This is a genomic window from Comamonas terrae, assembly GCF_001544075.1.
Lineage (GTDB): Bacteria > Pseudomonadota > Gammaproteobacteria > Burkholderiales > Burkholderiaceae_C > Comamonas > Comamonas terrae.
On record NZ_BCNT01000020.1, the window covers coordinates 1 to 54,235 of the forward strand.

56 protein-coding genes and 1 pseudogene (1 of these 57 cut by a window edge) are annotated in these 54,235 nt (G+C 64.7%); 33 read left to right on the top strand and 24 right to left on the bottom strand.

Going from position 1 to position 54,235, the window contains the following annotated elements; genetic code table 11:
- Together Cte04_RS21790 and Cte04_RS19405 are read left to right on the top strand one after the other, a co-directional pair.
- Positions 1-364 (top strand): annotated as a pseudogene (locus tag Cte04_RS21790) (hypothetical protein); the annotation flags it as partial.
- Positions 365-738: 374 nt separating this feature from the next.
- The gene (locus Cte04_RS19405) at positions 739-1,053 is read left to right on the top strand and encodes a hypothetical protein (RefSeq protein WP_066482965.1); all 315 of its coding nucleotides are present in this window, start codon (positions 739-741) and stop codon (positions 1,051-1,053) included.
- A gap of 4 nt (positions 1,054-1,057) precedes the next feature.
- Here the strand turns inward: Cte04_RS19405 and Cte04_RS19410 are convergent, their stop codons facing one another.
- A complete protein-coding gene (locus Cte04_RS19410) occupies positions 1,058-1,717 on the bottom strand; it encodes a LysE/ArgO family amino acid transporter (protein ID WP_066483242.1) in 660 nt (219 codons plus the stop codon).
- A gap of 155 nt (positions 1,718-1,872) precedes the next feature.
- On the opposite strand from Cte04_RS19410, the gene Cte04_RS19415 reads away from it, so the two are divergent.
- On the top strand, positions 1,873-2,781 hold the full coding sequence (locus Cte04_RS19415; protein ID WP_066482968.1) for an HTH-type transcriptional regulator ArgP: 909 nt from the start codon (positions 1,873-1,875) through the stop codon (positions 2,779-2,781).
- Positions 2,782-2,890: 109 nt separating this feature from the next.
- Here the strand turns inward: Cte04_RS19415 and Cte04_RS19420 are convergent, their stop codons facing one another.
- The 3 genes from Cte04_RS19420 to Cte04_RS19430 form a co-directional block, all read right to left on the bottom strand.
- On the bottom strand, positions 2,891-3,604 hold the full coding sequence (locus Cte04_RS19420; RefSeq protein ID WP_066483246.1) for a class I SAM-dependent methyltransferase: 714 nt from the start codon (positions 3,602-3,604) through the stop codon (positions 2,891-2,893).
- Positions 3,605-3,769: 165 nt separating this feature from the next.
- Positions 3,770-4,264, bottom strand: a complete 495-nt coding sequence (locus tag Cte04_RS19425) for a DUF2721 domain-containing protein (protein WP_066482970.1) — start codon at positions 4,262-4,264, stop codon at positions 3,770-3,772.
- Between the two features lie 93 nt (positions 4,265-4,357).
- A complete protein-coding gene (locus tag Cte04_RS19430; protein ID WP_066482975.1) occupies positions 4,358-5,395 on the bottom strand; it encodes a LysR family transcriptional regulator in 1,038 nt (345 codons plus the stop codon).
- 206 nt (positions 5,396-5,601) lie between these two features.
- On the opposite strand from Cte04_RS19430, the gene Cte04_RS19435 reads away from it, so the two are divergent.
- The 3 genes from Cte04_RS19435 to Cte04_RS19445 all read left to right on the top strand — a co-directional run bounded on the left by Cte04_RS19435 (position 5,602) and on the right by Cte04_RS19445 (position 8,344).
- Positions 5,602-6,615, top strand: coding sequence for a tripartite tricarboxylate transporter substrate binding protein BugE (locus Cte04_RS19435; RefSeq protein WP_066482981.1), 1,014 nt, complete (start codon positions 5,602-5,604; stop codon positions 6,613-6,615).
- Positions 6,616-6,656: 41 nt separating this feature from the next.
- Positions 6,657-8,084, top strand: a complete 1,428-nt coding sequence (locus Cte04_RS19440) for a M20 family metallopeptidase (RefSeq protein WP_066483249.1) — start codon at positions 6,657-6,659, stop codon at positions 8,082-8,084.
- A gap of 116 nt (positions 8,085-8,200) precedes the next feature.
- Positions 8,201-8,344 (top strand): DUF3149 domain-containing protein, encoded by a 144-nt coding sequence (locus Cte04_RS19445; RefSeq protein ID WP_174522954.1) that lies wholly within the window; start codon positions 8,201-8,203, stop codon positions 8,342-8,344.
- A gap of 114 nt (positions 8,345-8,458) precedes the next feature.
- Here Cte04_RS19445 and Cte04_RS19450 read toward each other — a convergent pair whose 3' ends face one another.
- Positions 8,459-8,680: a SlyX family protein gene (locus Cte04_RS19450; RefSeq protein ID WP_066482989.1), complete on the bottom strand. Its 222-nt coding sequence runs from the start codon at positions 8,678-8,680 to the stop codon at positions 8,459-8,461.
- Complete coding sequence (locus Cte04_RS19455) at positions 8,677-9,873, bottom strand: aminotransferase-like domain-containing protein (RefSeq protein ID WP_066483250.1); 1,197 nt, start codon at positions 9,871-9,873, stop codon at positions 8,677-8,679. The genes Cte04_RS19450 and Cte04_RS19455 overlap by 4 nt, the downstream gene beginning before the upstream one ends.
- Positions 9,874-9,955: 82 nt before the next feature.
- Here Cte04_RS19455 and nth point away from each other — a divergent pair, with 82 nt between their 5' ends.
- A complete protein-coding gene (nth, locus tag Cte04_RS19460; protein ID WP_066483252.1) occupies positions 9,956-10,594 on the top strand; it encodes an endonuclease III in 639 nt (212 codons plus the stop codon).
- Between the two features lie 22 nt (positions 10,595-10,616).
- Here nth and Cte04_RS19465 read toward each other — a convergent pair whose 3' ends face one another.
- Together Cte04_RS19465 and cobT are read right to left on the bottom strand one after the other, a co-directional pair.
- Positions 10,617-11,534, bottom strand: coding sequence for a GGDEF domain-containing protein (locus Cte04_RS19465; protein WP_066482999.1), 918 nt, complete (start codon positions 11,532-11,534; stop codon positions 10,617-10,619).
- Between the two features lie 69 nt (positions 11,535-11,603).
- On the bottom strand, positions 11,604-12,701 hold the full coding sequence (gene cobT / locus Cte04_RS19470) for a nicotinate-nucleotide--dimethylbenzimidazole phosphoribosyltransferase (RefSeq protein ID WP_066483001.1): 1,098 nt from the start codon (positions 12,699-12,701) through the stop codon (positions 11,604-11,606).
- Between the two features lie 36 nt (positions 12,702-12,737).
- Between cobT and Cte04_RS19475 the strand changes: the two genes are divergently transcribed.
- From Cte04_RS19475 to Cte04_RS19500, 6 genes are all read left to right on the top strand, one after another.
- Complete coding sequence (locus Cte04_RS19475; protein ID WP_157082181.1) at positions 12,738-13,283, top strand: hypothetical protein; 546 nt, start codon at positions 12,738-12,740, stop codon at positions 13,281-13,283.
- Positions 13,284-13,614: 331 nt separating this feature from the next.
- Positions 13,615-14,688: a linear amide C-N hydrolase gene (locus Cte04_RS19480; protein ID WP_066483006.1), complete on the top strand. Its 1,074-nt coding sequence runs from the start codon at positions 13,615-13,617 to the stop codon at positions 14,686-14,688.
- Positions 14,689-14,978: 290 nt separating this feature from the next.
- Positions 14,979-15,197 carry a hypothetical protein gene (locus tag Cte04_RS19485; protein ID WP_066483007.1) on the top strand — a complete coding sequence of 73 codons (219 nt, stop codon included), beginning with the start codon at positions 14,979-14,981 and terminating at the stop codon, positions 15,195-15,197.
- 36 nt (positions 15,198-15,233) lie between these two features.
- A complete protein-coding gene (gene infA, locus Cte04_RS19490) occupies positions 15,234-15,497 on the top strand; it encodes a translation initiation factor IF-1 (protein ID WP_066483009.1) in 264 nt (87 codons plus the stop codon).
- Between the two features lie 389 nt (positions 15,498-15,886).
- Complete coding sequence (gene gltS / locus Cte04_RS19495; RefSeq protein ID WP_066483011.1) at positions 15,887-17,125, top strand: sodium/glutamate symporter; 1,239 nt, start codon at positions 15,887-15,889, stop codon at positions 17,123-17,125.
- Between the two features lie 143 nt (positions 17,126-17,268).
- Entirely contained in the window at positions 17,269-17,958 is a 690-nt protein-coding gene (locus Cte04_RS19500; protein WP_066483020.1) for a hypothetical protein, read from the top strand.
- A 428-nt stretch (positions 17,959-18,386) separates the two neighbouring features.
- On the opposite strand, the gene Cte04_RS19505 is transcribed toward Cte04_RS19500, so the two are convergent.
- Both Cte04_RS19505 and Cte04_RS19510 read right to left on the bottom strand, forming a co-directional pair.
- A complete protein-coding gene (locus tag Cte04_RS19505) occupies positions 18,387-18,953 on the bottom strand; it encodes a hypothetical protein (protein ID WP_066483024.1) in 567 nt (188 codons plus the stop codon).
- Positions 18,954-19,024: 71 nt separating this feature from the next.
- Positions 19,025-19,243, bottom strand: coding sequence for a CsbD family protein (locus tag Cte04_RS19510; protein WP_066483027.1), 219 nt, complete (start codon positions 19,241-19,243; stop codon positions 19,025-19,027).
- 339 nt (positions 19,244-19,582) lie between these two features.
- On the opposite strand from Cte04_RS19510, the gene Cte04_RS19515 reads away from it, so the two are divergent.
- On the top strand, positions 19,583-19,825 hold the full coding sequence (locus tag Cte04_RS19515) for a hypothetical protein (RefSeq protein ID WP_217997594.1): 243 nt from the start codon (positions 19,583-19,585) through the stop codon (positions 19,823-19,825).
- Positions 19,826-19,918: 93 nt separating this feature from the next.
- Here the strand turns inward: Cte04_RS19515 and Cte04_RS19520 are convergent, their stop codons facing one another.
- From Cte04_RS19520 to Cte04_RS19535, 4 genes are all read right to left on the bottom strand, one after another.
- Positions 19,919-20,197 carry a hypothetical protein gene (locus Cte04_RS19520; RefSeq protein WP_066483031.1) on the bottom strand — a complete coding sequence of 93 codons (279 nt, stop codon included), beginning with the start codon at positions 20,195-20,197 and terminating at the stop codon, positions 19,919-19,921.
- A 281-nt stretch (positions 20,198-20,478) separates the two neighbouring features.
- Positions 20,479-20,718: a hypothetical protein gene (locus Cte04_RS19525; protein ID WP_157082183.1), complete on the bottom strand. Its 240-nt coding sequence runs from the start codon at positions 20,716-20,718 to the stop codon at positions 20,479-20,481.
- 145 nt (positions 20,719-20,863) lie between these two features.
- Positions 20,864-21,841 carry a UDP-glucuronic acid decarboxylase family protein gene (locus Cte04_RS19530; RefSeq protein WP_066483047.1) on the bottom strand — a complete coding sequence of 326 codons (978 nt, stop codon included), beginning with the start codon at positions 21,839-21,841 and terminating at the stop codon, positions 20,864-20,866.
- Positions 21,841-23,673: a carbamoyltransferase family protein gene (locus tag Cte04_RS19535; RefSeq protein WP_066483050.1), complete on the bottom strand. Its 1,833-nt coding sequence runs from the start codon at positions 23,671-23,673 to the stop codon at positions 21,841-21,843. The genes Cte04_RS19530 and Cte04_RS19535 overlap by 1 nt, the downstream gene beginning before the upstream one ends.
- A 323-nt stretch (positions 23,674-23,996) precedes the next feature.
- Between Cte04_RS19535 and Cte04_RS19540 the strand changes: the two genes are divergently transcribed.
- Positions 23,997-24,989: a glycosyltransferase family 2 protein gene (locus tag Cte04_RS19540; RefSeq protein ID WP_370671041.1), complete on the top strand. Its 993-nt coding sequence runs from the start codon at positions 23,997-23,999 to the stop codon at positions 24,987-24,989.
- Positions 24,990-25,116: 127 nt separating this feature from the next.
- On the opposite strand, the gene Cte04_RS19545 is transcribed toward Cte04_RS19540, so the two are convergent.
- Positions 25,117-25,581, bottom strand: coding sequence for a hypothetical protein (locus Cte04_RS19545; protein ID WP_157082185.1), 465 nt, complete (start codon positions 25,579-25,581; stop codon positions 25,117-25,119).
- 815 nt (positions 25,582-26,396) lie between these two features.
- Here Cte04_RS19545 and Cte04_RS19560 point away from each other — a divergent pair.
- Positions 26,397-26,798 carry a BLUF domain-containing protein gene (locus Cte04_RS19560; RefSeq protein ID WP_066483071.1) on the top strand — a complete coding sequence of 134 codons (402 nt, stop codon included), beginning with the start codon at positions 26,397-26,399 and terminating at the stop codon, positions 26,796-26,798.
- An 85-nt stretch (positions 26,799-26,883) separates the two neighbouring features.
- Here the strand turns inward: Cte04_RS19560 and Cte04_RS19565 are convergent, their stop codons facing one another.
- From Cte04_RS19565 to Cte04_RS19575, 3 genes are all read right to left on the bottom strand, one after another.
- On the bottom strand, positions 26,884-27,159 hold the full coding sequence (locus Cte04_RS19565; protein WP_157082191.1) for a hypothetical protein: 276 nt from the start codon (positions 27,157-27,159) through the stop codon (positions 26,884-26,886).
- Between the two features lie 893 nt (positions 27,160-28,052).
- Positions 28,053-28,604 (bottom strand): lipocalin family protein, encoded by a 552-nt coding sequence (locus tag Cte04_RS19570; RefSeq protein WP_083526761.1) that lies wholly within the window; start codon positions 28,602-28,604, stop codon positions 28,053-28,055.
- A 191-nt stretch (positions 28,605-28,795) separates the two neighbouring features.
- Positions 28,796-29,215 carry a hypothetical protein gene (locus Cte04_RS19575; RefSeq protein WP_066483077.1) on the bottom strand — a complete coding sequence of 140 codons (420 nt, stop codon included), beginning with the start codon at positions 29,213-29,215 and terminating at the stop codon, positions 28,796-28,798.
- 135 nt (positions 29,216-29,350) lie between these two features.
- Between Cte04_RS19575 and Cte04_RS19580 the strand changes: the two genes are divergently transcribed.
- The 7 genes from Cte04_RS19580 to pdeM all read left to right on the top strand — a co-directional run bounded on the left by Cte04_RS19580 (position 29,351) and on the right by pdeM (position 37,449).
- Positions 29,351-29,542 (top strand): hypothetical protein, encoded by a 192-nt coding sequence (locus tag Cte04_RS19580; RefSeq protein ID WP_157082193.1) that lies wholly within the window; start codon positions 29,351-29,353, stop codon positions 29,540-29,542.
- A gap of 163 nt (positions 29,543-29,705) precedes the next feature.
- Positions 29,706-30,152: a universal stress protein gene (locus Cte04_RS19585; protein WP_066483087.1), complete on the top strand. Its 447-nt coding sequence runs from the start codon at positions 29,706-29,708 to the stop codon at positions 30,150-30,152.
- A 56-nt stretch (positions 30,153-30,208) separates the two neighbouring features.
- On the top strand, positions 30,209-31,063 hold the full coding sequence (locus tag Cte04_RS19590) for a CHAD domain-containing protein (protein WP_066483089.1): 855 nt from the start codon (positions 30,209-30,211) through the stop codon (positions 31,061-31,063).
- 306 nt (positions 31,064-31,369) lie between these two features.
- Positions 31,370-32,404, top strand: coding sequence for a ligase-associated DNA damage response exonuclease (locus Cte04_RS19595; RefSeq protein WP_066483255.1), 1,035 nt, complete (start codon positions 31,370-31,372; stop codon positions 32,402-32,404).
- A complete protein-coding gene (locus Cte04_RS19600) occupies positions 32,401-34,116 on the top strand; it encodes an ATP-dependent DNA ligase (protein ID WP_066483091.1) in 1,716 nt (571 codons plus the stop codon). Before Cte04_RS19595 ends, Cte04_RS19600 begins: the two co-directional genes overlap by 4 nt.
- A complete protein-coding gene (locus tag Cte04_RS19605) occupies positions 34,109-36,745 on the top strand; it encodes a ligase-associated DNA damage response DEXH box helicase (protein WP_083526762.1) in 2,637 nt (878 codons plus the stop codon). Before Cte04_RS19600 ends, Cte04_RS19605 begins: the two co-directional genes overlap by 8 nt.
- An 8-nt stretch (positions 36,746-36,753) precedes the next feature.
- Entirely contained in the window at positions 36,754-37,449 is a 696-nt protein-coding gene (gene pdeM / locus Cte04_RS19610; protein WP_169798070.1) for a ligase-associated DNA damage response endonuclease PdeM, read from the top strand.
- 592 nt (positions 37,450-38,041) lie between these two features.
- Here the strand turns inward: pdeM and Cte04_RS19615 are convergent.
- Complete coding sequence (locus Cte04_RS19615) at positions 38,042-38,458, bottom strand: YbaN family protein (RefSeq protein ID WP_157082199.1); 417 nt, start codon at positions 38,456-38,458, stop codon at positions 38,042-38,044.
- A gap of 159 nt (positions 38,459-38,617) precedes the next feature.
- Positions 38,618-39,619 carry an AraC family transcriptional regulator gene (locus Cte04_RS19620; protein WP_066483107.1) on the bottom strand — a complete coding sequence of 334 codons (1,002 nt, stop codon included), beginning with the start codon at positions 39,617-39,619 and terminating at the stop codon, positions 38,618-38,620.
- Between the two features lie 154 nt (positions 39,620-39,773).
- On the opposite strand from Cte04_RS19620, the gene Cte04_RS19625 reads away from it, so the two are divergent.
- Genes Cte04_RS19625 through Cte04_RS19665 form a run of 9 tightly spaced genes read left to right on the top strand, consistent with a single transcriptional unit; the run spans position 39,774 to position 49,386 of the window.
- Positions 39,774-40,622 (top strand): TauD/TfdA dioxygenase family protein, encoded by an 849-nt coding sequence (locus Cte04_RS19625; protein WP_066483110.1) that lies wholly within the window; start codon positions 39,774-39,776, stop codon positions 40,620-40,622.
- A gap of 31 nt (positions 40,623-40,653) precedes the next feature.
- The gene (locus Cte04_RS19630; RefSeq protein ID WP_066483115.1) at positions 40,654-41,712 is read left to right on the top strand and encodes a beta-keto acid cleavage family enzyme; all 1,059 of its coding nucleotides are present in this window, start codon (positions 40,654-40,656) and stop codon (positions 41,710-41,712) included.
- A gap of 14 nt (positions 41,713-41,726) precedes the next feature.
- Complete coding sequence (locus tag Cte04_RS19635) at positions 41,727-42,695, top strand: Bug family tripartite tricarboxylate transporter substrate binding protein (protein WP_066483118.1); 969 nt, start codon at positions 41,727-41,729, stop codon at positions 42,693-42,695.
- 1 nt (position 42,696) lies between these two features.
- On the top strand, positions 42,697-43,254 hold the full coding sequence (locus Cte04_RS19640) for an RBBP9/YdeN family alpha/beta hydrolase (RefSeq protein ID WP_066483122.1): 558 nt from the start codon (positions 42,697-42,699) through the stop codon (positions 43,252-43,254).
- A 27-nt stretch (positions 43,255-43,281) separates the two neighbouring features.
- Complete coding sequence (locus Cte04_RS19645; RefSeq protein WP_066483124.1) at positions 43,282-44,265, top strand: quinone oxidoreductase family protein; 984 nt, start codon at positions 43,282-43,284, stop codon at positions 44,263-44,265.
- Positions 44,266-44,279: 14 nt separating this feature from the next.
- Positions 44,280-45,908: a 3-(methylthio)propionyl-CoA ligase gene (locus Cte04_RS19650; protein WP_066483132.1), complete on the top strand. Its 1,629-nt coding sequence runs from the start codon at positions 44,280-44,282 to the stop codon at positions 45,906-45,908.
- A gap of 46 nt (positions 45,909-45,954) precedes the next feature.
- Positions 45,955-47,319 (top strand): MFS transporter, encoded by a 1,365-nt coding sequence (locus tag Cte04_RS19655; protein ID WP_245633451.1) that lies wholly within the window; start codon positions 45,955-45,957, stop codon positions 47,317-47,319.
- Positions 47,316-48,311 (top strand): YeiH family protein, encoded by a 996-nt coding sequence (locus Cte04_RS19660; RefSeq protein WP_066483139.1) that lies wholly within the window; start codon positions 47,316-47,318, stop codon positions 48,309-48,311. Before Cte04_RS19655 ends, Cte04_RS19660 begins: the two co-directional genes overlap by 4 nt.
- 25 nt (positions 48,312-48,336) lie before the next feature.
- A complete protein-coding gene (locus Cte04_RS19665) occupies positions 48,337-49,386 on the top strand; it encodes an AraC family transcriptional regulator (protein ID WP_083526768.1) in 1,050 nt (349 codons plus the stop codon).
- A gap of 100 nt (positions 49,387-49,486) precedes the next feature.
- Here Cte04_RS19665 and Cte04_RS19670 read toward each other — a convergent pair whose 3' ends face one another.
- The 4 genes from Cte04_RS19670 to Cte04_RS19685 all read right to left on the bottom strand — a co-directional run bounded on the left by Cte04_RS19670 (position 49,487) and on the right by Cte04_RS19685 (position 53,287).
- Positions 49,487-50,146: a DsbA family oxidoreductase gene (locus tag Cte04_RS19670; protein WP_066483151.1), complete on the bottom strand. Its 660-nt coding sequence runs from the start codon at positions 50,144-50,146 to the stop codon at positions 49,487-49,489.
- A gap of 5 nt (positions 50,147-50,151) precedes the next feature.
- Positions 50,152-51,216, bottom strand: a complete 1,065-nt coding sequence (locus Cte04_RS19675; RefSeq protein ID WP_066483154.1) for a beta-keto acid cleavage family enzyme — start codon at positions 51,214-51,216, stop codon at positions 50,152-50,154.
- 80 nt (positions 51,217-51,296) lie between these two features.
- Positions 51,297-52,142: a TauD/TfdA dioxygenase family protein gene (locus Cte04_RS19680; RefSeq protein ID WP_066483157.1), complete on the bottom strand. Its 846-nt coding sequence runs from the start codon at positions 52,140-52,142 to the stop codon at positions 51,297-51,299.
- A 185-nt stretch (positions 52,143-52,327) separates the two neighbouring features.
- On the bottom strand, positions 52,328-53,287 hold the full coding sequence (locus tag Cte04_RS19685; protein WP_066483163.1) for a Bug family tripartite tricarboxylate transporter substrate binding protein: 960 nt from the start codon (positions 53,285-53,287) through the stop codon (positions 52,328-52,330).
- Between the two features lie 420 nt (positions 53,288-53,707).
- Here Cte04_RS19685 and Cte04_RS19690 point away from each other — a divergent pair, with 420 nt between their 5' ends.
- A protein-coding gene (locus Cte04_RS19690) for a porin (protein ID WP_066483170.1) crosses the window boundary here: on the top strand, positions 53,708-54,235 show its start. The gene runs 693 nt beyond the window's last position; the window shows 528 of its 1,221 coding nt (coding positions 1-528); its start codon is at positions 53,708-53,710; the stop codon falls past the right edge of the window.

Genomic DNA, 54,235 nt, shown 5'->3' on the forward strand with positions numbered 1-54,235 from the left:
CAGTGTCACGGGCGGCGGCCTGCTGGGCGACGGCAATTTGCTTGGCTGCCTCGTGGGTAAAAATGGAGGACTACTTGATACCGCCCTTGGCGCAAATGGTCTTGTCACCAACACCTTGAGTGAAGTCACGGGACTGCTCAACGGTGTCAGCAATGCGGGCAAAGGAATGCTGGCAGGCCTTCTGAGCGGTAGCGGAGGTCTGTTGGGAGGAGGGCTCTGCGGCTGCGCGTCGGAGCATGCGTCTAATGCTGCGGACACCGATCTTCATCAGATCGCAACCCCTATCAGCAGCCATGCCGGCAGCAGTTCTGCAGGCAACGGCATTTCCTTTGTCCAGCAGCTTGAGCAAGCGCACCTGCTCTGACCATTAGTTATTGCAGCACAGGCACAGAGGTTTGATAGAGCCTCTGTGCCTTTCTTTTTGTGCTTGCTTTCGCCACCCTCCAGGCCCATCCCGTCCGTCAATCTCCAAGCCTGCCAATGGCTATCTACCAAATCACATATTGCCAGCTGGCCTGGAGAGCCTTCCAAAAGGAGGAGTCCATGCGTTTTGTCCCTGGACGCATTCGAGCTTAAGGCGCGTATCTCTTGCTCCCGTTTTTTCATCCGGGCATGCATGGATTTGCCCGCGCCAGGGCGTGGTTTTCACTACTTTTTCTTTGCAGCAGATGCATCAGAATGTAACGCAAAGCATTCCATTGGCGGCAGGAGCCGTGTCTTTGCAAACAGGAGAAAAACATGTCTTCCAACGCTCCAGGCTCATCCGATATGGCCATGCTCGTCGCCACGCGCACGCTGGAAAAATATGCCAAGGACTACTACCCCCGGCGCGATCAGGTCACGATTGCCTTTCGCGGCGATATCGCCGAGCAGTTCAACTACGACAAGATTCGTCCCCTGTCAGAGGCCCGATGCCACAACCACCGCATGGTGGTCATCGAAGGCATCAGCCAGAAAACAGGGGCAACCGGCCTGTATCGCATCGAATGCAACAGCTGGAACCTGATTGAGGCCGTGGGCTTGTGGGATGCTGCGGCCGGCAAGGCTGCCTGATCCGTCACCCCATCTGCCAGGCGCTCTGAGCCACCCACCAGGCCAGTCCCAGCATCATCACGCCGGTAATGCCGTCCATGATGCGCCAGGCCCTGGGATTGGCAAAAAGCCGCTTCATGCGCTGGCCTGCCGCAGCCAGCAGCACAAACCACAGAAAGCTGGCCGACGCCGCCCCCACCACATAGGACCAGCGCTCAGCCCCCTCCTGGCGTGCGCCGATCGACCCCATGAGCAGCACCGTATCCAGGTACACATGGGGATTGAGCAGGGTGATTGCCGCCAGTGTGGCAAGTACCGGCATCAGGCCTCGCGGCGCCGGAACACCTTTTTCCGTGGCATCTGCCGCACCGTCATCCGGTGCGGCCATCATGCGCCGCAGCGCAAACAGGCCATAGCACAGCAGAAACACCGCCCCTCCCAGCGTCAGCGCATAGGCCAGTTCGGGATAGCGGGCCAGCACCTGGGCCATGCCCAGCATCCCGAGCGTGATGAGCATGACGTCGCTGAACACACACCAGGCCACGCAGGCGCGCACATGTTCGCCCCGCACCGCCTGGCGCAGCACATACAGGTTTTGAGCGCCGATGGAAACGATGAGCGAGGCGCACACCGTAAAGCCTGCAAACCAGGCCGAAGAAAGATTGAAGGCATTGCTTGTCCACATGGGCGGCATTGTCTGAGCCGTCCACACCTAAGTAAAATTACATTTACTATTTCAAATGAAGAAAATCTAATCCATGCGCAAAGGAGCCGAAGCGGTCCCCATGGACTCCGTGCCTTGACGAGCCCCGGCTGCCTGAATAGCGGAAAGAACGCTCTATGCTCGACTACGCCAGTCTCGAAGCCTTGGCCGCTGTAGTGCGCGAAGGCAGCTTCGAGCGTGCGGCACACAAGCTGCACGTCACGCCCTCGGCAATTTCCCAGCGCATCAAGCTGCTGGAGGAGCGCGTGGGCCAGGTACTGGTGCTGCGCGGCCAGCCCTGCACCGGAACCGAGGCCGGCCGGCGCCTGTGCCTGCATGTGGAGCAGGTGGCCCTGCTGGAAAACGATCTGCGCCGCAAGAATCCCGAGCTGGTGCCGGATGGCCAGATTGCCCTGCCCTCGCTCAAGCTGGCGGTCAATGCCGATTCGCTGTCCACCTGGTTCATGGATGCCATGGCCGCCTTCATGCTGGACGGCACCGAACTGCTGGACATCAGCGTGGATGACCAGGACCACACGGCACAGCGCATACGCCAGGGCGAAGTCATGGCCGCCGTCACGGCCACGGCGTCAGTAATCGCGGGGTGCAACACCTGGCCGCTGGGCCGCATGCGCTACGTGGCGGTGGCCAGCGCCGACTTCATCGCGCGGCACCTGCCCGAAGGCGCCACGCCCCAGGCCCTGGCCCGCGCACCCATGATGTGCTACGGCCGCAAGGACAGCCTGCAGGACCAGTGGCTGCACAGCCTGGGCGTGGACGGCCGGCGCAACAACGCACGCCACTTCCTGCCGTCCAACCAGGGCTACACACGCGCCTGCGAACTGGGCATGGGCTGGGGCATGCACCCTGACGCACTGATCGAGACCCAGCTGGCCAATGGCACGCTGGTGGAATTGCTGCCCGGCAACGATCTCTACATTCCCATGTACTGGGCCCATACGCGCAACGCCCAGGCCAGCCTGCAACGGCTGACCGACTGCGTGATTCACGCAGCGGCTGCCTGGCTGGAGCCCATGGACGCCTGAACTCATATCAAATACATAGCAGCCTGCACAGGATCGACAAGGCCTGAAGCCTTATTTCTTTCAAACATGGTTTTTGTCAGCGCACACGGCTCCACCCTGCGAGGCCGGATCAGGCAGGGATTTGCCTGAAGCAGATCCATGCACTCCAGAACAGGCTGGAGAAAAATCGCTCCGGTCGCGCAAAGCCGGCCTCGGAAAGCATGGCTTCCACCGCAGCCTCGGATTCCGGCGGAACGGCCCCGTGGCGGATCTTGGCAAGCTTGGCCTCCACTTCGCCGCTGCTGGCCCCGGCCATGCGCCAGCGCGCCGCCCAGGCCTCGAGGAACAGCGGTTTCGTTTCATAGGCGCTGCGATTGCATGCAACCACGAACGGAGCCCCGGGCTTGAGCCGCTTTGCGATCGAGCCGAGCACAGCCTTCTTTTCATCCTGGCTCGGCAGATGGTGCAGCACGCCGATCAAGCTTGCTCCGTCGAACGGGCGCTGCTGCGCAAGCTCATCCACGCCCTCCGAAAATGCTTCGACACGCGCCTCCAGGCCGACCTTCCGGATATTGGCCATTGCCAGATCCAGCATCGCCGGCGCAGGGTCCAAGGCAACAAACGACCAGTGCGGCTCGAGCGCTGCGGCCGTCAATATTTCCTGCCCGGTACCGCCCGCCCCCACATTCAGGATGCGCCTCGCCCCGGAACCCAGGCTGGCGGACAGCAGGCAGGCCGCAAGCTCATGGCAGGCGTCATAGCCGGCCAGCGCGATGCGGCTTTGTATTGCGTACTCGGCTGCGCGGTCGGCATCGAATTTCCGGGAAGAATCATGTAAGGCCATGGCCGCATTCTTTCCTGCCTGCGCATGGCGCGGAACCACGATTGGCGAATGCTCGGCTCGCCGTCCCAGACAACGGCCTATTGCAGGAGCGGCATCTGCGCACGGCAAGTCAAGCCGGCAGGCAGCCGGTATCCGCATCACCTGGACAAGCCCGGCATTCGGGCACTAAGGTCTGTGCTCGGATTCCACATGGCGCACGGCGGCCTTGGCCTGGCTGAGCATGTGGAAGTCCAGGATGCGCGTGGCCATGATGGTCTCCCACAGAAAGCCGCACAACGCCATGACAAAGGCCAGCACGCCGAACAGAAAGCTGAACACGGCATAGCGATGGCCACGGATGCCGTAGGCCTGATCCACGAACAGCAGGACGATGGTCAGCCCGATGCATACGCCGCACAGCGTCAGCAGCGCAATGGAGACGTTCGCCAGACGGCCGCGCTGCCGCAAGAAGTGCAGCTCGGTCAGGCTTCTGGCGATCAGTTCATGGTCGGTGGCACCGCGCAGTCCATCTTCCAGCTTGCGCGCGCGGTCGATGATGCGCGCCAGGCGCCCCGCCACCGACCCGATCATGCCGGCCACGGCCGTCAGAAAGAAGACCGGGGCGACAGCCAGCTGGATGCTGTGGGTGACGGTCTGGGCGTCTACGGACCAGATACTCATGGTGTCCTCAAATTCAGGTCATTCACGGCCTCTATTTTTATGCATGAAAGTCAGATCAGTTTTCACAAATGCATCTCATAACTACCCAAATGGCTACTTTTTTGAAAGCGCAGGCCCACCCGCCTGTTCCGCAGGGAAAGATACGCCGTCAGGCAGCCGGAGCCTGTGCCACAGCCTGAGCATCTCCAGCAGCAACGCGGGCGCACGGTCACGCCTGTAAACCGCGCCCAGCGGCGGCAGGCGGCCTTCGATCTGCACATCCAGCACCCGCACACGCCCCTGCGTGCGCAGACCCGGCAGGATGCTGCGCGGCACCAGGGAAACCGCGCCGGGCTGGGTCAGCAGCCCTTCAAGAACGGGCAGCGACACCGTGGAGGCGGGGAACCATGAGGCGCCCTCCAGCACGGGAAGGACTTCTGCTTCCAGAATGTTGCGCACCGCTATGCCATAGCTGGGCAGTACCCAGCGCGCGCCCTTCAGCGCCTGCAGCGCGATATCGCGGCGGCCTGCCAGGGCATGGTTCGCATCGGCGATCACGACGGCCGCATCCAGCAGCAGGGGCTCGAAGACAAAGGCAGCCGGCAGCATGGCGGGCTGCCGACAGAAAACCGCATCCAGCCCCGACCCCATCAGCTGGGACAGCAAGTGCGCGCTGGCATCCTCGTGCACATCCACATGCACTTGCGGATGGGCTTCATAAAAGCGCGGCAGCAGCTGCGACAGCACCGACATGGCGGCGGCGGGAATCGCCCCCAGCCGCAGCGCCGCCGCCGCCCCACGCCGTATGGATGCAAGCGACTCGGACACCTCCTGCAAGCCGGCCAGCACGCCGTGCGCGGTATCGATCAGGGCCTGGCCCGCAACGGTGGGCCGCATGCCGCGGGCATGGCGCTCGAACAGCTTCATGTCCAGCACCCGCTCCAGTTCCGCCAGAGCCTGCGTGGCCGCCGACTGGCTCATATGCAAATGCGCAGCCGCCTGCACGACCGAACCGCATTGCTGCAGGGCCACCAGCAACTGCAGTTGCCGCAAGCGCACCTGCTTGGTGAGCCTGGAAAAAAGCTGCCGCCCCTCAGGAGTGGCGGCATCGTCGCTGCGCTGCAGCTCGGGAAAAGGGAAACGATCGGGCATCGCGGGATCTAGGGTTTACACGGAATCCGTCTGCAAGACTCAGAGGAGCAGGCCTTGCAGCCATCGGCATAGCTTATAGCTCAACGCAATTTTCGTGGACTGCAAAGGCGCCGGAATTTCTATATTTCGCACAGCAATAGCGCATCAAGCGTAGGCAACACAGTTCGTGGGCACACGCTTTTACCGATCTCTTTCCGGAGCAGCTCATGTCCCCGTCCTCACGCCCCCACCGCCCTCTTGGCCGCCTGTCCCTGCTGTCTATCGCCGCCGCAGGCGCGCTGCTCGCCCTGCCGTTTTCCCAGTCGCTGGCGGCGGAGGCTTACCCCAGCAAGCCCGTCAAGCTCATCGTGCCTTTTGCCGCCGGTGGCTCCACGGACATCGTGGCGCGCGTGATCGCCGAGGGCCTGCGATCCACCCTGGGCCAGCCCGTGATCGTGGACAACAAGGGAGGCGCCGGAGGCCTGATCGGCAGCGAGGCCATTGCCCAGGCGGCACCCGACGGCTACACCCTCGGCATGGCCACGGTGAGCACAGCCACCATCAATCCCTCCCTGTACATGCGTGCCGCCAAGATCGAGGGCAAGCTGCTGCCCGTGGCCAATCTGGTGACCATGCCCTCGGTCTACATGGTCCATCCCAAGATGGGCGTCAGAGACTTCACGGGCTTCATGGCCAAGGTCAAAGCCCAGCCCGGCGCCTATAGCGCCGGCGTACCCGGCCTGGGCACGCTGGGCCACCTGATGCTGGCCTCGTTCAACGAAACCATGAAGACCGGGATCCAGATCGTTCCCTATCGCGGCAATGGGCCCGCGCTCAACGACGCACTGGCCGGCATGGTGCAGGTGATGGCAGACCAGTTGCCCTCGGCCATGCCGCAGATCAAGGGAGGCAAGCTGATTCCCATCGTGCTGGCGGGACAAAGCCGCTCGCCCGATCTGCCCCAGGTGCCTACCTTCAAGGAGCTGGGCTACCCCGAACTCAACGAACTGGGCATCAGCTGGTTCGGCCTGGTCGTTCCGGCCGGCACACCGGCACCCATCGTCAGGCAACTGCAGGAGGCCGCCGTCAAGGCAGTGCATCAGCCAGATGTGCAAAAGCACCTGAAGGCGCTGGGCGCCACCGCCACCGACATGGACCAGACCCGTTTCCCGGCACAGATCGCGGCCGAGATCAGGCGCAACAAGGCTCTGCTGGACAAGGCAGGCGTCAAGCCCGAATGAGCAGCGCATCCAACCTCTACTCCATCCTCCCCATCCTCCCCATGCACCCCATAGACGCACTCCAGGAATTTTTCGCGCAGGAAACCCCTCGCATGACCGCGCTGGCCGACCGGATCTGGTCGCTGGCCGAGCTGCGCTACGCGGAGAATGCCTCGGTCCGGCTGCATATCGATGCCCTGGCGCAGTCGGGCTTTCGTATCACGCGCGATATGGCAGGCATTCCCACGGCTTTCATGGCCGAATGGGGCGACGCAGGGCCGGTGCTGGCATTCCTGGGCGAATATGACGCGCTGTCCGGGCTGAATCAGCAAAGCGGGGCACTGGTCTGCACACCTTCCACCGACAGTCCGGGCCTGGCCGGCCACGGCTGCGGCCACCACTTGCTGGGCACGTCGGCGCACTTTGCGGCCACCGCCCTGCAGCAGTATCTGCAGACCAGCGGCCACAAGGCCCGCATACGCTTCTATGGCTGTCCGGCCGAGGAAGGCGGCTCGGGCAAGACCTTCATGGCCCGCGCCGGCGTTTTCGACGATGTGGATGCAGCACTGACCTGGCACCCCGCGAGCTTCACCGGCGTGTTCAGCCAGAGTACGCTGGCCAACATCCAGGCCAGGTTCATCTTCCGCGGCAAAGCCTCCCATGCAGCCCACTCCCCCCACCTGGGCCGCAGCGCGCTGGACGCCGTGGAACTGATGAATGTGGGCGTGAACTATCTGCGCGAGCACATGCCTTCGGATGCGCGCGTCCACTATGCGATCACCGACTCGGGCGGACTCTCGCCCAACGTGGTGCAGGCCCGCGCCGAGGTGCTTTACCTGATCCGCGCCGCCCGCAATCACGAGGCCGCAGAACTCTATGCACGCGTGCAGAACGTAGCCAGGGGCGCCGCACTGATGACCGATTGCCAGGTCGAGGTGGTTTTCGACAAGGCCTGCTCCAACCTGCTGCAGAACAGCACGCTGAACCAGGTGATGTATGCCCAGATGCAGGCCTTAGGCCGGCTCGAGGTCGACGCGCGCCAGCACCAGCTCGCCAGCGACTTCCAGGCGACGCTGGACCGCAGCGACGTGGAGCAGGTCAGCCGGCCGCTGGCCAGCGTGCTGCGCGGCAAGGTGCCGGCAGTCTTCGAAGGCCTGGCTCCCTACGATCCGCAAGCCCGCGACATCATGTTCGGCTCCACCGACGTCGCCGATGTGAGCTGGGTCACGCCCACCGTGCAGGCCTGGGTGGCCTGCTACGCCTTCGGCACGCCCCTGCATTCGTGGCAGATGGTTTCGCAAGGCCAGTCGGGGCTGGCCCATGCAGGCATGGTGCATGCGGCCAAGATACTCGCCGCCACGGCCATCTCGCTGCTGGAGCAGCCCGAGCGTATTGCCCAAGCCAGGGCCGAGCTGCTGGAGCGCCGCGCGGGCCAACCCTATGTCTGCCCGATTCCCGCGGACGTGCCCCTGCCCTTTACCCGCACCTGACCGGCCACCACAGGTCGGCACGCGGCCAGCGCCGCGGCTTGACCCAGCACAAAGCCACCTGCCCGCTTCAAGGCCATAGTGCCCGCAGACCTCTGCCACTGACCAAGGAGCCGTGCATGAAGCTGATGATCGACCTTTTCTCCACCGACTATGGCCTGATGAGCTTGATCGTGATCCTGTGCATCCTCGTGATGGCCGTGTTCTTCACGCGCCTGTTCATGGGCAAGATGAAAAACGTGGCTCGGACACCGCTGGAGTGAGAGCAGGATCGATGGGCTGCGGGCGCTGCCGCAGCCCCTGGTTGCGCAAAAAAGGCCGGGAAAGATCCGGCCTTTTTTGTCGGAACAGCTGGCTGCTGCAGCCAATCCCCGCCTTCAGTAATGGGGCGGCAGTTCGTCGCGCAGATTGCGGGGCCCGCCCGGGCCGCCCTCCGGCACCTGGCGCTTGAGCTCGCGCACCTCATTGACGAGCAGATCGATCTGCTGCTGCTGGCGGTAGACCGTCATGTTGAGCTGCTCCAGCAGATCTTCGGTATAGCTGGCCTTGATCTCCAGCTCCGTCACGCGCTCCTGCAAAACCTCGGGACTCCTGTTCATGGCTGCATCGCCTTGGCCAGGCGGGCAATGCCTTCGCGGATCTTGTCCTCGTCGGCCGTGGCGAACGAGAGGCGGAATGCCGCACTGTCGGGGTTTTGCGCATAGAACGGCGCACCGGGCACAAAGGCCACGCCCTGCTCGATGGCCTTTTTGGCCAGCACGCCGGCATCGGCCAGCTGGCCGCGGGCACCCGTCAGGCGCACCCACAGGAACAGGCCGCCCTGGGGCTGGACGAATTCCACGGCATCGCCGAGCTGTTCGCGCAGCGCATCGCCCATGGCCTGGGCGCGCCTGGCATAGACCTCGCGCACATGGGCCAGCGTCCCGGGCATGGCGCCCGACTTCAGATATTGCGCCGCCGTGGCCTGGGCAAAGGTGCTGGTGTGGGCATCGCTGAACTGCTTGCACATCACGGCGCGGGCCAGCAGCTCGGGGTTGGCGATCAGCCAGCCGATGCGCAGACCGGGGCTGAGCACCTTGGACAGCGATCCGCAATGCGCCAGCCACTCGCGGCTGCCGGGCACTTCGCGGCTGAGCGCCAGCAGGCTGGCCGGAGGCGCTTCATTGAAATACAGGTCGCCATAGGGATCGTCCTCCACGACCAGCGTCTGGTACCTGACGGCCAGCTCCAGCACTTTCTTGCGGCGCTCCAGGCTCAGCGTGGCGCCGCTGGGGTTGCCGAAGGTGGGAATCAGGTAGACCAGCCTGGGCTTGTGCTCGGCAATGAGTTTTTCCAGCTCGTCGGTCCTGACGCCATGCTCGTCCACGGGCGCGGAAATCACCTCGGCGCCGTAGAGGCGGAAGCACTGAATGGTGGCCAGGAAGGTCGGGCCTTCGACGATCACCTTGTCGCCCTCGCCCACCATGGTCTTGCCCAGCAGGTCCAGCGCCTGCTGGCTGCCCGTGGTCACGATGAGCTGCTCCGGCGCCACGTCGCTCACCCCCTTGCCTGCCATGAAGGCCGACAGCTGCTCGCGCAGCGGCTGGTAGCCCTCGGTGGCGCCGTACTGCAATGCCGCGCCCGCCTCCTGCTGCAGGGCCTGCGCCGATGCCGCGCTGATGCCGGCCACGTCGAACATCGCGCTGTCCGGGAAGCCGCCCGCAAAGCTGATGATGCCGGGCTTGCCCAGCAGCTTGAACAGCTCGCGGATCGCGGAGGTTTCTACATGGTTGAGTCGGTTGGCAAATTGCATGGTGAAACGGTGAAGGCACGCCAAAAACAGCAAGTCTGCCATTTTGGCGCATCCGGCCGTGCCGCAAGGCGACAATGCGGGAATGAACAAGCGCGATATAGAGCCATTTTTCGCCGCGCTCAAGGCGGCCAATCCCTCTCCGCAGACCGAGCTCGAATACACCACGGTGTTCGAGCTGCTCACCGCCGTGCTGCTTTCGGCCCAGGCCACCGACGTGGGCGTGAACAAGGCCACGCGCAAGCTGTTTCCGGTCGCCAACACGCCCCAGGCCATTCTGGACCTGGGCCTGGAAGGGCTGGAGGGCTATATCAAGACCATCGGGCTGTACCGCAGCAAGGCCAAGCATCTGATGCAGACCTGCCGCATGCTGGTGGAACTGCACGGCGGCCAGGTGCCGCGCACGCGCGAGGAACTGGAAGCCTTACCCGGCGTGGGCCGCAAGACGGCCAACGTGGTGCTCAATGTCGCCTTCGGCGAGTCCACCATGGCCGTGGACACGCACATTTTCCGTGTCAGCAACCGCACGGGACTGGCACCGGGCAAGACGCCGCTGGCCGTGGAGATGCAGCTCCTCCAGCGCGTGCCGCCCGCCTACGCGGTGGATTCGCACCACTGGCTGATCCTGCTGGGCCGCTATGTCTGCCAGGCGCGCAAGCCGCGCTGCTGGGAATGCGTGGTGGCCCGGTACTGCGACTTCACGCCCAAGACACCTGCACCCTAGGCCGGCTGCAGCGGCTGCAGGCTTAGAAGTCTTCGGCCGCAATCGCCGTGCAGCATCGTCCCGCAGCCTTGGCGGCATAGAGCGCTGCATCGGCCCGGTGCAGCAGGTGCTGCAATGGTTCGCCCGGCTGCAGCTGGGCTACGCCCGCAGAGAAGGTATAGGCCGGCACATCGGCATCGGACTGCATGGCGCGCAGCCGCTCCACCACCGCGACGGCGGCCTGCGCATCGGCGCCTGGCAGCAGCAGCAGGAACTCTTCGCCGCCAAAGCGGCCCCAGCAGTCCCCGGGCCGCAGGTACTGCTGTGCCAGACGGCAAAAATGCTGCAGCACGGCATCGCCGGCCTGATGGCCGTGGGCATCGTTGATGTGCTTGAAATGGTCGAGATCCAGCAGCACCGCCGTCAAGGCTTCGCCACTGGCCGCATGGTCTGCCAGCGCCTGCTCGGCCAGTTCCAGGATGTGGCGCCGGTTGGGCACGCCCGTCAATGCGTCGGTGAGTGCGGCCTGCATGGCGCTGGCATGCGCATGGCGGATGGTCTGCTCGTTGTGCTTGAGCGCCGTGATATCGCTGGCAATCGTCAGCAACCAGCCGTCGGGCAGCAGCGTCTCGGTGAACTGTATCCAGCGGCCGTCCAGCAGGTCCGTCGTCACCTGGCGATGCGCCTGCTGGCGCCGCCGCGGAAGGATATCGGCCAGAAAGGCCTCGATATCGCCGCAATCGATGCGTATGCCGAAGCCATGGTGGAAGCCGTGGCGCAGCACATCGGCAAACGCCACAGGCAAAGCCAGCCCGTGCAGAAAGGCCGCATCGAATGCCTCATTGGCATAGCACAGCCGGTCGTCGCGGTCGTACAGGGCCACCGGCATGGCCGTGCGGGCCAAGCCGGACAGCAAGGCGGAGGCCTCGGGGAGCGCAAGCATATCGAAGGCGGTGGACATCGAAAGAAAAATGCGCTGAAACCTCAATGCATGCAATGGCTTGCAGTCTGCCCGCTTGCTGCTGCCATATCAATGCGCAAGCGCGCCCTCGACGCCCGCCGATGCGAAACTGGCCATTTCACGCAGCACCGCACAGGCGGAGACCAGCAGGGGCCAGGCCAGCGCTGCGCCCGAGCCCTCGCCCAGGCGCATCTGCAGGTCGAGCAGCGGCCGCTCCGCAGCGTCTGCCAGCAGATGCGCCAGCATGCGCGCATGGCCGGGCTCGCCCGAGCAATGGGCAAACACGCAGCGATCCAGTACCGCAGGCTGCAGGCGGCTGGCCACCAGCACGGCGGCGCTGGTAATGAAGCCGTCGACCACGATGACCCGCCGTTCGCAGGCAGCCTGCAGCACCGCGCCCGCCATGGTGGCGATTTCCAGCCCCCCCATGGCCGCCAGGACCTGCAGCGGCTCCCGCACCTGGGCATGGAAATCCAGCACCTGCCGCAGCACAGCCACCTTGCGGGCCAGGCCGGCGGCATCCAGTCCCGTGCCCTTGCCGGTCACCAGCTCTATCGGTTCATTGCACAGCCGCGCCAGCAGCAGCGAGGCGCTGGAAGTATTGCCTATGCCCATCTCGCCCAGCAGCAGGGCATTGCCGGGCAGCTTTCTGACCAGTTCCGCGCCATTGCGCAGCGCCAGCCGGCATTGCTCGGCCGTCATGGCCGGGCCCGTGCTGCAGTCCTGCGTGCCATAGGCCACCTTGCGGCGCCACAGGCGCGGCGCTCCGGCCTGCGGCAGCTTGTGCTCGGGATCCTGTGTACGCGGGGCGAAATCCCGGGCCACCCCGCAGTCCACCACATTGAGCGCAATGCCATGCTGGCGCGACAGCACGCTGACCGCGGCGCCGCCCGCAAGGAAGTTCTCCACCATCTGCCAGGTCACGTCGACCGGATAGGCTGATACGCCACGCGCCGCCAGCCCGTGGTCGGCGGCAAACACCAGCATCTGCGGCGCCTGCAGCTGCGGCATCTCGGTGCCCAGGATGCGGGCCAGGCGCAGCGCCAGCGCTTCCAGCCGGCCCAGGGAACCGACCGGCTTGGTCTTGGAGTCCAGCCTGTGCTGCACACGCGCAGCAAGGTCTGCATCCTCGAGCGGAGGGACAACCGGGCAATTCCACAAATCCATGCAAGAGTGCGCCGGGGAATCGAAAGGGTCAGAGGTGTGAACGCGCGTCATGAAACCGAGGCCGCACGGCTTGGATCGCCCGCAGCCTGCAAATGCCAGCAAAATGCCGGGCCCTCGCAGGAAGGCCCGGCCCAGGCCGCAAGTATCGCGCGTCCGCAGCCCTTTATCGCCCAGAACGGATTTGCTATTGAATGGATAGCTTCTTACGCAAACCAATACTTATCTTCAGTGGATTTTTGCATTAAAACCCATATTCATATCGCGCAGCAAGCTATCAAATATGCAGCATACATTCCGTGTTCGCCTGCCAGGGCGTACACCGATGAAGGCAGCGGACACCCTCTTTACCGGCTGCTGCCCGTGCCGTTCGGCTGGCTGGGCATGGCGCCGGGCGAGGTATCTCCGGGCGCCTGCGCGGGCGGCACAGCGGCGCCGCTCGACGATGCCGGCGGATTCACCTGCGGCGCCGGCGCCTTGTTTCTGTCGCAGGCCGTGAGCGCCGCAGCCGCGGCTACGAGCACAAGAGGCGTAAGCAGTTTCATGTCTGACTCCTGCAATGGATGGAACACATTTCCATCCTAGGATGAGCAGCGCTTCGAAAATCCACGCAGGTTGCACTTGCCACATCCGGTTGCATCCGCATGCAACTATCCCGCAAAGCAGTGGACGGTGAAGCTGTTCCGCGAGCAGCGCCTCCCATGCGGGCGCCAAGGCCAGGGTTGGGGAAGGTGCGCCGGCCAAGCCGTAATAGAAGCGGCAGAAAGCGTAACACCCTCATGTCCTCCGGGGAATGCAGGCGCCTGAGCCAGATCAGGAAGCCCGCGGCCAGGGCCTGAAAGCGCCGGTCTCCTACCTGCCAGCCGCCACCTGCTGCCTAGACTGCCGCATTTGTCTCACATTCCAGGAGTTGCCCATGAAAAAGCCCGCGCCGCCCATCCGCCCTCTCCTGGGCGCTTTGCTGGTGGGACTTTCCGGGATGGCGGCGCTCTCCAGCGCCTGGGCCTGCACCCGGCTGGTGTTTCACGGCGCCAACGGCCAGGTGGTCACGGCCCGCTCCATGGACTGGAAAAGCGACATCGTCAGCAATCTCTGGGTGCTGCCGCGCGGCATGGAGCGCTCGGGCCAGGCCGGCCCGAACTCGCTGCACTGGACATCCAGGTATGGCAGCGTCATCACCTCGGGCTACGACATATCCACCACCGACGGAGTGAACGAAGCGGGGCTCAATGCCAACCTGCTGTGGCTGGTGGAATCCCAGTATCCGAGCTTCGACGCCAACAGCAAGCCGGGCCTGACCATTGCGGCCTGGGCGCAGTACGTGCTCGACAATTTCGCCACCGTCGGCGAGGCCGTGGCCGCGCTGGAAAAGCAGCCCTTCACCATCGTTTCCGACAACGTGCCCGGCGAGAACCGGCTGACCACGCTGCACCTGTCCATGTCGGACGCCAGCGGCGACAGCGCCATCGTCGAATACATAGGCGGCCGCCAGGTCATACACCATGGCCGCCAATACCAGGTGATGACCAACTCGCCGACCTTCGATCAGCAACTGGCGCTCAATGCCTACTGGAAGCAGATCGGCGGCACCACCATGCTGCCCGGCACCAACCGCGCGGCCGACCGTTTCGCGCGGGCCTCTTTCTATGTCGGCGCCATCCCCAAGGACCAGGACCCGAACAAGGCCCTGGCCAGCGTCTTCAGCGTGATCCGCAACGTCTCCGTGCCCTACGGCCTCAATACGCCCGAGGAGCCCAACATCTCCTCCACGCGCTGGCGTACCGTCTTCGACCACCAGCGCAAGCTGTATTTCTTCGAGTCGGCCCTGACGCCCAATACCTTCTGGATCGACCTCAAGGCACTGGACTTCAGCGCGCAGACCGGCAAGGTACTCAAGCTGGACCTGGGTCCTAACCAGGACCACACCTTTTCGGGCGATGCCACGCAGCAATTCAGGTCCTCGGCGCCCTTCAGGTTCCTGGGCATCTGATTGCCCATCATGCCTCTTGCATATAAGAGCTTTAAGTCTTATAATCGCAAAGTCGCTGCAGTCTAGCTTGCCTATGCAGCGGCCATCTGCACTCTCACAGCAGCATGCTGTGCCAATCGCCGCGCTTATCCCGTTCAAGCGTTCCGGCTGACACTCCAGTTCCACGGCAAGCCCGTTCTGTTCCCGGCGAATTTTCCGGGGCCAGGTTTTCTTTGCATCGGTTCCCCGGTGCAGGCTTTTTTGATTTTCATGGCGCTGCCCCAAGCAAGGCGGACGCCATCGTTGACACGATGAATACCAAACAATATGCAGAGCGTGTCGGCAACTATGTTGTTACACCGCTCACCCAAACTACCGAATCCGGCCAGGTGGCCGCTGCGGTTTCCATCCGCCGCGGCGTCTATGACCGCGTTTTCAGCTTCATCAACCAGTTCGACAATGCCGCCACCGCAGCGCGCTACGCCTTGAAGGAAGGCCGCAGCATGGTGCTGAGCAACCAGCTGAACTGATCCCGTTTTTTGTACCCCCACTGAGGAGATCACCCATTGGCCAAAGAAGAACTGATTGAAATGCAAGGCGTCGTGGACGAAGTGCTGCCCGATTCGCGCTTTCGCGTCACGCTGGACAACGGTCACCAGCTGATCGCCTACACCGGCGGCAAGATGCGCAAGCACCGCATCCGCGTGCTGGCCGGCGACAAGGTCACGCTGGAAATGTCGCCTTACGACCTGAACAAGGGCCGCCTGACGTTCCGCCACATCGAGAACCGCTCGGGTGGCGGCGGTGCACCGCATCGCCCGCGCCACTGACACGCACTTCGGTCATGCCAAGCCCGCCATAGCGCGGGCTTTTTCATTGCGCGGCCCCGGCGCTACCCGCCTTGGCACGGACGTGGAAGGCTCCCCGGCGGCAAACGCCAGCGCTGCACCGGGAAATATCGCAGAACAAGAACGCAGACATCGCATTTCAAGCATATTGTCGGCTGTTCACCAAGCTGCCCCAGTCCAACAAGAAAAAGCAGCTTTCCCCTATGGGCGATCAGCGTCGGCAGCTTCCCTTTCTGCAGCGCCTGCGGCCTTGCATATGCGTCACCCCGCCCTGCGCTCAGTCCCGGCGCGGCAATGCACGCATTTCCCTGCTGCTCCCTGAATCGCCGCTTCCCCGGCAACGCCGGCAATCCCTGCGGAGAAAAATCGATATGCACGTGTCCTTTGGTGCGTACTACACCCTCATCCTGGCCGTTCTCGTGCTGCTGCTGGGCAAGCTCATGACCCGGCACATCCGCTTCCTGCGCGAGTTCAACATTCCCGAGCCAGTATCTGGCGGCCTCGTCGTAGCCGCGGCCATCTTCCTGCTGCACCAGATCACCGGACTGACGCTGAGTTTCGAATCCGGCCTGCAGTCGGCCTTCATGCTGGTGTTCTTTTCCTCCATCGGCCTGAGCGCGAACTTCTCGAAGCTGCGCGAAGGCGGCACAGGCTTGCTGGTCTTCCTCGGCGTGATCGTGGTCTTCATCGTCATGCAAAACAGCGTGGGCGTGGGGCTGGCCACGCTGCTGGGGCTGGATCCGCTGATCGGCCTGATGGCCGGCTCCATCACGCTGGTGGGTGGCCACGGCACGGCCGGCGCATGGGGCGCCGTGCTCGAAAACCAGTACGGGCTCGGCGGCGCCACGGCGCTGGGCATTGCCTGCGCCACCTTCGGCCTGGTCATCGGCGGCCTGCTGGGCGGTCCTCTGGCCAAGCGTCTGATCACCCGCCACCAGCTCGCACGCCCTCTGACCGCGGCCGAGCAGCAGTCCGCCGACAGCATCGCCGTGGGCGAAGGCAGCCAAGTGGCCAACTTCGAATCCTCCAGCCATACTCCGCGCCTGATCACCACCGATGCAGCCGTGGAGACATTGGCCCTGTTCGCCGGCTGCCTGGCCTTTCCGGAATTCATGACCGGCATGACCCGGGGTACGGCCGTTCAGTTGCCGACCTTTGTCTGGGCCCTGGGCGGCGGCGTGGTCATCCGCAATGTGCTGGACCATGCCTTCGGCTTCAAGGTGTTCGACCGGGCCATCGACGTGTTCGGCAATGCCGCCCTGTCCATCTACCTGGCGATTGCCCTGCTTTCGCTCAAGCTGTGGGAGCTGGCCGATCTGGCCGGCCCCCTGATGGTCATCCTGGCTGCCCAGACCATGGTCATGGCCTTGTACGCAGGGTTTCTCACCTTCCGCATCATGGGCAGGAACTACGATGCCGCCGTGCTGGCCGCAGGCCACTGCGGCTTCGGCATGGGCGCCACCCCGACGGCCGTTGCCAACATGCAGGCCATCACCAACCAGTACGGCCCTTCGCACAAGGCCTTTCTCATCGTGCCGCTGGTCGGGGCCTTCTTCATCGACATCATCAATGCCTTCATCCTGCAAGGCATGATCAGCTGGCTGCGCTGATTGCCGAAAGCCTCTCCTGCATTGCACGATGCAGAGGCCGTCCGATCGCACATTGCCAGAGGCCGGGGCCGCCGCCTGCCATGCGTTGGCATGGCCGGCTTTCGCCACGCAAGCGCCCACATGCTTCTGCTAGGCTGGAAGGCATGCGCAACATGCTCGACTTCAGTTCATGGCAAGCCATGCTCTCCACGCTGCTGGGCCTGGTTCTGGTGACATTCGTGGCCGTAGGCATTCGTCTGCTGGCCATGCAGCACATCCAGCAGCGCCGCGAACGCCAGAATCGCCAGATCAACGAGCGGCTCAAGACCCTGATTGCAGCCTACAAAACCCTGGGCGGCTCGTTCACCGGCAACCTGGCCGTGGATCCCCGCCACATGCGCGATTTGCGCATGCAGGCCGCCGAACAGCAGGGTGAGAGCGAAAACCCACCCCATTCCGAACGCCGGCGCCGTATCCGCGATGCGGTCGAAGCCGCCTTGTCCGACGTGATTTTGCTGGGGACGGCGCAACAGGTCCGGCTGGCCGTGCAGGCGGCCAACGACATGGTGGCGGGCCGCCCTGTGGAGACTGCGGCGCTGGTGGTATCGCTGCGCGACTTCATCCGCGACGTACTGGAACTGGACGCTGTGCCGGGCGATCTGTCCATACCCAGGCAAGGCCCCTTGCGCTCACCTTCCACAGGACGAGGCAGCAATGCAGGCAGCAGCGGTCAGGGCAAAGGCAACGGACAAGGAGGAGCAGGCATGGCAACTGGCGGCACACTGGGCCTTGGCCTGGGGCACCCGGCCCTCGATGCAGCCCGCCAGCCTGGTACAGACCTGCGCGACCCATAAGCTGCTGGATCAACCGCCTCCGCGCATCCGGCGGGATTCGGCTCAGCACGGGACCGAATGTTGCCTTCGGCCGGGCCTGTGTCATGCGCGCTTCATATTGCCCCTTGACAATGGCAGGGCACGAATGCGTTGAATAAATGGGCCGTCACTCCATAACCGTCAACCCCCGGAGCGCGCAATGACTTATCTTTACGCCGCCTGTCCAGCAATCCAGGCACCGCAGCATAAGATGATTGCTCCACTGCCTGCCCCTCTCTCGCCGGAAGAGGTTTTGCGCATTCTCTCGCAGAATCCGCCATCCAATGAGTTCAGCACCGAAGCCTTCTAGAAATTTTTCAGCGGCTTTTTTCGCTACAGGATATTTCCTCGCTTAATCCTTTCGTATTGAGCCACCATAAAAAAAGGGCCTGGAGGCCCTTTTTAATGCTTTATTGCCCAAACCTGCGTTTGGCATCTTCGGTACAGGCATTTTTCGCATCGCCAGACAATGCATCGCAGCGTTCCTTGGCGGCTTTGTAATCGGCTTCGCGCACCTTGTCGCTGGCATCCCTGCGTGTTTCGGCGACATCACCAGCCGTCGCCGAAGGGTTATTGCGCACATCGGCTACTTTTGCAGCCTCCAGCGCTTTGACATGGGCAGCCTTGGCATCCTTCTTGCAGACGTCTTTTTCATTGCCGGCAAGGTCATCGCATTTTTCCTTGGCAATCGCATAGTCTGCGTCGGCCTTGGTCTTGGCCACGTTCAGCCGGTTGCTCTCGCTGGCATCCGCTTGATATTTCAACTCGGCCAGCGCAACTTTTTCCTGCCCCTTGGCCTGTTCCTGGCACACATCCTTGGCATTGCCCTTGAGGGATTTGCACTGGTCCTTGGCCGTCTTGTATTCATTGCTGATGCGGTCCTTCTCAGCCTTCTGTTCGGCAGGCGTCAGGGCGAACGCCGAAGTAGCCAGCATCATCGCGGCGCAAGTGGTCACAATTCTGGAACTCAGTTGCATGGGAAACTCCTTTAAATGTCTTGATTTCCCCGCGCGAGGGCGAGGAAGCATATTGCGGTCAATGAGTCCACTCACTCATCGAAGCGGAAATCGGGATTGCGACTTTGCCACTCGGCCAGCTGTTTTTCAGCATCTTCCTTGGCGAGGCCTTGGCGCTCCTGGATTTTCCCAAGCAGCTGGGATTTCTTTCCGGCAATCACATCGATATCGTCATCGGTCAGCCGGCCCCATTGCTCGCGGATCTTGCCCTTGAATTGCTTCCAATTACCAACAATGCGATCTTCATTCATAGAACCTCCGATAGTTTTCCGAATTGATGTGGCCACCAATTCATTTAATGGAATTACTCGCCAACAAAAGGGAGTGAATTCACTTTAAACAACCTGAAGCAGGTTCCATGTCCGGCATGCAGCGCGAAGTCCGTCGGCATGAGCCTACACCGTTACATTACTCTTTCTATAGCGGTAACAGATTAATGAATGTGATTCACACCTGTTTACGAGTCTCCGGCAATCCGGCTTCCACCGGTATTGCAGATTCACGCATTCTTCAAGCGATTTAATGCCCAAACGCCGTACCCATATCATGGCGCGGCTGGTTGCCGACCAAGCCCATGCGATTGAGGCAAGATGCATGTTTTGCAGAAAGACTTTATGAGTGGATTCCTGTTCATGGGCGTGACCATCACGCCAGACTCCCGCCAAGGCGAAACACCGCAGTCCTGGCAACCGTCAGCCACTTTGCACAGTGCGGCAGGAAAAGAACTCGGCAGCGTCACCGATGCACGTTGCTTCGCCTCGAAAACCGAGGCCGACGAGGCCGCACTGCGTCTGGCGAGGCGCCACATTCGCGAACACCTGCACCAAGGATGATGCCCTGGCCGCTTGCCCGGAAGATGACGCGACAGACCTGCCCCCCCGGCAAAGCCGGCATGGGCGGGCTCTTCACAGACGCATGCTGCCAATCTATCGCAGGCTGAGCATGCTCACCCATCGGGCGAATTCCACGAACGAATAGCCACTGTCCACATCAAGCAGGAAGTGGATGATGCGCGTGGATCCGCCTGTGCCGAACTCCACCTCGATGTGATGGAGTGCCAGCAATTTCTCGATTTCATCCGCCAGGTCCCTGGCATGCTGCTGCGTGGTATCGAACACCACGTAACCGTGCGCAAGCACATACAGGGCCATGTCGTACGACTTGAGGGCACCTGAGCCCAGCACCTCGATAGCAGGTCTGATCATGGGAGGTCCATGCATTCAACGGAACTTGAGGATCGACATGCGGCATGCCGATCCGCCGATGGCCGGCCACATCCATCCAGCCAGTCCCTGCATGCTCACCCGTTCATATGTAAATTCAATGAATTAATTAAAATCAATTGAAACACGCTATATAGATATGTATCCAAATAGGCGTTTGTGCAAATAAACACAATCCGGGAGAGCTCCCGTCACACCGCCTCAAAGGCGCGCGCGCAGGCAGATTTGCGGCTCCACGCCGGCAGAAGCTGCCGGTGCGCCCCTTAGTTCCCCCGCATCAGCATGGCTGCCACCTGGCACAGAATGCCGAGGCTGGCAATCACGGCTGCCAGCACATTCACCATGTTCTGCTTGTGCAAAACATCGTCCATCAGCGCCTTGGGCTCGGTCAGGCAACTCTCCGGGAAAGCCCCGGCGATCTTCAGCGAAAACAGCCACAGGGCACCGGACGCCACACCAAACAGAACCGCCGCGACATTCAATGCGCACAGACAATCAGCCATACCATCTCCCGTTATCGGTAAGCATGGTAACGAACTGTTCCGGCGTTGCTAACCGTACTTCCCACAATGCAGAAGCCGCAGAGCGCGTTATAGGCGGCGAGACCGCTGGACTATGGCGTGCAAGGCCAGGGCATGCCCTCCAGACTCATCCAGGGGCCGCAAGGCTTGCCGCTCGATTGCCCAGCACCTCCCGGAAATGCGCAATGGTTCGCACCAACCCTTCCTCGAGAGAGATGCGCGGCCACCAGCCCAGATGCTGCCGGGCCACCGAAATATCCGGGCAACGCTGGCGCGGGTCATCCTCGGGTAGCGGCCGGTGGACCACGCGGCTGCGACTTCCCGTGAGGTGCAGGATGTGCCCGGCCAGATCCCGCATCGATATTTCATGGGGATTGCCCAGATTGACCGGGCCATTGATGGCACTGGACACCAGGCGCACCAGGCCTTCGATGGTGTCTTGCACAAAGCAGAAGGAACGGCTCTGCCGTCCGTCCCCATAAAGCGTGATGCATTCCCCCCTCAGCGCCTGGACGATGAAGTTGCTTACCACGCGCCCGTCACCCGGCAGCATCCTGGGCCCGTAGGTATTGAAAATGCGCGCCACATGCACTGGCGTTGCGTACTTGCGCAGATAGTCGAAGCACAGGGTTTCCGCGCAGCGCTTGCCCTCGTCATAGCAAGCCCGCGGCCCCATGATGCTTACGTGGCCCCGGTAATCCTCGCTCTGCGGATGCACCAGCGGATCTCCATAGACCTCGCTGGTCGAGGCCTGCAGCATGGGCACACGGTGAGTGCGGGCGAGTTCGAGCATGCGCCACGTCCCGATGACGCTGGTCAGCGTGGTCTTGACGGGATCGCGCTGATAGAAGGGCGGGCTGGCCGGGCAGGCCAGGTTGAAGATGCATGAGGGGGTGATCTCGATGGGCGCGGTCACATCCCTGCAGAGCAGGACAAACCGCGGGTGGTTGAGCAGGGGGCCGACGTTGTCCAGGCTGCCGGAACTCAGGTTGTCGAGGGCCACGACATGATGTCCTTCGTCCAGCAGGCGCTCGCACAGGTGGCTGCCGAGAAAGCCCGCGCCTCCGGTCACCAGCACGGGGCGGCGGGACAGGGGGGGAAGCATCAGGCGCTCTCCTGCATACCCGGGCGGACCGGCTTTTCCAGCAGGAAGCTGCCAATCACCAGCGCATCGAGCGGCGTGCTCCAGAAAGCATTGAGGGCATCCTTGGGAGAACAGACGATGGGCTCCCCGCGCACATTGAAGGAGGTGTTGATCAGCACCGGAACGCCCGTCATCTGGCCGAATTGCTCCAGCACGGCATGGAACAGCGGATTGGTGTCGGCCGAGACGGTCTGCACGCGTGCCGTCAGGTCTTCGTGGCAGGCGGCCGGGATGCGCCGGGCCTGCGTCTCTTCCACGTCATAGACGAACAGCATGAAGGGCGCCTGGCCGTTGTTGGCCGTGGCGGGTCGAAACCACTGGGCCAGTTGCTCCTGCTGCACCGCCGGTGCCACCGGACGGAAATCCTCCCGGTCCTTGAGCTCGTTGATCCGCGCCTGCATGGACGCCTCCAGCGGCGAAGCCAGAATGGAGCGCGCGCCCAGCGCCCGGGGCCCGAACTCCATGCGTCCCTGGAACCAGCCTATCACCTTGCCGGCGGCCAGCAAGCGCGCGGTGGTGGCAGCCACATCCGACAGCCGCACATAGTCCAGCTTGGACCAGCGCAGCTGCTGCTCTATTTCATCGTCGCTGTATTGCGGCCCCAGGTAGGCGTGGGACATGGTCCAGCGCCGCTCGCCCAGGGACATGGGGCCGCCGTCGAAGTAAACGGTCTCCTCCGTGGAGGCAACCACGGGGCTTTCGCTGGCCGTGCTGCGGCGCATGCGGGAGTCGACCCACAAGGCCGCACCCAGGGCCGTGCCCGAATCGCCGGCGGCAGGCTGCACCCAGACCTGGTCGAAGATGCCGCTGTCGCGCAGCCGCGCATTCATCACGCAGTTGAGCGCCACGCCGCCTGCCATGGCCAGCAGCGGCTGCCCCGAAGCGGAGCGCAGCCAGGCGGCGATTTCGAGCACCGTCTCTTCCAGCACCGTCTGCAGCGCCGCGGTCAGGTCGAAGTGGCGCTGCTCCAGAGGTTCCCCGCGCTGGCGCGGCGGCCCGAAGCACTCCGCCAGATCGAGCGGCGCTATTTCATAGCGCCCGGCTTCATGAACACAGATGCTCTGCGACAGCACGCCGTGGTAGCGGGCGGGATTGCCCAGAGCGGCCAGGGCCATGACCTTGTATTCGTCCGAAGAATGCAGAAAGCCCAGGTACTGCGTGACCTGCTCGTACAGCAGCCCCAGCGAATGCGGCACCCGCACATCGCCCAGCGCCTCGTACTGGCCCTCGTAGTAGACCCCGTAAGTGGTGGAAGCGTCCTCGCCGCGGCCGTCCAGCGTCATCACCGCGCATTGCGCGAACGGGCTGGCCAGAAAGGCACTGGCCTGATGGCACAGATGGTGGTCGATGAAATGGAAGCGGTAGGGCCCGTCAGGACGGACGTTGCGAAAGCGCTGGCGCAGATGGTGGGGTGCGCCGCTGGCCAGCTGCCGCGGCGCATTGATGATGTAGCTGGCGAACAGCGGATCCCACACGCTTTCCCACCCGTCGGCCGGCCTGGCCGAGGGCTCCAGCGGCAAGGTGATGGTTTCGCCTGCGGCCCGCGGGCCCATGAAGCGGCGGGGATCGAAGCTGTATGCCACATGGTCTATGTCGCTCAGCTCGATCCCGCCCTGGCGCAGGCAATCGTCGATCGCGTGGAAGGGCAGCTCCCAGGCGGTGAACGGTACAGGCCGTTTGGCATGCTTGATGCGGGTGAAGCGCTCTTCTTCGCTGGCGGCGACAACATGGCCGTCCTGGACCAGAACGGCGGAGCTGTCGTGGAAGGCGGCATTGATTCCGAGAGTGTTCATGAAGCTGAGGTCTGTGCAGTCGCGGTGCAGACCCGGGGCAATGCCCGTGCCTGAAAAACCTTTCGCGGATCGCGAAGCGCTCCGGAAGCCGACGCTATCTGCAGCAATTTTTGCTGCAGGCTTTCTTGCGGCTCGGCCGCGCCTGCAGGCTTCACCATGCCGGCGCCTGCCCACCTGCTACGGCCGGCACAGGAATTGCCGCGTCCATCCCATTTCCGGTGGACTGCACGCATTTGGCGTGGGACCCGTTTCCGCGCCGGGCGCAGGCCATGGAGCGAGCGGGCCCCTGGACTGGCCGCATGTCCCACAGAGTTAGGCAAAGAATGACAATTCCCAGCGTGTCGGTAGTGATACCTACATTCCAGCGCCCGGAGCTTCTGATCCGGTGCCTGCGCGCCCTGACGCTGCAGACCCTTGCCAAGGAGCGCTTTGAAGTGCTGGTGGTCGACGACGGGCACAGCGACGAAATACGCGAGCTGGTGGAGCGCGCGAGCGCCGAGCAACCGCTCGGTTTTCTGCGTTACCTGCGCCCCTCCCACGGCAAGGGTCCGGCTGCCGCCCGCAACTGCGGCTGGCACGCGGCGCGGGCCGAAATCATTGCCTTTACCGATGACGACACGCTTGCCGCGCGCGACTGGCTGGCCCAGGGGCTGCATGCCATGCGGCTGCACGGGTGGGCGGCCATGGCGGGGCGGGTGGTGGTCCCCTCACCCGCCAATCGCCTGGGAACGCGGCCCACGGACCATGAACGGATGACGCAGGGCCTGGAAAGCGCCGCATTCGTGACGGCCAATGCCTTTGTGCGCAAATCGGCCCTGGCCCAGGTCCAGGGCTTCAACGAGCGTTTCCAACGGGCCTGGCGCGAGGATGCAGACCTTCAGTTCCGCCTGGAAGCAGCCGGTGCAAGCCTGGGCCGCTGCGAGGCCGCGGTCGTCAGGCATCCGGTACGCCCGGAGCGCTGGGGCGTCTCGCTGCGGCAGCAGAAGAACGTCTACTTCGATGCACTGCTCTACCGCAAGCATCCCGCGCGCTACCGCAGCGAGATACGGGCCCGTCCACCCTGGGACTACTATGCGATCGCGGGCCTGACGGGACTGGCACTGGTCCTGGTCGTGACCGGCGCATGGCCGGCCGCCCTGGCCTGCCTTTTGGCCGCACTGGCACTGGCATTGGCATTTGCGGTCCGGCGCCTGCGCACGACCTCCCATTCGCCGGCACATGTCGCGGAAATGCTTCTGACGTCCCTGGCCATTCCTTTTCTGTCGGTTTATTGGCGCCTCAGGGGAGCATGGCATTTCCGCGTATGGTTTCTATGACCAGGCCGGCCTTTTTCCACCAGGGGCACCGCATTTCCCCTTCGAGAGCACTGGCGGCGGCAAAGAAAAAGCGCCTTCTGCCCGATGCAGAAGGCGCCCGCGCAAGGTTGCCGATGGCGGTACGCCGTCAGCGCACGCCCGCTTCCACGCCCGCCCGGCCCTGGGCTCTTACATTGGCATGGGTGGCGGCATCCACTGCGGAATTGGCAGAGCTTCGCAGCTGGGCCTGGCCGCGCTGCACGGCACCCGCCGCCTTGTGGCCGGCGCTGGCTGCCGCATGGCCGGTCGCGGAAGCGGCGCTGGCGGCTCCAGAACCGATGCCATCGACTGCCGCGCCCGGCGCCACCGCGGCTGCGCCGCGAGTTTCCGCAGCCGCACCGCCGCCGCTTTGCTCCATGGCACGCGCCCGGGTATCGCCCTGGATGCCGGCATTGGCGCCGATGCTGACACCGACTCCCCCGACATTCACACCCGTATCGGCTCCGGCACCAAGACCTACGCCCACACCTGCTGCGTGGGCCGCCATACCGCCGACCACCGCCGTGGCAAGCACCATCACCGCTGGAATGGAACGCAGAGAAAACTTCGTCATGTAATAGCTCCTGGGCTGTTGAACACGGATGCAGTCTAGAGCGCAAGGCTGTTACATCCCCATCCCGAGATGTTGGACTTGTAACCAGGCTGGCGTACCCGCCCTGCAGCACGCAAACACCTGTTTACGCAATAGCCCATGCCGCCCTTGGCTTTGCTGCTCCTGCACTGTGCCGCTCCGCCAGGTCACCATGGCCTTGCAGTCCTTTTTGTGTAGCGACGCGTTTTTTCCATAGCAGCTACCGCAGTCAGCATGCCAGTTTCAAAATGAAAGCACTTTGCAGTGCCCTGTAGTCAGGCGCCAGGCGCTCTTTTTTCAGAAGCAATCGTTCGACGCCTGCATGGATGCCACCTGGCGATTCCTGCCCGTTTTGGCAATCAACCTCTTGCCAAAGGCAGACCTTTGCCTGGGCATCGAACTGCATCAGCACATGGCGACAAAATGCCCTCCGCGCGCATCCAGGCAATCCGTACATGCATTTCGAACAACAGGAATTTCCCGTCCGCCACGGTATTCGCGACCTGATATTCGATGCCGGCATCGGCTGATTCATACCGCTCGGGAATTCCGGATACGCACGGGGCTCGGCACTGCCGGCCATGGGTTTCAACGACAGGTGGCGGCCCCGGGCATTGCAGAACGGTGTCCTGCGTCAGCACGGTGCATAACGAAGTTTTTTCCGGCTCCAGTCCAGCACTGCATGCGCAATCGGATATTGCGGTTTTGCCTCGTCATCATGGAGCAAGAATGAAAGTGATATTGCATGGTAGGGTTGCCCGGTCACTTCAGAGCAACCCATCAGGAAATGGATATTCATGCAAAGCAGTCCCACCGAGGCATTTCTCTACACCAGCAGGCTCGCATCGGATGCGGGCATCGACTGCGTTGCAGACATCGTCAAAACCGCACGGGCTTTCAATTCGGAAAATCACATCACTGGCGTGCTGATATTTGACGGCGAGCGTTTCTGCCAATACATCGAGGGGCCGAAAGCCTCTCTGGACGCTCTGATCCAGCGCATCGCCGCCGATTCCCGGCATTGCGAGTTCAATCCCCAATACCGTCAAAACACCGGCAACCGACGCCTGTTCGCCAACTGGTCCATGGCCTATGCCATGGTGGAAGACGAAGAAATACTGCAGGAGCTCTCCGCCCTGGAAGGCGAGAACGCAATGGGCCGGCTGAACGAAATGCTGCCCCTGCTGGATATGGCCTGAACCACCCACCAGGCACTTGCACAGATAAAGCACAAACCCGCCGGCGTGGGTTCTTGTCAGCGGCCTTGGGCTTCTCCGAGGTAGGTCACCTCTGGTAACCGGAGCCGTCGGGCTTCCATCCCCGGCCACTGTCGTCAAACCGTGGATCCTGGTTGCCACGCTCGCCGTTGGTGGACCAGCCGCGGCCGCGTTCATCGAAGCGGCGGTCCTGGCGATAGCGGTCCGCCGGGTCTCTGTCGCGGTACCGATATCCATCGCGGTAGCCATAAGATTCCTGGTAGCCATAGCCGCGGTCAGGTCCGTAGCCCACGCAACCGGACAAAAGCATTGCCACGGCTGAAAAGGCAAGCAGCGTTTTCATAACAGTCCTTTCCGTCTGAACATGGACAGTTTATGCAGAGGGCGCCTGCCGCAGCTTGTTCATTTGTTACCTTGCTCCGCGCCTGCCTTACCCCGGGCAAGCTCCGGCGCCAGGCAGGCAGCCGGCAGCACCATGAACGCGGTTCCGGACAACGCCGTGACAGGCAGAGTAGTCAGGTTGTCACAGCTTGGCGCTCTGTACTTCCGCACCGAAGAGGGCGCGGCCTGTCCCGATACATGTAGCCACGCACATACGGACCCGTAGATGCCCTCATTATTTGTATGTTTTGGTAACATCATGATTTACAATCGACGAATACAGGCCGATAGACCATGTGGAAGCATCTGCCCAGGCAGAGCCCCCTCTCCATCGCAGTGGCTTGTACCTTTTTACGCCGGGCTTGGGGCTCCCTCCACTATTTTTCATTCCCAGGCGTGCCTGTAGTGGCACCGGCTCTTTACAAAAGGCCCGCAGCAAGCGCTCGCGGGCCTTTTTGCTGGAGGCGGGCCAGCATGCCTGTACTTTCCCGGCAGAAGTACTGATGCATCATTTTTTTGTTTCATTTAGAAACAAACATGCCGATACTCAAGGAAACCGTTCACCCACCATGAAAGGCCCTGGACATGAGGTACTGCATCATCAAGGTCGCCGGAGCCTGCTATTCAGCCCTGTTCCCCAGCACCTGCGCCGCAGCCGCCGATGCGATGCGGCGCTACCCCCACGCCACCAGGATCAGTGTTCGCGTGCCACAGGTGGCAGCGCATGCCTCCTGTCCGGTACCGGCCATGCGGCCGCATTTTCATGCGCCCTGTCAGCACCGGACCTCTTGAACTCAATGCTGGAGCAGTCGCTCGCCGGGGCAGGACGCAAGCCCCGAAAGACGGGTACCCAGCCTATTCCTGCTCGACCAGCAGGACACGCCTCAGATCGATCCCCAGGTCCTGCGCCTTTTCCAGCAAAGCCTTGAGCTTGTCCGCGGGGATCTGCTTGCTGCGCGACAGCAGCCAGAAATACTCCGGGCTGCTGCCGACGACCAGGGCGGTCTGGTAGCCGTCGTCCAGGCTCACCACGTTATAGCCGCCATAGAACGGCCCGAAGAATGACACCTTGAGCGCCGCAATGGAAGGATCGCCCAGAAAGCGCGCCCTGCCCTCGGACTCGCGCCATTCCTGCCTGGAGGCATCGAAGCCGCGATTGACCACCTTGACCGTCCCGTCGTCGTTCAGCGAGTAGTGCGCCGATGTCCGTGTCAGCCCCTTCTCGAACCGGTGATCGATTCGGGCCAGCTCATACCATGTGCCCATATATCGCCTGGCATCAAAACCGACGACGGGCTTGACGCCGACGGGCACGGAAACGGCACAGCCGGACACGGCGATTGCCGTGCCTGCCGCGATCGCTGCAAAAGTGGCGATCCGCAAAAAAGAGCTTCTTGGTAAACGCATTTTTCTGCTCGCAGTTGACAGTGGTAGACATGCCATTCAAGCACCTCTCGCCCGGCCAACCATGCAACATGGCTTTTCATGAGACAGCGGATCGCGGCAGCCTTTGTTCCTGGCATGCCGGCAGGCGCCGAATATTGCCAGCTATGCCCACTGCTCTGCAGAGCATCTGGGCGCCCCGGGGCATATCACGCTCAGGCTCTTGCAGGCCAGAACATCTCCCGCACCTGAGGCGAGCAGTACGGCAGCGCAAGCGCCACCCCATACAGGGCGCTACCCAGTGTGGCGGTCGAGTAGCCCAGGCCGGACATCGCCAGCGGCGGTGCAAAGCAGAGAAAGCCCCACGTTGCAGCACCCATCCACAAGGAAAACCGGGGGCCCCAGCTTCTGGTGCGCAGCAGCCCGTACCAGGAGGCCATACCCAGCATGAAGAGAGCAATCAGGGCGAGGAGATAGACCCAGTCCATCACGCTCATCTCCGTGTCCCACCAGAGGCCGGCGACAAATGCCTCCAGCGGCTCGGGAATGAGGGCGAATGCCACCTCGGCGACCATCCCCACAATCGGCAATGCCACGGAACCGACCACGATTGCCTGATACGTCGACTTTTTCATATCCCTCCCAATGAATCGGGGCGGATGGTAGCAAAGCGCGCAGGCCGCAGAAAACGAAGACAGGCTGCACCCATGGGGCTTTGAGTGCGCGAAAATCCGGATATCCAGATATCGATCTGACGCAAGGAGTACCCCATGCCCGAATCTGGTTGGAAAATGCTTTTGTTGCTGTTCTGCGCAGCGGGCATTGCCTACCTGGCCTTTCAGCTCCTCAACGCATCCCACGAAGAAAGAGCCAACGGTGGCTATAACGGCGCATCGACCGTTGGCCCGCAGATCGTCTCCAGGGCTGCTTGGGCCGCAGCACCACAGCAGGCGCAGGCATAGGCTGCTGGATGCAGCCAGGCCCGCCCACCTTGACATTCATCAAGAAACAGCGGCAATTTGCAGCCAGGGCATTGCAGGCCGCGCGGCGCAGTAGGAATATTCGCTTACCGGTATTCGGCGCAGCGGGCGATCACGCCCTCTGCATCACCCCAGGAGGCCAGCTATGTTCAAACATGTGCTTATTCCTACGGACGGCTCGAAACTCTCGCAGGCCGCACTTCGTTCAGGCATCCAGCTCGCCAAGGAACAAGGCGCCCAGGTGACCGCGCTGCATGTAATGCCTGACTATGCGGTCATGATCTACGGTGCGGACGCGCTGCTGACGTGCAACGCTGCCGAATTCGAGAAAAGCGCGCAACTGGAAGCCGACAGGGTCCTGCAGTTCGCGGAAAACCTGGCCAGGGAACAGGGCGTGCCCTGCAGAACCGTGCGGGTGACCAATGTCTCGGTCCACCAAGCCATCGTCAAGGAGGCCCGGGACAGCCGGTGCGACCTGATCTGCATGGCATCCCACGGCCGCAAGGGCATCACCGGCATTTTGCTGGGCAGCGAAACCCAGCGCGTTCTGGTCAACAGCAACATTCCGGTTCTGGTGCACCGCCCCGCCTAGCTGCGCCCTGTGCCGCCATCCGCCTGATTGCCTGTCAGTGGAGTTCAGGAACGCACATGGCCAGAACCACAAGACGAAGCGAAGCCGGCGCCGCAGCCTTCTTCCTGGAACTTGCGTCACCCCTTGCGGAATCGGTGATCGCGCAGGCCCGGGAAATTGCCAGCAAGCCTTGCGCCGAAGGCTTTCATCAGCTGCGCGTGTCGATGCGCAGCCTGCAGTCGCTATGGTGGTTCTATCGCCCCATGATGGACGCAAGAGAATATGCCCGGCAGAGAAGCATCTTCCAATCCGTCGCGGGCGCCGCCGGCCGTGTTCGCGACCATGACATCCTGCTCGCATTGCTGAACCTGCGCATGAAAGACACAGCTCTGCCCGCTTCCCAGATATCGGCGGCTCGCCAAGCCGCCGTGGAAGACGTCAAGGACCAGCTGTCACCTTCCGCCCTGCAGCCGCTGCTGCAGGAAATCCTGCGGCAGGCCTCCACCTCTGTGGCTGCGGGACAGCAAAAAGAAACCCTTAAAGCCTTTGCAGAGATTCGCGTTGCCAAAGCCGAAAAGCTGCTGCGTAAAAGACTCCAACAGGCATTGGCAGCCAAGAAGCCGGACCTGGCGGCATTTCACGATGTCAGAAAGGCCGGCAAGAAGGCCCGCTGCCTGTTGGAGCTTCTGGCCCCGGCCTTGTCCGGCGATCAACGAAAAACGCTGCGTCGCCTCAGGCAGACCTTGAAGTCGCTCGGTGAATTGAATGATGTCGTGGCCAGCGAAAAACTCCTGCGCGAAAACCCGTTGCTGTGGCCCTCCAAGAACAGCAAGCCGGCAAAGATGGGGCATTGGCTCGAAAAAGAACGCAAGCGCCGCGCCAGCGCCTCGGCCCAGCTGCTACGCAAGAAATGGGCCAAGACCTTGCAATAGCGAGTGCATGCTTACATCGGCAGCACTGGCATCTGCCGATAACGGGCTGGCCGACACGCCAGGCATCGCCATAGGCGCTTGATCTGCTCGACCGTCCCGGCCCTGAACCCTTCGAGGTATCCCGCTCATTCATGGCGCCTCGTGTCGAGCCCATGGGGAGGCAAGGAAATCTCCACAAAGCTCGAGGTATGCAACCGATTCCGGGCCTATCACGATGTGTCCATTCGGCTGTCCCCCTCTTTTGACGGCAGTTCAAGTCGGTGAAGACTGACGCATGCCTTAGCGCCTGTTTTGCAGAATCCTTCCATGCTCGCTACACATGAGTCTGCCAACGGCACGCGCCAGGACTTGATCGTATTGACGGACAAGGGCCTGTACTGCGAGGCCGGCGACTTCTACATCGACGCGTGGAAGCCGGTTCACCGCACTTTTGTCACGCACGGACATTCGGACCACGCGCATGACGGCATGGGCGAGTACATCTGCAGCCCCACCACCGAGCCCATCTTGCGCTGGCGTCTGGGTGAGCAGAACATCAGGCCTCTGCCCTTCGGCACCCCCATCCGCATGGGCGAGGTTCAGGTATCCCTGCATCCGGCCGGGCACATCCTGGGCTCGGCCCAGGTACGGGTCGAACGCGCCGGCGAAGTCTGGGTCTTCACGGGCGACTTCAAGCGGGAGCCCGATCCGACCTGCGAGCCCTTCGAGCAGGTGCGCTGCGACAGCCTGATCTGCGAGGCGACCTTCGCCTATCCCGTGTACGCATGGCCTTCCACCATGCAGGAGGTGCAGCGGGTGCTGCACTGGATAGCCCATTGCCGCGAGCAAGGCAAGGCCGCCATCCTGTATGCGTACAGCCTGGGAAAATCGCAGCGCGTGCTCGCGGGCCTGGACGGACGGCTCGATGCGCCCGTGCTCCTGCATGGTGCGATAGCGCGCGGCGTCGAGGTCTACCGGCAGGCCGGCATCACGCTGGCGCCCACGGAGCTGGTGAGCGAGGTGCCGCCGGACACGGACTTCGCGGGCCGCCTCGTGCTCGCGCCTCCCTCGGCGCAGGATTCGGCATGGTGCCGGCGCTTTCGCAGCTTCGAGCAGGCCCTGGCCTCGGGCTGGATGCAGCTGCGCGGCAACCGCCGCCGGCGCAATGTGCAGCGCGGCTTCGTGATCTCGGACCACGCCGACTGGCAGGACCTGATCGACACCATCGACCAGAGCGGCGCGCGGCGCGTCATCGCCACGCACGGAAACACGGACGCCCTGATTCCCTACCTGCAGGAGCGCGGCATCCGCGCCGAGCGGCTCAGGACTGCCTATGGCGACGAGGAAGAGGCGGTGGAATGAACCGTTTCGTGCAGCTGTACCAGGCACTGGACGAGGCTGCGGGCACGCGCGACCGCGAGCTCGCCCTGCAGCACTATTTCTCCAGCGTTGACGCGGCCGAGGCCAGCTGGGCCGTGTATGTGCTAGGCGGCGGCAAGGTGAACACCGGAATGAACCGCATCGCCAAGACGACCGAACTGCGCGAGTGGGCCAGCGAGCTCACCCAATGGCCGGCCTGGCTGGTGGACGACAGCTACCGCCAGGTGGGAGACCTGGCGGAGACGCTGGCCTTGCTGGTCGCCGCCTGGCAAAAGCGTGGCGCCGGCCGGGCCGGTGCCCCGGAGGCTCAAGAGCCGCCCATCCCGCAGCCGGTGCTGCCCCCTGCAGGCCAGGCTCCGATGGAATTCGCCTTCCGGGTTCCCGACAACGACAGCCGCCTTGACGAATGGACACAGCTGTTCCTCCTGCCCCTGGTGCCGCTCGACGCCACCAGCCGCAAGCTGGCGATACAGGCCGCCTGGCAGCAGCTGGACACGCCATCCCGGTTCGTGTTCAACAAGCTGCTCACCGGTTCCTTGCGCGCAGGCGTCTCCAGGCGCACGCTCCAAAACAGTCTTGCGCCGCTGGCCGGCATCTCGCCGGCCGACATGGCCCATCGAATGGTGGGCGAATGGCAGCCCAGCGCGCAGGCCTTCGAGGCCCTGATGAACGCGGGCACCAATGCCCAGTTGCGCGACAAGCCCTATCCGTTCTACCTGGCTTCGCCGCTTGCGCAGGAGCCCGCGGAGCTGGGCGATCCGCGCGACTGGCTGGTGGAGTGGAAGTGGGACGGCATTCGCGTGCAGCTGGTCCACCGCAAGGGGCATGCACCCTACCTCTGGTCGCGGGGCGAGGAGCGGCTGGACGGGCGTTTTCCCGAACTGGAGGAAGCCGCCTCCCGGCTGCCTGCAGACCTGGTGCTCGATGGCGAGCTGCTGGCCTGGGACCACGAGCTGCAGCGGCCCCGCGGCTTTGTGGCCCTGCAAAGCCGCATTCAAAAGCGCAAGCCTTCGGCACGCCTGCTGCAGACCGTGCCGGCCCGCATTCTGTTCTACGATCTCCTGGAGCTCGATGGCCAGGACCTGCGCGAGAAACCGTTGCGCGAGCGCCGGGCGCAGCTGGCCCGGCTGCTCGAGCAGGCCCGCTCGCCCGCCCTCGGCCTGTCGCCCCGGGTGGACTTCGACAACTGGGAGGAGCTTCCCGCCCTGAGGGAGAAGGCCCCGCAGCTTCAGGCCGAGGGCCTGATGCTCAAGTCCCTGTCCTCGCCCTACCGCCAGGGGCGGCGGCGGGGCGACTGGTGGAAGTGGAAGGTCGACGCCTTCACGATCGACGCCGTGCTCATCTACGCGCAAAGCGGCAGCGGCCGCAGAAGCACGCTGCACACCGACTACACCTTCGCGGTCTGGAAGGAGGACACGCTGGTGCCCGTGGCCAAGGCCTATTCGGGCCTGACCGATGCCGAAATCCTGCGGCTGGACAAATGGATACGCAGCCACACGCTGGAGCGCTTCGGCCCCGTGCGCTCGGTCACGCCCGCGCTGGTCTTCGAGATCGCCTTCGAAGGCGTGAACCGCTCCACGCGCCACAAGTCGGGCGTGGCGGTGCGCTTTCCGCGCATCCTGCGCTGGCGCGAAGACAAGACGGCGCGCGACGCCGACCATTTGAGCGCCTTGCTGGAGCTTTGCGATGAATAGGCGCGAAAGCCGCCCTTCCGCGGCCCCACCTGGCCGTCCGAATCCGCCCAGCGCGCGGGCCCTGCAGCGCGCGGGCTGGCGATGGCGCGAATGGCTAGGCAGCCAGGGCATAGCGCCCGCAGTGTTCCAGCAACAGGCCTGGCGGGCGTATGCCGCGGGCAAGAGCGGCCTGATCTCGGCCCCCACGGGCCGGGGCAAGACCCTGGCCGCGCTGGGCGGGCCGCTGATCCAGGCCATGGCCGAGGAACAGACGCCCCGCACTGCGACCGTGCAAGGCTTTCGCATGCTCTGGATCACCCCCCTGCGGACCCTGGCCAGCGACACGCGGGAACGGATCACGCAGCCCGTCGCGGCCATGCTGCCGCATTGGCAGGTCGCCATGCGCACCGGCGATGCCGGCGCGCGCGACAAGCGCCTGAGCGACACAGGCAAGGCCCAGCTGCTGGTGATCACGCCCGAGTCCCTGGCCATCCTGCTCAGCCACGAGCGCAGCCATGCGCAGTTCATGGACTTGCGCTGCATCATCGTGGATGAATGGCACGAGCTGCTGCCCAGCAAGCGCGGCGTGCTGCTGCAGCTCAATCTGGCGCGCATCCAGGCGCTCGCGCCGCAAGCCCGGGTATGGGCGCTGTCGGCCACCATCGGCAATCTCCGGCAGGCCGGCGATGTGCTGCTCAGCGCCTGGAGCGGCGCCCGGCCCGAACTCATACAGGATGCGCGGCCCAAGCCCTTTCACCTGCACACCATTGCGCCGCCGCTGCACACGCGCCTGCCCTGGGCAGGGCACCTGGGCCTGGCCAATCTGGGCGAAGTCGCGAAGCTGGTCTTCGGCACGCGCAGCAGCATCGTGTTCACCAATACGCGCGCGCAGGCCGAGCTGTGGCACACCGCGCTGGCCAGCATCTGGGCCGAAGACGCCGCCACGCTGGCCATCCATCACGGGTCACTGGACCAGCAGGTGCGCCTGGACGTGGAACAGCGGCTGCGCGCGGGAACGCTGCGCTGCGTCGTGGCCACCAGCAGCCTGGATCTGGGGGTGGACTTTCCGGCCGTGGACAGGGTCATACAGGTCGGCGGCGCGCGCTCGGTCGCCCGCATGGTGCAGCGCGCGGGCCGGGCCAAGCACCGCCCGGGCACGGCCGTGCATGTGGATGCCGTCGCCACCCAGGCCCTGGAGCTGGCCGAGTTCGCAGCCGTGCGCGAACTCGCGCAGGCGCAGATCTACGAGAACCGCGAGCCGCTGTCGCTGTGCTTCGATGTGCTGAGCCAGCATGCGATGAGCATGGCTCTGGCGGGAGGCTTTGACGCGCGGCAGCTGTACGACGAAGTCCGCCGCACCGCCGCCTTCCGCGAATTGAGCCCGGCGCAGTGGAATTCCGTCCTTGCCTTTCTCGAGCACGGCAGCGACTCGCTGGTCCAGTACCCGCAGTACGAGCGCCTGCAATGCAGCCAGGGCTTTTGCACGCCGGCCAATACCGCCGTCTCGCGCATGCACCGCATGGGCATAGGCACCATCACGGCACACGGCGCCGTCAGCGTCCAGTACCTGCGCGGCGCAAGGCTGGGCACGGTCGACGAGTCCTTCATTGCGCGCCTGAACCGGGGCGACGTGTTCAATTTCGCGGGCCGCAGCCTGCAGCTCATCCGCCTGGAAAACCAAACCGCATGGGTTAGAAGAAGCGCCGGGGCCAGCGCACACACGGCCACCTGGTCGGGCTCGCTGATGCCCATGTCCTCCCGGCTGGGAGCGCGCATGCAAAAGCTCATGTACGAGGCTGCGCGCTCCAGCGCGCAGGGCGAGGTCCCGCCCACGCGCGAGCTTCAGTGGCTCGTGCCCATCCTCAGCCTGCAGGCCCAGCGCTCCCTGGTTCCCGACGAGGGGCAGCTGCTCATCGAGCAGGTAGGGACGCAGCAGGACGGCAAGGCACGCCCCTTGTTCTTCTATCCTTTTGCGGGCCGGGTCGCGCATGAAGGCCTGGCCGTGCTGATCGCGACGCGCCTGGCCCAGCTGCACGCCAACACCTTCTCCTGGGCGTGCAACGAAATAGGCCTGATGATTCAGCCCGCCCTTCCCATATCGGCGCAGGATGTGGACTGGCGGGAGATCTTCAGAACCGCGGATCTGAACGACGACTTGCGGACCGCGGTGAACTTCGGCGAACTGGCGCGCAAGCGCTTCAAGGAGGTGGCACAGATTGCCGGACTGGTTCAAACGCGCGTGCCGGGCAAAAAAAGCCGCACCAGCAATCGGCAGCTTCAGGTCTCCGCCGGCCTGCTGTTCGACGTATTGAGCAAATATGACCCCGAGCACCTGCTGCTGCGCCAGGCCCGGCAGGAGGCCCTGGAGCAGGAGCTGCATCTGCCCACCATGGAACGGGTGCTCGCCCACATGGAGCATTGCGAGATCATGCTGAAGCATCCCGCAAGGCACACGCCGTTTTCCTTCGGGCTTTCCGCGGAAAGCTTTCGCGGACACGTGAGCAACGAGACATGGAATGACCGCGTGCGCCGCATGTGCGAACAGCAGGAGCGGGACGCGGAAACCGGCTCGGCCGGACGCAGGGCCGCGAGCAGCCCCGGCAAGCACCTTGGCAAGCACGCCAAGCCGGCGGCGCAAGGCAGGCAATGACCCACCACATGCCATTTCCGGACATCTATCCCGCCGATCCGCCCCTCGCACCGCCTGCGGCGCCGGTGGCTGCCGACATCGCAGGGATCCGGCTGCTCATCCTGGCCGAGCGCGCCCTGTTCTGGCCCGATGAAAGCCTGCTCGTCATCGCCGACCTGCACCTGGGCAAGAGCGACATCTTCCGGCGCCATGGCATTGCCGTGCCGCATGCGGTGCAGCGCCAGGACCTGCAGCGCCTGCACCGCATTCTGCGGCAGTGGCGGCCCCGGGAGCTGGTCATTCTGGGAGACTTCGTGCATGGCCGCTACCTGGGCGAGGAAACTCTGGAACTCTGGCAGGCCTTGCGCCATGCCAACGCGACGACCCGCTTCATACTCACGCGCGGCAACCACGATGCCCACCTGAAATCCGAGGCGCTGCTTCTGGACGCCGTGCACGAACGCCTGCAGCGCCAGCAGGTGCTCCTGACGCACGAACCCGTCATCCAGCAGGCACCGGACTTCAGGCTCAATATCCACGGCCACATCCACCCTGCCTTGCGGGTCGCGCAGCTCGGCCGCAAGCTGCCCTGCCTGGCCTACGCGCCGCCGTATCTGAACCTGCCTGCATTTTCCGAGTTCACCGGCTCGGGTCCGTTTTACCGCGAGCCGCGCCACGCATGGCTGTTTCCGGACAGCGAGTCGCCGCCCATTGCCCTGTTCTGAAGAATTGTCCGCTCCGCTCTGTCCAGGAGCCTCTAGCCTCGGTAACAGTCCAACTACCGGATAGAGAAGCGCCCCGGCTTCGAGCAGCATGCAGATTGCCCACGCTTCAGCAGGCCATTTCTCCCATTCAGCAGACGTATGCGATGGCCCGGCGTGGTTCCCGAGCCGCTTTCCGGGAAAGCGCCTCAACCCTGCATGGCAGCCCCATGGGACGAAATCATGAGTACGAATTCTTCCATTCGCCGCCCGTGCGCAACGGAGCGCATTGCTCGAGGATACGCGGATATCCCCCATCTCCACCCAGGCGCCAGAAAGCTCGGTGGATTGGTGCCACTGACCAGGGCCACGCAGTCGCGGCCGGCACCAGCGGGCTGGGGGTCAGTGTCGGATAAAAGCCTTTTTCAAGATCCTGCCGATGAGTACCGTCCCAAGCAACCTGCTACGCCAACCACCCGCAAGATGAGCGATATCGTGCTTCCATGCACTGCTGCAACCGCCTCCTGGAACGACCGCACAACGGCCAACGCCGCAGTGGCAACGAAGAACGCCATGGAAAAGCGCATGGCATCACCAACGAATGGGAATCTGCACCTCATTCCGCGGGCTCAGGCCGAAGCCACAGCCAAAGGAGCACGCAGGCCATGATGCCCACTGCCAGCGCGGCCAGCCATAGCTTCTTGGCCAGGTAGAACACCAGCACTGCGCTGAGAGCCATGCTGGCCGTCGCAGTCCATTTCACGCGACGGCTCACCAAGCCTCCGGCATCCCAGTTGCGCAGCATGGGGCCGAACGTGGGATGAGCATAAAGCCAGCCGTGGAGTTTCGGGGAACTGCGCACTGCTGCCCAGGCAGCCATCAGGATGAATACCGTCGTGGGCATGCCGGGAACCACGGCACCTATCAACCCCAGAACCAGGCAAACCACCGCAAAAACTGTCAAGAGACAGCGCACAGGCCAGGAGAGCGTGACGGCGCCCACGTCTTTTTTCTCGGGGGGTGTTTCGGACATTGAGCAAGAATCGACCATGCGTCGGAAATTGGGTGCACGCGGTGTACTGCGTAACAAGCCATTGTTGCGCAGTACCGGCGTCCAGGCCATGACGATGCCATCGCCTCGCGGGAACGGCCCGGTCGTCCAGGTTATCCCACTTGGCCTTGGGGCCTATATCTAGGCAGCGTCCGCCTGGCGCCCACGCCAAACCTCCGGTGCACAGCCAAAGCGCGCGCCGAACCAGCGTGTAAACGCGCTGTGGCTGCTGTAGCCGAGCATGGCCGCAATCTGGCCGATGCTGTAGTGCGGGTTGACTACATAGCGCCGGGCCAGATCGTGACGTACCTCTTCCAGCAGACCGGTGAAGCTCAGGCCTTCGCCATCGAGCTCGCGCTGCAGCGTGCGCATGCTGCGCCCCAATCCCTGGGCCACGCAAAGACAGGTGGCATTGCCCGAGGGCAGCATGAGATAAATGGCCTTGCGCACCTGCTGGCCCGTGGAGGCCTGCTTTCCCTTGAGCGTCGTCTCCACCACGGTCTTGGCATAGCGGACCAGCACGGGGTCGGCAAGGGGATTGGGTTCGTCCAGGTCTTTGGCGCGGCAGACGATGCCGTTGAACTCGGCGTCGAACTCCACGCGGCAGCGAAACAGTCGCTTGTGCAGGCTGGGATCTGCGGGCGCCGCATGGCTGAAACAGACGCGCTGGGGCATCCAGCGGTCCTTGAGCAGGGCCTCGCACATGCGAAACAGCACGCCTATGGCCAGCTCGATGGATTGGCGCATGGGATCGGGCGACACGAAATCCTCGCGCAGGATCACGACGCTGCCGGCATCCTCCATGTGGATCAGCAGCGATTCATTGAGCAGGTGGACATGCGCTATCAGCGTGGTGATCACATGGCGCAGGGTCGGCTGATGCAGCAGCAGCAGGCTGATCACGCCGAAATTGGACAGCTGGCGGGACTGCGCCATGCGCAGCCCGAAAGACTCGCAGCCCGTAGAGGCTGCTGCATCCTCCAGCAGGCGCGAGGCCATCGAGACATCGATCAGCTGATCCTGCTCCCGGAGCATGGCCGGGCGCAGGCCGGCCTGGCGCAGCGCCGTTTCGGGATCGCCGCCAAGCTCCCGCAAGACCTCGGGGAAATGCGTCAAAGCCGCCGCACGCACCAAAGTGACCATTGCTGCCCTCCTGCCTGGGCGGTCATTCTGGCATGAAATACAAAACGGCTGGCATGAAATGCAAAGCATGGAAGGCCCTGCTCTTTCTACAGTAGGCCCACCGGACGACCTGGAACACAACAGTCCGGACATACAACAGCGATAGGAGACAACTATGCGCATAGAGCCCCTTACCTGCGCCATCGGTGCAGAACTCATGGGTGTCAGCCTGGCCGACGCAGCCCGCGACGATGCCCTCTTTGCCGAGATCAAGGCCGCCCTGCTCCGGCACAAGGTCCTGTTCCTGCGCGACCAGGAGATCACGCGCGCCGAGCACGTGGCCTTTGCGCGCCGCTTCGGCGAGCTCGAAGACCATCCGGTGGCCGGCAGCGACCCCGAACATCCCGGCCTGGTGCGCATCTACAAGAACCCCGATCAGCCCAACGACCGCTACGAGAATTCCTGGCACTGCGATGGCACCTGGCGCGAGGCCCCGGCCATGGGCGCCGTGCTGCGCTGCGTGGAGTGCCCGCCCGTAGGCGGCGACACCATGTGGGCCAACATGGCCCTGGCCTATGAGCGGCTGCCCCGGACGATCAAGGACCTGATCGATCCGCTGCGCGCCCGCCACAGCATCGAATGCACCTTCGGCGCGGCCATGCCCACCGAAAAGCGCCTGGCCCTCAGGGCCCAGTTCCCGGACGCGGAGCACCCCGTGGTGCGTACTCACCCCGAGACCGGCGAGAAAGTGCTGTTCGTCAACGGTTTCACCACCCACTTCACCAACTTCCACACCCCGGCCAATGTGCGGGTGGGACAGGACTTCACGCGCGGCGCGGCCGACCTGCTGCAGTACCTGATCAGCCAGGCCGCCATTCCCGAATACCAGGTGCGCTGGCGCTGGAAGCCGGGCAGCGTGGCCATCTGGGACAACCGCGCCACGCAGCACTATGCGGTGATGGATTACCCGCCCTGCCACCGCAAGATGGAGCGCGCCGGAATCATCGGCACGCCTACGTTCTGAGCCCTTTCTGCACCTATTCACGGAGACAACCATGAACTTCCTCGACGGCCACCTGTTCCCAGAAAACCAGCAGCCCCTGATCATCACCGCCGCACCCTACGCGCCTTCGTGGCTGCCGTCCGATTTCCCCGGGGAAATCGCCGTGACCATGGAGGAGCAGATCCAGAAGGCCGTGGACTGCTACAACGCCGGCGCCCAGGTGCTGCACCTGCATGTGCGCGAGCTCGACGGCAAAGGCAGCAAGCGCCTCTCGAAGTTCAATGAACTGATCGCCGGCGTACGCGAGCGCGTGCCCGAGATGATCATCCAGGTGGGCGGCTCGATCAGCTTCGCGCCCGAGACCGAAGGCGCCGCCGCCAAGTGGCTTTCCGACGACACGCGCCACATGCTGGCCGAACTCGATCCCAAGCCCGACCAGGTGACGGTGACCATCAACACCTCGCAGATGAACATCCTCGAGCAGTTCGATGCGCGCGACATCCAGGGCACCTCGATGGAAGACCCGGCCGTGTTCAACGCCTACAAGGAGATGACCGTGCCGGCCCAGCCAGGATGGGCCGAGGAGCACATCCGCCGCCTGTCGGCCGCCGGCATCCAGAGCGCCTTCCAGTGCTACAACATCAACAGCTTCGAGTCGGTCGAGCGGTTGATGCGCCGCGGCATCTACAAGGGCCCGCTGGTGCTCAACTGGGTGGCCATCGGCGGCGGCATGGACGCACCCAGCATCTACAGCCTGGCCAACTTCGTGCGCGCCGTGCCCGACGGCGCCGTGCTGACGGTGGAAAGCTCGGTACTCAACGTGCTGCCGGTCAACATCATGGGCATTGCCATGGGCCTGCACGTGCGCTGCGGCACCGAGGACAATCTCTGGAACCAGACGCGTACCCGCAAGATGGGCACGGTGGAGCAGATCGAGCAGCTGGTGCGCATTGCCAAGGAATGCAGCCGCCCCATCGCCACGCCCCGGCAGGCGCGCGAAATCTGCCAGGTCGGCGTGTTCTACGATACCGTGGAAGAGACGCTGGAAAAGAACGGCTTTGCGCCCAACCGCAACGGCGGCCAGCAAGGCTTTCTGCGCAAGGTTGCCTGAAACGGGAGCGCGCGATGAAACGCATTGCATCTCTCCTGCCCATCGCGCTGGCTGCGGCGCTGCAGGCCGGCAGCGCGCTGGCCTTCTCCGACAAGCCGGTCAAGCTCATCGTGCCCGCCCCGCCGGGCGGCACCATCGACGTCTTCGCGCGCATCATCAGCGACCAGCTCGCGCAGGAGATCAAGCAGCCCGTCATCGTCGAGAACCGGCCCGGCGCCGGCGGAGCCATCGCCGTCAAGTACATGCTGGCCCAGCCTGCCGACGGCAGCACCCTGCTTGTCACGGTCACCAATATCCTGACCGAGGTGCCGCATGTGCTCAAGGTGGGCTTCGACCCCATGAAGGACGTCAAGCCCGTGGCCCAGATGGCGCGCTCGGTGATGCTGTTCATCGCCTCGCCGCAATTCCCGGCCAGGGATGCCAGGGAGGCCATCGCCTACGTGAAGGCCAACCCGGGCAAGATCTCCTTCGCCTCCTACAGCCAGGGAACGGCCTCGCAATATGCGGGCGCCATCCTCAACAGGAAGGCCCAGCTCGACATGGAGCATGTGGCGTTTCCGGGCTCGGCGCCCGCGCTGGCCCAGGTCATGGGCAACCAGATACCGCTGATGTTCGACGGATCAGTCACCTCCAAGCCGCTGATACCCAGCGGCAAGATCAAGCTGCTGGGCGTGGCCTACAAGAGCCGCCTGCCCGACTACCCCAACGTACCGACCATGGCCGAGTTGGGCTACCCGGAAATCGACTTCAGCAACTGGGCCGGCGTCTTCGCCTCCGCCAGCACACCGCGCCCGCTGATGGAGAAGATGTACACCGTGCTGGCCAGGGTCAACGCCCTGCCGGCCGTGCGCGAACGCTATGCGGGCACAGGCTTTGAAATGATCCAGGAAAAGCGCACGCAGGAACAGCTGGCAGCCGATCTGCGCGCCGAGTTCGAGCGCAACGCCGAGATCGTCAAGACCTTCGGCATCAAGCTCAACTGACATGCAGGCGACTGTTCTCATCGTCCCGGGCCTGCGCGACCATGTGGAGACCCACTGGCAGACGTTGCTGGCGGCGCAGCTGCCGCGCGTGCATACCGTGCCGCCCATGGGCCGCAGCGGCGCAGGGCTGAACCGCGCGGCGCGCGTGCAGGCCATCGAGCAGGCAGCCCAGGCCATCTCCGGCCCCCTCGTGATCGTGGCGCACAGCGGTGGCTGCCCCATGGTGGCGCACTGGGCCGCGCAGACCAGCCGTCCCGTCAAGGGCGCGCTGCTGGCCACGCCGCCCGAACTGGACCGCCCCATGCCCGAGGGCTATCCGCCGCTGCAGGCGCTGAAGGACGGCGGCTGGCTGCCCGTGCCCCTGCAGGCCCTGCCCTTTCCCAGCATCGTCGCGGCCAGCCGCAACGATCCGCTGGCGCGCTTTGCCCAGGTGGAGCAGATGGCGAGCGCCTGGGGAAGCCGCCTGGTGGACCTGGGCGAAGTGGGCCACCTCAACCCTGCATCGGGCTACGGCGAATGGCCGCGCGCGCATGAATTCATTGCCGAACTCTCGGCCTGAGAACACGACATCAAGGAGACAGACACCATGGTCAAAGCCATACGCTTTTACGAAACCGGCGGCCCCGAAGTCCTGAAGTACGAGGACGTCGCCGTGGGCGAGCCCGGACCGGGCCAGGCGCGCGTGCGCCACAGCTATATCGCGCTCAACTTCATCGATATCTATTTCCGCACCGGCCGCTATCCGCTGGCCCTGCCGGAAGGCGCTGGCTCCGGCCTGGGCTCGGACGCCGTCGGCGTGGTCGAGGCCGTGGGTCCCGGCGTGGACTACCTCCAGCCCGGCGACCGCGTGGGCTACCTGATCGGCCCGCAGGGCGCGTACTCGCAGGCCCGCGTGATGCCGGCCGAAGTGCTGATCCCCCTGCCCGACGGCATCAGCGACCGCACCGCGGCCACCCTGATGATGAAGGGCATGACGGCGCAGTACCTGTTCCGCCAGGTCTATCCGCTCAAGGGCGGCGAAACCATCCTCTACCACGCGGCAGCCGGCGGCGTGGGCCTGATCGCCTGCCAGTGGGCGCGCGCCCTGGGCGTCACCATGATAGGCACCGTGAGCACCGACGAGAAGGCCGAGATCGCCAAGGCCAACGGCTGCGCCCACACCATCGTGACCTCGCGCGAGAACATCGTCGAGCGCGTCAAGGAAATCACCAACGGAAAGGGCGTGCCCGTGGTCTACGACTCGGTGGGCAAGGACACGCTGATGGACTCGCTCGACTGCCTGCAGCCGCGCGGCCACTTCGTGAGCAACGGCACCTCCTCGGGCTCGGTGGTGGTGGATTCTCAGCTGCTCGCGCAAAAAGGCTCGATCTGGATGACGCGGCCCGCCATGGTGCACTACATCCACCCGCGCGCCCACATGCTGGACATGGCCAGGGAACTGTTCGACCACGTGCTGGCCGGCGACATCGTCAGCGAGCCCCAGCAGACCTTTGCCCTGGCAGACGCGGCCGAGGCGCACCGCGCGCTCGAATCGCGCAAGACCACCGGCTCCACCGTGCTCGTGCCCTGATCCGGAGGCTTGCGATGAATGGCTTGATGATGGATAGGCCGCTGCTGATCTCCGGCCTGCTCACCCATGCGCAGCAGCAGCATGCGGAGCGCGAGATCGTGTCGCGCCGCGTCGAAGGCGATGTGCACCGCTACACCTATGGCGACATGGGCCGGCGCGCGCGCCGGCTGGCCAATGCGCTGGCGGCGCGCGGCATCGCCCGGGGCGAGCGCGTGGCCACGCTGGCCTGGAACGGCTACCGCCACATGGAGCTGTACTACGCGGTCTCGGGTTCGGGCGCCGTGCTGCACACCATCAACCCGCGCCTGCATGCGGACCAGGTGGCCTGGATCGCCGACCATGCCGAGGACCGGATCCTGTTCTTCGACCTCACCTTCCTGCCGCTGGTCGAGGCCATCGCCTCGCGCGTCTCCACCATCCGGGCCTTCGTCGCCATGACGGACCGGGAGCACATGCCGGCCTCCACCGCCCTTCCCGGCCTGCTGTGCTACGAGGATCTGCTGGCCGGGCAGGCGGACCGCTTCGACTGGCCCGACCTGGACGAGCGCAGCGCCTCCTCGCTGTGCTACACCTCGGGCACCACGGGCAATCCCAAGGGCGTGCTCTACAGCCACCGCTCCACGCTGCTGCATGCCTATGCCGCGGCCCTGCCCGATGCGCTCAACTACTCCAGCCACGACACCGTGCTGCCCGTGGTGCCCATGTTCCATGTGAATGCCTGGGGCATTCCGTACATCGCGGCCATGGTCGGCGCCAAGCTGGTGTTTCCCGGCCCCTGGCTCGACGGCCCATCGCTCTACGAGCTGTTCGAGGCCGAAGGCGTCACGGTCTCCGCCGGCGTGCCCACTGTCTGGCAGGGGCTGCTGGCCCATGTGCAGGGCCACGGCCTGCGCTTCGGCAGCATGCGCCGCACCATCATCGGCGGCTCGGCCTGCCCGCCGGCCATGATCGAGGCCTTCCAGCAGCAGCACGATGTGCAGGTCATCCACGCCTGGGGCATGACCGAGACCAGCCCGCTGGGCAGCGTGAGCCGGCTCACGCCGCGCCAGGCGGCACTGGAGGCCTCGCAGCGCCAGGCCCTGCAGGCCAAGCAGGGACGCGCCGTGTTCGGCGTGGAAATGAAGATCGTCGATGCCGCGGGCCAGCGCCTGCCGCACGACGGCCGCACGCCGGGCGAGCTGATGGTGCGCGGCCCCTGGATCGCCAGCGGCTATTTCCGCGGCGAAGGCGCAGGCCCGCTGGTGGACGGCTGGTTCCCGACCGGCGACGTGGCGACCATCGACGCCGACGGCTTCATGCACATCACCGACCGCAGCAAGGACGTGATCAAGTCCGGCGGCGAATGGATAGGCTCCATCGACATCGAGAACATCGCCATGGCCCACCCTGCCGTGGCCATGGCGGCCTGCATCGGCGTGCGCCACCCGAAATGGGACGAGCGGCCGCTGCTCGTGGTCGTGAAAAGGCCCGGCCACGAACTGTCGCGCGACGAGCTGCTGGCCTTCTTCGCCGGCCGGGTCGCCAAGTGGTGGACACCGGACGACGTGGTGTTCGTCGACCAAATTCCGCTCGGCGGCACCGGCAAGATGCAGAAGAACCAGCTGCGCGAAGCCTACCGCGACCATTTGCTGACACCCGCGTAAACGCTGCCGCCAGAGCAGCGCCGCACAAGCACCGGAGACAAGCGCCATGGCAATGGACCTGCAAATGGCCGACCCCGGCCGCCCCGACCCCGACGGCTACCTGTTCGGGCGGGGCCCGGCCTGGTTCGCGCTGATCATGACCGTGGCGCTGATGATGGTCGACTACATCGACCGCCAGGTCATCGTCTCGCTGTTCCCCCACCTCAAGCAGGCCTGGGGGCTGTCGGATAAGCAGCTGGGCTCGCTGGTGTCGGCGGTCTCGATCACCGTGGCCGTAGGCGCCATGCCCATTGCGCTGTGGGCGGACCGGCACAGCCGCGTCAAAAGCATTTTCCTCATGGCCATGCTGTGGAGCCTGGCCTGCATCTCCTGCATGTTCACGCGCAGCTACGGCCAGTTGCTGGCAGCACGCGCCGTCGTCGGGGCGGGCGAGGCCGGCTATGGCTCGGTGGGCTCGGCGCTGATCGCCAGCCACTTTCCGGCCCGCATGCGCGGCACGCTGATGGCGGTCTTCTTCTCCGTGGGCTCGCTGGGCTCGGTGCTGGGCGTGATGCTGGGCGGTGTCATCGCCAGCCACTGGGGCTGGCAGGCCGCCTTCGGCGTGGTCGGCGTGCCCGGGCTGGCCTTGTCCCTGCTCTACATCTTCGTACGCGACTACCGCACCGTGCAGCTCACCCCGCGGCTGGACCGGGCGACGCAGACCCCCGCCAGCATGGCCCGCGCCATCGCGGCGGCGCTGGCGCGCTCGCCCACCATGCTCTGGGTGAGCCTGGGCGGCTCGGCCCAGGTCGTCGTGCTGTCCACGGTCTGGGCCTGGCTGCCCAGCTACCTGAACCGCGCCCAGGGCCTGGCGCCGGCACAGGCTGCGATCAACGCCGCGCTGGTCGTGCTGTGCGGCGCGGCCGGCGCCGTGCTCACGGGCGCACTGGTGGACCGGGCCGGCCGCCGGCGCCAGCGCGGCAAGCTCCTTGTCCTGGCCCTGCTGTGCCTGCTGTCCATGGCCGTGCTGATACCGGCGTTCGCCGCACCCGGCAGGGCGTTGTCGCACCACCAGCAGCTGGCCTGGATCGCTGCAGGGGGCCTGCTCATGACCTGCTCCACCGGCCCCGTCGTGGCCATCGTGATCGACGTCATTCACCCTGGCATACGCGCCACCGGCAGCGCGGTACTGGCCTTCTTCCTCAATCTGTTCGGCCTGGCAGCCGGCCCCTTCATTGCCGGCATGCTGTCGGACGCATGGACCCTGCCCCGGGCCATGGCAGCCATGCCCGCGTTCTCGATACTGGCCGCGCTGTGCTTTCTGGTCGCCGCGCGCAGCTATGAAGCCGACGTACAGCGCATCCGCGACCAGGTCCAGGCCGAGGAAGCCGCCGGCGCCTGCAATACATCCCTCCGGGGGCAGACCCCATGAACCATGCCATTGCCCGCAGCCGCGCGCTGTTTCCCGGCGTGATCGCCTGCGCCGTGGTCGCTGCCGCCGCGTCCTTTCTGTCGCAGCACTACGGCGCACCCGTGATGCTGTTCGCGCTGATGCTGGGCATGGCGATGAACTTCCTGTCCGGCCAGGGGCCATGCAAGCCCGGCATAGAGTTCACCGCGCGCCAGCTGCTGCGCTGGGGCGTGGCGCTGCTGGGCCTGCGCATCACGGGCGCGCAGGTGGTGTCGCTGGGCTGGCAGCCGGTGCTGGTGGTCGCCGTGTCGCTGGTGCTGACCATCGGGCTGTCGATGATCGTGGCCAGGCTGATGGGCTTCAACATCCTGTTCGGCCTGCTCAGCGGCGGCGCCACGGCCATCTGCGGCGCCTCGGCGGCCCTGGCGCTGTCGGCGGCGCTGCCGCCGCACCCGCTCAAGGAGCGGGCCACGCTGTTCACCGTGGTGGGCGTTTCGGCCCTGTCCACCTTCACCATGATTCTCTACCCCATGCTGGCACGCTCCCTGGGGCTGGACACGCAGACGGCCGGCATTTTCCTGGGCGCCACCATCCATGACGTGGCCCAGGTGGTGGGCGCGGGCTACGGCATGTCCCAGCAAGTCGGCGACACGGCCACGCTGGTCAAGCTGATGCGTGTGGCCACGCTGCTGCCGGTCATCCTGTTCGCCGTGGCCTTCACGCGCGCCACGGGCCGTGCCGGCGACGGTCCCCGCCCCCCGCTGCTGCCCTGGTTCGCCGTCGGCTTCGCGGCGCTGGTGGCGCTCAACAGCACGGGCTGGCTGCCCAAGGCCCTGGCCCAGGCGGGCAGCGGCCTCTCCGGCTGGCTGCTGGTGGCGGCCATGGCCGCCATCGGCATGAAGACCCAGCTGCGCGAGCTGGCCACCGTGGGGCTCAGGCCCGTGGTGCTGATGGTGGGCGAGACGGTCTTTCTGGCCGGGCTGGCCCTGGCGTTGCTGCGCTGGCCGCATTGATGAAGGAATGCAAGGAGGCCGCACCATGGGCATGCCACCGAGCAGCAGCCGTCTGATCCGAAGCGCCAGCCTTGGCGGCTATGCCGACCTGATGCGCTCGCTGGGCCATGATCCGTCCACCCTGCTGCGCGCGGCCGGGCTGTCGGCGCGCCTGCTGGACAACCCGGAAACCCGCATCCCCATCCACAGCGTGCGCGTGCTGCTGGAAACCGCGGCCCGCACCACGGGCGTGGAGGACTTTGCGCTGCGGCTGGCGGCGCGGCGCAGCTTTTCCGACCTGGGCCCCATCAGCCTGGTGCTCAAGGACGAGCCCACGCCGCGCCAGGCGCTGGACAGCCTGTGCCGCTACCTGAAGCTGCTCAGCGCCGGCATGATCGTGCGCATCGAGGACGCCGGCGCCAATGTGCTCATCCGCCAGGAGCTGATGCCGATTGCGGGCCTGGCGACCCGCCAGTCCATGGAGCTGACGGTCGCCATGATGTTCCGCATCCTGCGCGAGCTGATAGGCCCGCAGTGGAGGCCGCTGCAGGTGAGCTTCATGCACCGGGCGCCGGCGGACCTGGCCGCGCACCGCGCCTTTTTTGGCCTTTCGCCCCTGTTCGACCAGGCCTGGAACGGCATGGTCTGCTCGCTGGCCGATCTGCAGCTGCTGCGCACGCAGGGCGACCCCGGCGTGGCGCGCTTTGCGCGCGACTACCTCGAAACCGCACTGGACCGCCGCACCGAAGGCATGCAGGCCGCCTGCACGGAGCTGATCGTGGCCTTGCTGCCCGGTGGCCGCTGCACGGCCCAGCAGGTGGCGCGGCACCTGGGCGTGGACCGGCGCACGCTGCACCGGCACCTGAGCGCCGAAGGGCAGAGCTTCTCGGAGCTGCTCAACCGCATCCGTACCGAGCTGGCGCTGCGCCATCTGCAGGAAAGCAATCTGCCCCTGGGCGAAGTGGCCAGCCTGCTGGGCTTTTCCATACCCAGCAGCTTTTGCCACTGGTTCCGGGCCAGCTTCGGCGCCAGCGTCTCAGACTGGCGCAGACAGCGGGCCGGACAGGAAGGGCAATCGCATCTAAATTTTCAGTAAAAACAAGGCAGTGTCTGGGCGTACTTCCGTGTGTGCCGCCGGCGGCAGAGACCGGGACTCGCCCCGGCCTCTGTCTCTAAAACCGGCAAAAAGGGCTGATTTAGATGCGATTGCCTTGGCCGGACAGGGCGATCCCCCGGCCGATCACCCGGCGCATGGCGCTCCATAGCATGTCGGCCGGCTGGGCGCCGGACAGCGCATAGGCGCGGTTGAACACGAAGAAGGGTACGCCCTGCGCGGCAGCTTCCATTGCCGGTTCTTCCTGGGCAAAAGGGCCGGCCGGATCGACACCCTGTTCGGCCGCGATGGCCGTCAGCACATCCGCATCGCCCAGGTTTTCGCCGCGCGTGAAATAGCCCTCGAACAGGCGCGCTAGCAAGGCGTCGAAGGCCTCGGCCGCCAGTTGCGCCCGACCGGCGGCCAGCAGGCGATGCGCATCGGCGGTGTTCGGGAAGACGGTGATGCGCGTGTAGTCGATGGGCGCGCCCGCGCGGCGGGCGGCATCCTGCACCTGCGCCCGGCGCGCCAGCACCGCCTCGCGGCTGCCCAGGCGCTGCTCGTAGAAGGCATCGAAAGGCAATCCCTGCGGCGGCACCTGCGCAATCAGCTGCACGGAATGCCAGGTGGTCTGCACCTGCAGGCCGGGGTCGGTCCGGCGCAGGCACTGCACGGCCTGGTCCAGGTGGTGCTTGCCTATCCAGCACCAGGGGCAGACCAGGTCGAACCACACTTCGACCGAAAGCGTTGCTGCCTGCGTCATGGCGGTCAGGCCGTGAAAACCTTGCGCAGAAAGCCCTGGTTGCCGCCGTTGCGGTTGGGCGCGAAGCCGTTGGCGGCCAGGCTTTCTTCCACGCTGTCGTAGAACACGCCGATCTGGCTGATCTCGCGCGCCTCCTTGGCGGTGGCGATGGGGCGGCCGAACTCCTCGGAGATGCGCACCAGCTGCTCGATCTGCGACACCGTGCTGGCCTTGGCGCTGCGCTTCTGGTTCCACAGGCAGTCCTCGGTGCCGCAGCGCACGTGCAGACCGGCGGCGATGCCCCACATGTTCACGGGCAGCACGTTGCGCACGTTGCTCTCCACCGTCAGCACCGCGCCGTCGGGCACGGCGCGCACGAAGTTGGCCAGGCTGTAGAGGCTGGGCGCGTCCATGCCGCCGCCGATGGCCACCCAGTTGAGCACCAGCGGGCCCATGTACACGCCCTTGCGCATCAGCCGCTCCACCGACTCGAAGCTGTTGATGTTGTAGCACTGGAAGGCGCTCTGGATGCCGGCCCTGGTCAGGCGGCGGATGTGCTCCTCGACCCAGCCGGGCTGCGAGGGCACGGTCATTTCCTTGTAGGCGTTGAAGATGGCCGGGATCTCTCGCGAGGTGCCTTTGAAGTCCGCATCCTCGGCCTGTTCGGTCACGTTCATCTGCGAGGTGTTCACGGTCACCGTCACCTGGTCGGGCACGGGCTCCAGCTCGGCCAGCATGTGGCGCGTGTCGTCGCTGAGCCACTTGGCGGCCGCCCCCTCGTTCTCGGGGGCGAAGCTGATGGAGCCGCCCACCTGGATGATCATTTCCGGCACGGCCTTGCGCACGCCGGCGATCAGCTCGTTGAACTTGGACAGGCGCTTGCTGCCCTTGCCGTCCAGTTCGCGCACATGCAGGTGCAGCACCGTCGCACCCGCGTTGTAGCAGTCCACGGCCTTCTGGATCTGCTCTTCCATGGTGACCGGAATGTCTTCGGGAAAGTCGGATGGCAGCCAGCCAGGCGCATAGGGTGCGGCGGTGATGATCAGGGGCTGCTGGTTTTCGGGGAACAGGTGGCCGTCGAGGAAGTTCATGGCTGCGCTCCAAAGAGAATATTTGAATGAAATAGGCCTTTAGCGCCCGTCTTACAAGCGCTGCAAGCTATGGTTTTTGATCAATACGGAATGTCGCCGACGATCCCCGCGCGCTCCATCTTGCGCGGCGCGGGGAAGTAGTCGTTGCAGGCATAGTGCTGGGTGCTGCGGTTGTCCCAGACCACGATGTCGCCCGGCTTCCACGACCAGCGCACCTGGTATTCAGGGATGCTGGCGCGGCTGGTCAGGTAGTTGAGCAGCAGCGACGCGCCGGGCGATTTGTCGATGCCGTGGCGCACGTTGTCGGGCGTGCTCCAGTTGACGAAGTGCGAGGTGAAGCCCGCGCCCACGAACAGTACCTTCTCGCCCGTCTCGGGGTGGGTGCGCACCACGGGGTGCTCAGCGGCGGGGTGTTCGGCCACCAGCCTGGCGCGCGCCTCGGGCGTCATCACCGCGCCGAAGCTGTGCTCGATGCTGGCCTTGGCGCGCAGATTGGCGATCTGGTCCTTGACATAGTCCGGCAGCTCCTCGTAGGCCTTGACCATGTTGACCCAGATGGTGTCGCCGCCGATCTCAGGGCACTCTATGCAGCGCAGCACCGCACCCATGGCCGGGTTCGGGCGCCACAGGCCATCGCAGTGGTAGACGTTCTCATAGCTGTGCGGGTTGTCGCTGCGGTAGATGCGCACCAGGCCCGGGTGGTCGGGGTCGCTGCCGACCACAGGATGGTCTTCGAGCGGACCGAAGCAGCGCGCGAAAGCCACGTGCTCGGCGCGCGTGATGTCCTGGCCACGGAAGAACAGCACGCGGTGCTTGAGCAGCGCGGAGCGGATCTCCGCGAACCGCTCCGCGCTGCGCGCGGCTTCGCCCAGGTGGATTCCCGAGATTTCGGCGCCTATGGCCGGGGTGAGTTGTCGGATGTGCATGGCCCTTGTCTCCTGTGCGGGGTTCAGGGCGTGTTCACGATCTATCGTGAAGGAGTGCAGATGCGGATCGGGATGGGCTGCCAGGCGCGAACCGCAGCAATAGCTGTGCTATTGCGAGGATTTGCAACAAAGCAGACCGCCCGGCTCCGCGCCTGTACACCCGCGAGGAGATCGCGAACACGCTCTCAGTTCACGGTGATGCCGTATTTCTTGACGATGCCGGCGTTGCGCTCGGACATGGCCCGGGTTTCGCGCTGCAGCGCGGCCGTATCGGTGATGACCTCGGGCTCCAGGCCCACATCGGAGAGCTTTTGCTGCACCGCGGGCGCCTTGGCCACTTTCTCGATGGCGATGTGCAGGCGGGCCAGCACGTCGGCAGGCAGCCTGGCCGGGGCGATCAGGCCCACCCAGCCCCGGAACTGCAGGTCGGGATAGCCCAGCTCGGTCGTGGTCGGCACATTGGGCAGGTGGCGCGAGCGCTGCGGCCCCGAGAAGGCATAGGCCCGCAGCTTGCCGGCCTTGATCAGGGGGACCGAAGTGAGCATGCCGTCGAACATGACGTCCACCTGGCCGCCCAGCACGGCCTGCAGCGCCGGCGGCGAACCGGGGTAGCCCACGTGCTGCATGTCCAGCCCCGCCTTGTCGCTGAGCACCAGGCCCGCGTATTGCGACACGGTTCCGGGGCTGTAGCTGGCAAAGCTGGTCTGGCCCTTGCGGGTCTTGAGCTGCGCCAGCAGGCTCTGGAAATCCTGCGCGGGATAGCTGGCGGCCGTCACCAGCACCACGCCCGAACGGGCGAACGAGGCCACGGGCACGACGTCCTTGAGCGGGTCGAACGAGGTCTTGATGACGTGGGGAATCTCGGCCAGCAGATTGCTCGCGCCGACCAGCAGCGTTTGCCCGTCCGCTGGGGCCGACAGCAGGGCCTGCATGCCGATCATGCCGCCCGCGCCGGGCTTGTTCTCCACCACCACGGTCTGGCCGGTGTCGCTGGACAGCTGCTGCCCCACCACGCGGGCCACGATGTCCATGGTGCCGCCCGGCGGCGCGGGCACGATGAGCTTGATCGGCTGGGCGGCCCAGGCCGCACCGCAGGCCAGAGCGCAGCCTGCAAGCAGCGCCAGGGTTCGTCGCTTCATATCCATGTCTCCGTTCTTGGTTGGCTTGGCTTCAGAACGTTGACGGTCTCCACGCCGCCGGGCTGGAGCGCAATCGGGATGAGTTCGAAGCGGCGGCTCGCAGCTTGCACCACGGTGCAAGCAGGAGCCGGCGCGAAGAAATCGCCCGATGGCGTCCCCCCTTCGGGTCCGTCGCTTTGCGGCGCGAGGAGATTGTCAACACATCCTCAGTATCCGGAGCCACCGCGCCGCTGATTTGCTTTACCGGGACATGAACTTGCTTTGTTGGGACAAATCCGTTGCAACCCTGAGTTGCTGCCCCCGCCGATGGCATGAAGTGCACAGCATCTGGCATGGATTGCCAAAGGGCGCCGCGGCTCCTTTCCTAGAGTGCAGTCACGCGGACCCCACCGCGTCACCACCTATAACGAAATGGAGACATGACTCATGCAACGCCTTGCCTTCTGTTCCCTCAGCCTTTGCACGCTGCTCGCCACCGGCACTGCCTGCGCGCAAACCTCGGTCACCCTGTTCGGCGTCATGGACGCGAGCATCAGCCGCTACAGCGTGCGCAGCGAATCATGGGATGCGGGCCCCGCGCGCTCGGTCCGGCAGAGCACCTGGGCGCTGTCGCCGTCGGGCAATCTCGCCAGCCGCATCGGCATCCGCGCCACGGAAGACCTCGGCGGCGGCCTTGCGGCCGGCATGTGGCTGGAAGCCCCGGTCACCAACGACACCGGGGGCGGCGCGCTGAACTTCGGCCGCCGCTCCACGGTCAGCCTCTCGGGCCGGCTGGGCGAGCTGCGCCTGGGGCGCGACCACACGCCCTCCTTCCTGAACGACTGGGCGTTCGATCCCTTCACCTCCAACGGCGTGGGCCTCAACCTGATTGCCGTGGTCAACAGCAATCTGGCCACGGCCCGCGCGCTGGCCACCCAGAGCACGGGCAGCCTCACGGACCGGCTGCTGGGCGGC

What these genes read in the sequence shown, in the direction of transcription:
- Cte04_RS19405 (WP_066482965.1), top strand. Translation starts at nt 739, where the DNA reads ATGTCTTCCAACGCTCCAGGCTCATCCGATATGGCCATGCTCGTCGCC.
- Cte04_RS19410 (WP_066483242.1), bottom strand. Translation starts at nt 1,717, where the DNA reads ATGTGGACAAGCAATGCCTTCAATCTTTCTTCGGCCTGGTTTGCAGGC.
- Cte04_RS19415 (WP_066482968.1), top strand. Translation starts at nt 1,873, where the DNA reads ATGCTCGACTACGCCAGTCTCGAAGCCTTGGCCGCTGTAGTGCGCGAA.
- Cte04_RS19420 (WP_066483246.1), bottom strand. Translation starts at nt 3,604, where the DNA reads ATGGCCTTACATGATTCTTCCCGGAAATTCGATGCCGACCGCGCAGCC.
- Cte04_RS19425 (WP_066482970.1), bottom strand. Translation starts at nt 4,264, where the DNA reads ATGAGTATCTGGTCCGTAGACGCCCAGACCGTCACCCACAGCATCCAG.
- Cte04_RS19430 (WP_066482975.1), bottom strand. Translation starts at nt 5,395, where the DNA reads ATGCCCGATCGTTTCCCTTTTCCCGAGCTGCAGCGCAGCGACGATGCC.
- Cte04_RS19435 (WP_066482981.1), top strand. Translation starts at nt 5,602, where the DNA reads ATGTCCCCGTCCTCACGCCCCCACCGCCCTCTTGGCCGCCTGTCCCTG.
- Cte04_RS19440 (WP_066483249.1), top strand. Translation starts at nt 6,657, where the DNA reads ATGCACCCCATAGACGCACTCCAGGAATTTTTCGCGCAGGAAACCCCT.
- Cte04_RS19445 (WP_174522954.1), top strand. Translation starts at nt 8,201, where the DNA reads ATGAAGCTGATGATCGACCTTTTCTCCACCGACTATGGCCTGATGAGC.
- Cte04_RS19450 (WP_066482989.1), bottom strand. Translation starts at nt 8,680, where the DNA reads ATGAACAGGAGTCCCGAGGTTTTGCAGGAGCGCGTGACGGAGCTGGAG.
- Cte04_RS19455 (WP_066483250.1), bottom strand. Translation starts at nt 9,873, where the DNA reads ATGCAATTTGCCAACCGACTCAACCATGTAGAAACCTCCGCGATCCGC.
- nth (WP_066483252.1), top strand. Translation starts at nt 9,956, where the DNA reads ATGAACAAGCGCGATATAGAGCCATTTTTCGCCGCGCTCAAGGCGGCC.
- Cte04_RS19465 (WP_066482999.1), bottom strand. Translation starts at nt 11,534, where the DNA reads ATGTCCACCGCCTTCGATATGCTTGCGCTCCCCGAGGCCTCCGCCTTG.
- cobT (WP_066483001.1), bottom strand. Translation starts at nt 12,701, where the DNA reads ATGGATTTGTGGAATTGCCCGGTTGTCCCTCCGCTCGAGGATGCAGAC.
- Cte04_RS19480 (WP_066483006.1), top strand. Translation starts at nt 13,615, where the DNA reads ATGAAAAAGCCCGCGCCGCCCATCCGCCCTCTCCTGGGCGCTTTGCTG.
- Cte04_RS19485 (WP_066483007.1), top strand. Translation starts at nt 14,979, where the DNA reads ATGAATACCAAACAATATGCAGAGCGTGTCGGCAACTATGTTGTTACA.
- gltS (WP_066483011.1), top strand. Translation starts at nt 15,887, where the DNA reads ATGCACGTGTCCTTTGGTGCGTACTACACCCTCATCCTGGCCGTTCTC.
- Cte04_RS19500 (WP_066483020.1), top strand. Translation starts at nt 17,269, where the DNA reads ATGCGCAACATGCTCGACTTCAGTTCATGGCAAGCCATGCTCTCCACG.
- Cte04_RS19505 (WP_066483024.1), bottom strand. Translation starts at nt 18,953, where the DNA reads ATGCAACTGAGTTCCAGAATTGTGACCACTTGCGCCGCGATGATGCTG.
- Cte04_RS19510 (WP_066483027.1), bottom strand. Translation starts at nt 19,243, where the DNA reads ATGAATGAAGATCGCATTGTTGGTAATTGGAAGCAATTCAAGGGCAAG.
- Cte04_RS19515 (WP_217997594.1), top strand. Translation starts at nt 19,583, where the DNA reads ATGCATGTTTTGCAGAAAGACTTTATGAGTGGATTCCTGTTCATGGGC.
- Cte04_RS19520 (WP_066483031.1), bottom strand. Translation starts at nt 20,197, where the DNA reads ATGATCAGACCTGCTATCGAGGTGCTGGGCTCAGGTGCCCTCAAGTCG.
- Cte04_RS19525 (WP_157082183.1), bottom strand. Translation starts at nt 20,718, where the DNA reads ATGGCTGATTGTCTGTGCGCATTGAATGTCGCGGCGGTTCTGTTTGGT.
- Cte04_RS19530 (WP_066483047.1), bottom strand. Translation starts at nt 21,841, where the DNA reads ATGCTTCCCCCCCTGTCCCGCCGCCCCGTGCTGGTGACCGGAGGCGCG.
- Cte04_RS19535 (WP_066483050.1), bottom strand. Translation starts at nt 23,673, where the DNA reads ATGAACACTCTCGGAATCAATGCCGCCTTCCACGACAGCTCCGCCGTT.
- Cte04_RS19540 (WP_370671041.1), top strand. Translation starts at nt 23,997, where the DNA reads ATGACAATTCCCAGCGTGTCGGTAGTGATACCTACATTCCAGCGCCCG.
- Cte04_RS19545 (WP_157082185.1), bottom strand. Translation starts at nt 25,581, where the DNA reads ATGACGAAGTTTTCTCTGCGTTCCATTCCAGCGGTGATGGTGCTTGCC.
- Cte04_RS19560 (WP_066483071.1), top strand. Translation starts at nt 26,397, where the DNA reads ATGCAAAGCAGTCCCACCGAGGCATTTCTCTACACCAGCAGGCTCGCA.
- Cte04_RS19565 (WP_157082191.1), bottom strand. Translation starts at nt 27,159, where the DNA reads ATGAAAACGCTGCTTGCCTTTTCAGCCGTGGCAATGCTTTTGTCCGGT.
- Cte04_RS19570 (WP_083526761.1), bottom strand. Translation starts at nt 28,604, where the DNA reads ATGCGTTTACCAAGAAGCTCTTTTTTGCGGATCGCCACTTTTGCAGCG.
- Cte04_RS19575 (WP_066483077.1), bottom strand. Translation starts at nt 29,215, where the DNA reads ATGAAAAAGTCGACGTATCAGGCAATCGTGGTCGGTTCCGTGGCATTG.
- Cte04_RS19580 (WP_157082193.1), top strand. Translation starts at nt 29,351, where the DNA reads ATGCCCGAATCTGGTTGGAAAATGCTTTTGTTGCTGTTCTGCGCAGCG.
- Cte04_RS19585 (WP_066483087.1), top strand. Translation starts at nt 29,706, where the DNA reads ATGTTCAAACATGTGCTTATTCCTACGGACGGCTCGAAACTCTCGCAG.
- Cte04_RS19590 (WP_066483089.1), top strand. Translation starts at nt 30,209, where the DNA reads ATGGCCAGAACCACAAGACGAAGCGAAGCCGGCGCCGCAGCCTTCTTC.
- Cte04_RS19595 (WP_066483255.1), top strand. Translation starts at nt 31,370, where the DNA reads ATGCTCGCTACACATGAGTCTGCCAACGGCACGCGCCAGGACTTGATC.
- Cte04_RS19600 (WP_066483091.1), top strand. Translation starts at nt 32,401, where the DNA reads ATGAACCGTTTCGTGCAGCTGTACCAGGCACTGGACGAGGCTGCGGGC.
- Cte04_RS19605 (WP_083526762.1), top strand. Translation starts at nt 34,109, where the DNA reads ATGAATAGGCGCGAAAGCCGCCCTTCCGCGGCCCCACCTGGCCGTCCG.
- pdeM (WP_169798070.1), top strand. Translation starts at nt 36,754, where the DNA reads ATGCCATTTCCGGACATCTATCCCGCCGATCCGCCCCTCGCACCGCCT.
- Cte04_RS19615 (WP_157082199.1), bottom strand. Translation starts at nt 38,458, where the DNA reads ATGTCCGAAACACCCCCCGAGAAAAAAGACGTGGGCGCCGTCACGCTC.
- Cte04_RS19620 (WP_066483107.1), bottom strand. Translation starts at nt 39,619, where the DNA reads ATGGTCACTTTGGTGCGTGCGGCGGCTTTGACGCATTTCCCCGAGGTC.
- Cte04_RS19625 (WP_066483110.1), top strand. Translation starts at nt 39,774, where the DNA reads ATGCGCATAGAGCCCCTTACCTGCGCCATCGGTGCAGAACTCATGGGT.
- Cte04_RS19630 (WP_066483115.1), top strand. Translation starts at nt 40,654, where the DNA reads ATGAACTTCCTCGACGGCCACCTGTTCCCAGAAAACCAGCAGCCCCTG.
- Cte04_RS19635 (WP_066483118.1), top strand. Translation starts at nt 41,727, where the DNA reads ATGAAACGCATTGCATCTCTCCTGCCCATCGCGCTGGCTGCGGCGCTG.
- Cte04_RS19640 (WP_066483122.1), top strand. Translation starts at nt 42,697, where the DNA reads ATGCAGGCGACTGTTCTCATCGTCCCGGGCCTGCGCGACCATGTGGAG.
- Cte04_RS19645 (WP_066483124.1), top strand. Translation starts at nt 43,282, where the DNA reads ATGGTCAAAGCCATACGCTTTTACGAAACCGGCGGCCCCGAAGTCCTG.
- Cte04_RS19650 (WP_066483132.1), top strand. Translation starts at nt 44,280, where the DNA reads ATGAATGGCTTGATGATGGATAGGCCGCTGCTGATCTCCGGCCTGCTC.
- Cte04_RS19655 (WP_245633451.1), top strand. Translation starts at nt 45,955, where the DNA reads ATGGCAATGGACCTGCAAATGGCCGACCCCGGCCGCCCCGACCCCGAC.
- Cte04_RS19660 (WP_066483139.1), top strand. Translation starts at nt 47,316, where the DNA reads ATGAACCATGCCATTGCCCGCAGCCGCGCGCTGTTTCCCGGCGTGATC.
- Cte04_RS19665 (WP_083526768.1), top strand. Translation starts at nt 48,337, where the DNA reads ATGGGCATGCCACCGAGCAGCAGCCGTCTGATCCGAAGCGCCAGCCTT.
- Cte04_RS19670 (WP_066483151.1), bottom strand. Translation starts at nt 50,146, where the DNA reads ATGACGCAGGCAGCAACGCTTTCGGTCGAAGTGTGGTTCGACCTGGTC.
- Cte04_RS19675 (WP_066483154.1), bottom strand. Translation starts at nt 51,216, where the DNA reads ATGAACTTCCTCGACGGCCACCTGTTCCCCGAAAACCAGCAGCCCCTG.
- Cte04_RS19680 (WP_066483157.1), bottom strand. Translation starts at nt 52,142, where the DNA reads ATGCACATCCGACAACTCACCCCGGCCATAGGCGCCGAAATCTCGGGA.
- Cte04_RS19685 (WP_066483163.1), bottom strand. Translation starts at nt 53,287, where the DNA reads ATGGATATGAAGCGACGAACCCTGGCGCTGCTTGCAGGCTGCGCTCTG.